Consider the following 57,671-nt stretch of genomic DNA (forward strand, 5'->3'; position numbering starts at 1 on the left):
TTCCACGCGTACCCATCCCGAACACGACCGTTAAGCCCTCCAGCGCCGATGGTACTTGGACCGAAGGGTCCTGGGAGAGTAGGACGTTGCCAAGCGGATATTCCCTGATAGCTCAGTTGGTAGAGCACTCGACTGTTAATCGAGTTGTCACAGGTTCGAGTCCTGTTCGGGGAGCCATGCTCTCATAGCTCAGCAGGTAGAGTGCTTCCATGGTAAGGAAGAGGTCACCGGTTCGAATCCGGTTGAGAGCTCCACAGATTTGCAAGGCCCGTTGGTCAAGGGGTTAAGACACCTCCCTTTCACGGAGGTAACATGGGTTCGAATCCCATACGGGTCACCAACTTTTACTTGTACTTACCCTTAGAGGGTCCCATAGATATGGAGGCTTAGCTCAGCTGGGAGAGCATCTGCCTTACAAGCAGAGGGTCGGGGGTTCGATCCCCTCAGCCTCCACCATAATCTTCCTGAGAGATTATGGGCAACATAGAGGTACCATCAATGGGGATTAGCCAAGTGGTAAGGCAACGGACTTTGACTCCGTCACTCATAGGTTCGAATCCTATATCCCCAGCCAAGTGCGAGCCATTAGCTCAGTTGGTAGAGCACCTGACTTTTAATCAGGGTGTCGAAGGTTCGAGTCCTTCATGGCTCACTTTTATTATTACATGCGCGTGTGGCGGAATGGCAGACGCACCAGACTTAGGATCTGGCGTTTCACGACGTGGGGGTTCAAGTCCCTTCACGCGCACCACTTATTGCGGACGTGGCTCAGCGGTAGAGCATCGCCTTGCCAAGGCGAGGGTCGCGGGTTCGATTCCCGTCGTCCGCTCCATAATTTTTGCGCCCTTAGCTCAGCTGGATAGAGCGTTTGACTACGAATCAAAAGGCCGGGAGTTCGAATCTCTCAGGGCGCGCCATTTTTTATTAAGCAATTATAATATTTTAACGGGATGTAGCTCAGCTTGGTAGAGCACCTGGTTTGGGACCAGGGGGTCGCATGTTCAAATCGTGTCATCCCGATTTTCACCTTTGCGGGTGTAGTTCAATGGTAGAACTTCAGCCTTCCAAGCTGATAGCGTGGGTTCGATTCCCATCACCCGCTCCATAATTTTATAGTAACGGGATGTAGCTCAGCTTGGTAGAGCACCTGGTTTGGGACCAGGGGGTCGCATGTTCAAATCGTGTCATCCCGATACTCAGCTTAATTGCTCTTAGAAAGCTCTTACTTCGGTAAGAGCTTTTTTTGTTATGTATAGAATTAAAACACGCATAAATTCATATAACATATGTTCTATCATTCTTCCAAAAGAAACTGTACTTCTGGCGGAATGCCAATCCGTAGATAATAGCTTTTACAGGATTCTTCTTGCTCAGGATTACTGCCTGTGGATAGTAGCTTTACAGCAAAGACATTAGCTTGACGTTCAAGCTTCCCAGGAGAGAAGTAGGAGCTTTCCTCTAGAAAAAAGCGGTTAATCCCCTTATGAAGACGATCATGTCCTAATTCATGCGCACAAACGAAGCGCTGCCACTCAACTGGCAACTCATTATGAATGACGATAAATCTTCTTCTTAGTTTTCGGTAATATAATCCCTTTGTGCCTGTCCCAAGGTTCATGAAACGAATGTGAATACCTAGCGCTGAGGCCAGCTCGAACGGACAGTTGGTTTTATATTTTTTAATCAGATTATTGATCAGTTCATCCATATTCTTCACCTGCAGCATGTTAGTGTTGTTATTAAGTGTTGTTGGATTTATTTCTTTTGTTCATCTGTTTGGCTTCCCAGAATAAGCCGGTCAGTACATCTTTTATCCTCTGCTTGTCATCCTTGTCTAATGGGATTCCATCAAACATCAGCTCTCCATCATCCTCCAGCATTTTACGGAAGTCACGTTTGTCCTTGCTTGTAGCCCACTCTGGGACAATCTCTTCGCTTGGAAGAGCCTGTTCCTGCAAATACCCCGCTTGATCCATTAGCTCCTCGTACGGGACTCCTGTAGCCTCTGCTATTTTGCGTAATGTAGTCGGCTTAGGAACTCCTCTTAGACCATTTTCAATCCGTGAAATCTGTGATCCGCTAATGCCTGCTGCTGCTGCCAATTGATTAATAGTGAGTCCCTTTGTTTCGCGAAGTTGCTTCATATAATCCCCAAAATCCTGTTTCATCTCAAACACTCCTTATAGACTGAAGCTTATGTTATTAATATAAGCCATTTTTGCCAATTGGTAAACAACAAAGCGTATATTATTGCCAAAAGGCAAGATAATGGAGGGAAAACTATCCTTTTTCGCCCAAAACAGACTCAAACGGGGTTTTACGAGATTGGTAGAGAAGTGGTATATTATAGAAAAATACGAACAGAATACGAACACTTTTATATTTTAGCACATTGCTTAGGAAACTTCCGCAATTTAATCTCATTCTGTTAAAACCTAAAGGAGTGCATAAAATGATGAACTTATCTGCTTTACCGGAGCTAGACCGTCGCCGAACCCAGGTCGCTATAGAGAGCATGTTAGAGAAATACCGTATTTTTAAGACCGTTACATTTGAGGCTAAGGAAGCCAGTACTACATATTCGTATACAGAAAGATTTCATGGTCCTACGAATACTGTTACTGATCAGACTGCTGCGATAGCTTCTTATAATGTGGATATACCGGCTGCTAGGAGGGCTTTTTGCTCGGCGATAGACTCTGTGGTAGAAAGACTCGATACGAGGGAACAGCAATTAGTAAGGGAGCGTTATATGAAAAGAGACGAAACGTACGATTATACGATTTACAATCATGTGTTTGATCCACCGGTGAGTAAGGACACTTACGTGAAGATACGTTCGAAGGCTTTTTATAAGATGGCTTTGGCTTTAACGGATCTCGGTCTACTGTCCCTTAACACTTTAATAACAGCACCTAGAGTGAAGAAAGAGAAGATTAGTATTACTTAAGAGAAATAGACGGTTACTAAAGACTGTGTCGCCCGAGCGGATGATGCGGTCTTTTTTTATTGATTTTATGTTCCTCCGAAAAACCGCTCTATACCATCCCAAAGCTAGCTTTAACCTCGTCGGTATACCGTCTCTGCAAGGCAAATAGGGGTGTATATTTATAACATGGCAAATGAAGCAAAAAGAACACCGCAAGAGCATGAATGCTCTGCTAATAGTTCAACCCTAGTGGTGATGAGAACAAATCTAGCGGTGAAAGATTCTTTTGGCATTGGCCTGGTTTAGAAGGGTATTATCCAACATCGGATAGTATCCTTTTTTGTTCTTAATTTTAGTAGAGGGGGTGTCTTCTTAATGTTAATGCAATTGAAGGTTAACACCATCAAGGATCGGCGAACCGCCGCAGTTCAGAAAGGAATGGAGTGATGTCGGTACAACAATTACGAGAACACATTACGAGTGCGCTGGAGAAGTACTTTCCAGATGTGCCTGTATATGTGGAGGGGGAGAAACCTCAGACGGCTTATTTTTATCCCGGACTGATCTCAGCGACACTGGATCGGCAGCGGGAAGGCAGGTATTTGGCGGTCTATCGCTTCGGTATCCGTTATGAACAAGGCAGTCTTCTGGAAGCTGAGAGAATGGCAGATAAGCTGAGTGAGGCAATGGCAGGGATGGAGCAAGAGGGTGGCTCCTTTCGTGTAGCTAGGCAAGCCTGGGAAGCTGGGGTAGAGGGGCATGGGCCGCTTTTTACAACAGACTATATGGTGTATTTGCAAAGTGAGAAGCCTGACCCTATTAAGATGGGACAAATGATAGGAGGAGAAAGACTGAAATGAGCACAAAGGTGAGTAATGGAGATCGTTTTGGTAAAGAGCAGATTGTGAATTCATCGCTTTTTACGGTTAAAGAAAAGGATGTGCTGAACGTTATTTTGCAGGATGACAAAAGTTATACGATCGAAGAAGCGAAGCAATCTATGGGATTGTTTATTAATAAGGAGGTTTTGAACTAATGGCAGGCGGAACATGGACAACTCAAAACAAAGTGCGCCCAGGGGTGTACGTAAATGTAGCATCGAATCAAGGTGCCATCGGCAAAATGGGAGAACGCGGGATTACTGCTTTGGCACTTGCCTTATCTTGGGGAGAACCCGGAGTGATCATGGAGATTACCCCGCAGGACGACGTGAACAAGCTACTAGGTTATGATTTGGAACATCTAACATTGCTGCCAGTACGCGAAGCGCTGAAACGTGCGGGAACGCTACTGCTCTATCGATTGAATGAAGGGGTTAAAGCGGCAGTCACGAACAATGGTCTACAGGTTACGGCTAAATATGGCGGTCTACGCGGAAATGATCTTTCTGTTGTTATTGAGAAGAATATTGAGAATAATGCTCTTTTTGATGTAAAGACACTGTTGAATGGAACTGAACTGAATAAGCAAACGGTTGGAACGGCTGAAGAGTTGGTCGCTAACGATTGTGTACAATTCCAGAAAAATGGCGCAGAAGGCTTGAAGCTAACCGCAGGGATGCCGCTTATTGGCGGAGCTAATGGTACGGTGACAAATGGTGCGCACAGCGATTTCTTGTCTGCTCTTGAGGTGCTTGAGTTCCAAACGGTTGGACTAGTATCGCAGGATAGTACGCTTAAGGCGCTGTATAGCTCTTGGGTAAGACGACTGCGGGATACTGAAGGGAAGAAAGTACAGGCTGTACTATCGGATTATGCTACTGCGGGTCATGAGGGTGTGATCAGCGTGAAGAATGGGGTAGTACTGAGTGACGGAACTATGATTGATAACAACAATGCTGTTGCTTGGGTGGCCGGTGCTACGGCTGCTGCAGCGGTAAATCAATCACTGACTTATCAGGGCTATGACGACTCGGTTGACGCTGATGTACGGCTTAGCCATTCTGAAACGACAGCAGCTTTGCTGCAAGGCGAACTGCTCTTTACTTACAGTGGAGGGCGAGCTGTGGTGGAGCAAGATATTAACACGTTTACGGCATTCTCTCCGGATAAAGGCAAGGCATTCTCTAAAAATCGTGTGCTACGCGTGCTGGATGGGATTGCGAATGATCTGAAGCGTATTTTTGAGAACTACTACATTGGTAAGGTAGCGAATAATGAAGATGGACGGGCTCTGTTCTGGTCACAATGTGCGACTTATATGAATGATCTGCAGGATATGGGTGCGATTGAGGGCTTTAACGCGCAAACAGATGTTGTCGTTGTGGCTGGTGCGGATAGTGATAGTATCGTGCTGGATGTGGCTGTGAAACCGGTAGATTCCGTAGAAAAAGTATATATGAAAGTGAAGGTGGTTTAAGATGGCATTTTTAAAAGCTAGTGATACGATTTCCGGCCAGGAGGGCCGTGCGTATGCCGTGATTGGTACGCAAGCTGAAGAGATGTTCTATGTGAAGACGCTTGAAGCTACGGTAGAAAAAACAAAGGCAGAGGTGAAGACTCTAGGCCGCCGTGGTGTTCAGCATAAAGCGACTGGATGGTCGGGCAGCGGTTCGATGACGATTTTTTATATGACTAGCCGTTTCCGCCAGATGATGCTCGATTATATGAATACAGGTGTCGATCAATATTTCGATATTGAGGTTACGAATGAAGACCCATCGTCCAGTGTGGGAGCACAACGCATTATTTTAAAAGGAGTGAACCTTGACAGTGTCATCATGGCTTCTCTTGATACAGAATCAGATGCGCTGGAAGAAGAAGTGAGCTTTACCTTTGAAGACGTGCAGATTGTGCAAGCTTTTGGCGCTCCGGCCGGCTCCGGAAACTAATAAAGACAACTAGATAGGAGCAAGTAAGGCCCGGGCGTGCAGGTGAGCGGCGGGTCTCTTCTCTGTCTAGTTAGTAGTACTAGAAGAAACTAAATCATTTTAGGAGGAAGACAATGAGTGAATTAAGTTTGTTTTTTGCGCAAAATGTAGCATGTGACACGACCGAGGAGTTTGTGGTATCGCAGCGTTTTAAGAATAAGGAAGGAAACGCAGTTGCCTGGAAGCTACGCAGTATGAACGAGGATGAGAATCAGGAATGCCGTAAAGCAGCTACTCGTAAGGTCAAAGGTAAGAACGGAGTGTATACCTCCGAGATTGAACCGAACGATTATATGGCTAAGTTGATGACTTCAAGTGTGGTGCATCCAGATCTGAAAAATGCTGAGCTACAACGTTCTTATGGTGTTCTTGGTGCCGAAACGCTGCTGCGTAAAATGCTGCTTCCAGGTGAATTCGCGGCACTGGGTGAACGGGTACAGGCCTTGAATGGCTTCGGTACAGATATGAACGAGCTGGTGGATGAAGTAAAAAACTAATCAACGAGGGCGACAGTGAAGCGAACTTAGCTTACTACGCCCTCCACGAGCTGCATATTTTACCGCATGAGCTAATGAAGCTGTCTTCACGTGAACGTGCCGCAATTTATGCGATGATTGCTGTTCGTGTGGAGAAGGAGAAGCGGGATCAGGCACGGAGTAAGGCGAGGAAGAGATAGGGGGTGAATGAATGGCAGGTATGCAAAACAATATAGCTGGAATCCAGCAAGTCTCCAACCAATGGATCAATGATATAACCAATCAAATTACAACTCAGGTTTCTGCAAATATTTCAAATTCCTTTTCCGGAACCTTAAACCGAATAAGTATGAAAATAGTCAATAAACCCGTGTACAACATCACTAACAATTACAGTGCAGCTTATACCAGGATTCAAGCTTCTATTGGAGGCGCAGTACAGGCTCAGGAGAGACTGAACGATGCGGCAGAACAAGGAGCAGCAGGGGCTGAACAGCAGGCGGGTACATGGGAAAAGATCACCGGTGCTTTTGGGAAAGCCAAAGGTGTGCTGGAAAAAGTTAAAGGAGTTATGGAAAAGGTGCTTGCGCCTGCAGCTGAACAGCAAAAATGGGAGGATCTTTTTAAAGCGAAAACCGGAAATGCTGATGTTGGTGTGGCAATGTTTGATAAGTTCAAGAAGAGGGCACTAGATACCGGGCAGGATGTAAACAAGTCCATGGAAAGTGTCTTGTCGTTTTATCCTAAAACTCAAAATACGGATCAGTTAGATAAGCTTATGGATTATTCCACAAGGCTAAGCATGATGTCTCCGGAGGGTAAAGATATTGGTGATACTTCATCGGCGATTACTTCTGCTTTTGAGGGGGATTCTAGTGATTTAGCATCCATGCTTCAGGTGGATAAAGAGGATCTGGGTGGACTTGATCTAGTGGCCAGAACGGGCAATATGGAAGCCTTTTTGAGTACTTTGGGAGATATTATGACAACGTCAGGGATGACGAGTGATTCGCTACAAACCATGATGGATTCACCCGTTAATCAATGGCAAGCTCTTCTTGGAAACTATAACAACTCTCTGGCTGGTATGGGAGAAGGTGCTCTTGCGGCATTGTCACCACTATTAGGCATTCTTAACCAGGCATTTTCAGATGGAAGCTTTCAGCCAATTATCGATGGGATAGCGATTGGACTGGCGATACTTGCACAAGTATTCTCGCAGGTCGTACAAGGTGCATTGTATCTCTGGAGTGTTCTTAGCAACCCTGTTGTTTTGCCGATTGTTTTGGGTGTTGTTGCTGGAGTTATTGCCTTAGCAATCGCGATGAATGCCTCAACAATTGCAACTAGAATTTCATCTATTGCTACCGGAATTGCTACCGCAGCCCAAGGCATTTTCAACGCTGTGATGAGTGCTAATCCAATTGCACTTGTAATAGGGCTTATAGTTGCACTTATAGTAGCATTTTTAGGGATTGTGGCAGCCCTTCAGCCTGTGAGGGACTTTTTGGCGAATATGTTCAGGGGACTGGGACAGCTCGTTGCAGAATTTGTGGGCTTTGTTATCGATCTTTGGACCGGATTTGTTAATGGTATTATTGGCGCTGTGAACTTTTTGCTAGATAGTATAAATAAAGTAGTTGGAGCTGTTGGCAAATTTATTGGTATAGAGTCGGAGATCAATCTTCATATTGAAGAGGTTGATAGCAGTCAATTCAAAAAGGATTTGCAAATGGACATTGGAGCTTCTTTTAATTCAGGGGCAGAAAAAATCCAGAATTTTGATATCAATAAGTTTAAAGAAAAATTAAATGTAGGTGGAAATAAGAGTAATAACACCACATTAAATCAGTGGAATACTACCCATTCAGGGGATTTGTCAAAACCTTTGCAAACGCCTACCGTACCTGAAATTCCAGTAGTTCCTACGATGAATACACCTTCAGCTACGGGTTCTTTTCAAAATGCAGGAACTCCAGGTAATCTAAACACCGTAAACCGCGTGAAGCAACTCGACTCCATCAACGACACTGTAGACATCTCTAGCGATGATCTGAAAATGCTGAGGGAGCTGGCGGAGATTCAGGCGATCCAGAATTTTGTGCAGCTGACGCCGACGGTGCAGGTAACAACTGGAAATATCAACAATGCCGGAGACATTGATACGATTATCAACAAGATCGGGCAAAAGCTGAACGAGGAGTTTGTCTCTACAGCACAGGGGGTGTATACGTAACGTGGAAGAGTACGGGATTTTTCTTGGTTTTAATAATCAGGCGGAAGCATTCCGGCTACCAGTCAACCCGGAGACCTTAGAGATCAAAGAGAGCGGGGATGGAAAAAGCTATACCATTATAGATTTGGGTGAAATCAATACGATTGCTTATCCGAAGCTTACGGAGATTACAATTGAAAGTATTTTTCCGGCACAAAAGTATCCGTTCGTATTGGTGCAAGAAGACGGGTTGAAGAGACCTTTTGAATATGTGGAGCTGATTAAGAAGTGGATGACTAGTCGCAGACCTATTCGTTTTGTATTCTCTGGGGTGAGTTATGCTGAAGACTTGAAAAAAGCTGATGGGAAGCTAAACAACCCTCAGAAATGGTTAAAGGAATCATCGACTAGTGAGGATAAATCCATAGAAATTGATTTCGGTGTGAACATGGCTATGAGTATTGAAGGTTTCTCTTGGAAGCTCAGTGCGGGTACATCAGGGGATATTGAATATTCTTTATCTCTCAAAAAGTATGTATTCTATCAAGCGGTAGCAGTTAAGGTTGTCAAAGATGAAGTGAAGGTAGAACAGAAGCGGGCTAATGAAAAGCCCAAACCTAAAACGTATATCATGAAATCTAAAGACAATCTATGGAAAATCGCTAAAGAAATTCTTGGAGATGGCAAAAGGTGTGGAGAAATCCAGAAACTTAATGGCATTAAAGATAGTGAGCTGAGGAAGCTTCCAATCGGTAAGGTCATTAAGCTACCGTAGGAGGCTGTTATGGAGCTACTTGTAAAGAATAAGGAAGGACATTTATGGGATATTTCAGGTATCGTCTCCGATATTACATGGAAAACTGCTCGTTCAGGCAAACCATCAACGCTAGAGTTAACACTTGTGGACAGTGGTATCTATCAGCATCCCAAGTTTAGCATCAGCAACGGTGATATTATTCAGTTCAGCAAAGATAATGTGGATGTATTCTACGGGTTTGTGTTCAGCATTGATACAGGCTCGGATCAGGAGATTAAGCTGACTGCTTATGATCAGATTCGTTATTTACTAGGCAATGGTAGTTATGTTTTGCAGGATGTCACGGCTAGCGATGTTATTACTAAAATAACCAAGGACTACGGCCTGAAGACAGGTGTGCTGGAGAATACAGAGTACCGAATTCCCTCATTAATTGAAGATGACAAAAAGCTGCTGGACATCATTATGGGAGCGATCGGCAGTGAGCTTCAGTATAAGGGGCGGCTGATGGCTTTTTACGATGACTTTGGTAAGCTGACGCTTCGTAAACCGGAGTCTATGCTGCTTAATCTGGTGCTGGGAGCGGGGCAGTATCTGTACGACTATTCGCTCAAAAAAAGTATTGATGATGATACGTACAACACCATTTTTCTATACAAGGATAACGAGAAGTCTGGTAAGCGTGATTTCTTTCCGGTTAGCGATAAGGATAATGTGAAACGCTGGGGTATCCTGCACTTGTATCAGAAGGCCGATGACAAAGCGAATGCTGCACAAATTCAGGAGAAGGCAAATAATCTGCTAAAAATGCACAACCGTGAAAAGCTTAGTCTCTCCGTACAGGCGATTGGTGATATGCGCGTAAGGGCTGGTAATTTCATTTATGTCCTGCTTGATGAATTCAAGACTCAGGTGTTTCTGGTGGATCAATGTAGTCATAAGATTTCCGGTGGGGAGCATACGATGTCCCTCGATATAAAGGTGGTGTAGAAATGATGTTGGATATTATAAAAAAAGCAAGCTTAGGAGCCGTGGGAAATACAAATCCCGTGGCTTTTTCTTATGGGACAGTAACGGAGGCAGCTCCTTTGCAGATCCAGGTGGATCAACGTTTTATTTTATCGGGGAATGCGCTAGTGCTGCCTGAATCGGTAATGGAATGTAAAGTCGAGCTAGAGGGTAGAGAAGTGGTAGTGCGTCGAGGACTTGCCTCTGGTGATCGGGTTCTGATGGTTCGGATGCAGGGTGGACAAAGCTATATTGTTCTGGATCGGCTGGTGAGTCCGATATGATTCCTGCGATTGGAAAAGCTGGACCGATAACTGCCCTTCTTGAAGGCGAGGTCAACCTTGAACGTGGGGAAAGCCCCAGTCTAACCTACCGAATGGATTGGGACAGAAAAAGGATCACTGGCCAAGCGGATGGACTTGAGGCAGTGCAGCAGGCAGCAGCCAAAATTCTGCGAACCGATAGATTTGAACATCTGATTTACAGTTCGGATTACGGAACAGAGTGGCAGCTGGTTCTGGGTAAGGATCGGCTGTTAGTCAGAGCTGAAATCAGACGTGTCATTAATGAGGCCTTACTTCAGGATGAACGAATCCTTAGCTTAGAAAATATTGAGGTTTCTTTTACCGGAGAAAACTTAACTTTTGACTGCAAGGTGGTTACACGTTACGGAAATTTTCAGCTGAGAAAGGAGTGGAATGAGGATGTATGAGGATCAGACGTATGAGGCTCTTTTAGAGCGGATGCTGGACCGGGTTCCGTCAGGTCTGGATAAACGCGAGGGCAGCATTATTTATGACGCGCTCGCTCCGGCAGCAGCAGAGCTCGCGCAGATGTACATTGAGCTGGATGTGAATAATAATCTGTATTTTGCAGATACGGCGACCGGAGAGTACTTGGAGCGAAGTATATCCTGGTCAGGAATTGTTAGGCGAGAAGCGAGCAAAGCGCAACTGAAGGGGATTTTTTATAAAGCGGATGGAGGATTTGTAGATGTCCCTCTCGGAAGCCGCTTTTCACTCGATATGCTGAATTATATGGCTGTGGAGAAGCTATCTCCTGGAGTGTACCGGTTGGAGAGTGAAACCGCTGGAGAAGAAGGAAACCGATATTTTGGCTCTTTGCTGCCGGTGGATTATATTTCAGACCTCGCGCGTGGGGAAATAGCTTCCCTTCTGATCCCTGGGGAGAACTCCGAATCGGATGAATCGCTACGGCAGCGTTATTTGGATTCAGCCAGACGCCCAGCTACTAGCGGCAATAAATATCACTATATGGAGTGGGCTATGCAGGTTGTAGGGGTGGGAGGTGCACGTGTTTTTCCGTTATGGAACGGTCCTAAGACGGTGAAAGTGATTGTTGTGGATGCCGAGAAACTTCCTGCTTCTGAGCTGCTGGTGACAAAGGTTCAGCATTACATTGATCCGGTCTCTGGAGCGGGTGAGGGGCAAGCCCCCGTAGGTGCTGTTGTAACTGTGGCGTCGGCGAAGGGCAAAAGTATTAGTGTAAGCGCAAAAGTAACCCTTGCTTCAGGTTATGCGCTGCAAGCTGTAAATGAAGAATTTAAGGCGATTCTTGAGAGCTATCGCAAAGAGAAGGCTTTTTCAGCAACCTATATTAGCCAGTCTGTAATCGGTGCACTATTGCTAGCTACTGAGGGAGTTGCGGATTACAGTGAACTGAAGCTGAACGGTGGGGCGGGCAACGTAATGTTGAACGAAGAAGAAATACCTTTGTTCGGTAATGTTTTACTGGAGGTGTAGCATGGGTTATCCGGAGAAAGTTGATATTTTTCAAGAAAAGCTTAATAAAAAAGCAAATGGTGGCAGCTATGTTATTGAAGAGAGATTACCGCTTGTAAATGGCATGTATAGTGGTGCGCTTGCGCATGACAACATCAATAATCAGACCATCGCGGTGTACACAGGGTCACAGTATTCCGGGATCGAGCTACGTAATTTTACGGTGTCTTTTCCGGATGAAGCGCCATGGCGGCGGTTGATTAAGATTTTTGCCGATGTGCCCGAGGTTTATGTGACTTACGAAACCCCCGGGGATACAGTTGAAGCGGATGATATTAATGGTTTGCAGGAGAGTCTTACTGCTGTTCAAACTGAAATTGAACGGTATAAGAACAAGGGCCAGATTGACGGGGGATCATTTAGAAGAGAGGTGTAAAATGGCGCAAAGTATACAAATAAAGAGGGGCACGAAGGCGGAACTAACGAGTTATGGAGTGTTGAAGGTGGGCGAACTTGGTTTTTGCACTGATACTAAGGAAGTCTATATCGGTGACGGCACATCTAATTCCATGGTCGGCAGGGCGCTTTCGGGGCCAGAAGCCTCGCGGCCGGTTGCGGGAGTAGTTGGTCGTTTGTATTACGTGACTACGGGTGCGAATAGTGGATATTTATATTTTGATGATGGGGCAGCTTGGCGGCGGGTGAATGCGCAGAAGCTTAGCGATCTGACGGGTACAATCGACGATATCGCTGATGGAGCAACATATGCGAAGGTGCTTAAAGCGGATATTAGCGCGGGGCATATCAATAAAGTATCTGATGGCACGAACGTAAAGACCGCGGCTGAGATTAAGACTCATATTGATGATGTGACCAAGCACCGGACGATCAATGATGCCGGGACTACGATTACAGATTTGTGGTCAGCGCAGAAGATTAAAAATGAAATTGAGCTGGCCAAGCATAACATCGAACCGCAAGCATCGGTAAAAGATCAGAACCTGCTGGCTCCACCTGCCAGTCCGGTTGAGGGTGATCGATACATTATTCCAGCTGGAGCAACCGGGGCATGGGCGGGGAAAACGAATCAAATCGTTGAATATCAGTCTGCCGTTTGGGTCTTTTATGTTCCTGCCGTGGGTTGGACCGCTTATGTCGATGATGAGCAGAAAATTTATAGCTGGAACGGAAGTGCATGGGTTCGTACAGGTGGTGCATTACAGACCATTACAGCTGGAAACGGACTGATTGGTGGTGGTCAGGCCGATGCTGTGACGCTGAATATTGGTGCAGGCAATGGGATCACGGTTACTGCAGACGCCATTGCGGTTACGGCTGGAAAAGGGATCTCCGTGGACGCGGTTGGTGTAGCAGTAAGTGTGGATGGAAACAGCATTGTTTACGACGCAGCGAACGGCAATAGACTTACCGTAGCCAGTATTGATGGCGGAACATTCTAGGGGGCGGGACAATGGCTTTAAAGACATTGATTCAAATACGCCGCGGCTTGGAAAGTGCGATTGGAGCACTGGCTATTGGTGAGCTTGGCTATTGTACAGACAGTGGGAAGCTGTACATTGGTTCTGCTGCTGGTAATGTCTTACTGGTAGCCGCGCAGAGTACCGGGGATATGCTGAAAAGCATTTACGATACGAATAACAATGGCAAGGTGGATTTTGCGCAACAAGCGGATAGTGTAGCTTGGGCGGGGGTAGCGGGTAAACCAGCGGTATTCCCTCCGGCGGCGCATACACATGATTATTTGCCCAAAGGGCCCCTAACCTGGAATCAACTGAAGGGGGTGTGAGGATGAGTTACGGCAGCTCTTTATACAGCGAATTGCAATATTCGGCAGATAAAGATTCGAGCCATCCGGGTGAAGTCGAAGCGCCTGATCTAATGCAGTATTTGCCGGATTATTATAAGGATGTTCGTGAAATGGAGAAGCTTCAGGAGACAATCGGGCTAGAAATTGGTGGACTGAAGGTAGGTACTATAGATGTACTGGATCAGGCGTTTGTTGAAACAGCAACGGTGAGCCTTGGACGTTGGGAAGCTGAGCTTGGACTAAATATCGATTCATCTAAGTCATATGCCACACGCCGAGAGATGATTAAAGCGAAGCTGCGTGGAAACGGGACGACAACGCCGGAGATGATCCAGCGGACGGCGTCCGCCTTTTCGGGTGGAGTGGTTGAAGTTAAGGAAGTGCCTGACGAGTACCGTTTTGAGATTCATTTTGTGAGTACACTGGGCATACCTCCGAATATGGCAGGGTTGATTCAAATCATCGAAGAGATTAAACCCGCACATTTAGCTTATGAATTTGTGTTCAGCTATACGTGGTGGGACTCCGTTAAGGTTTTGACCTGGGAGAATGCTCACAGTAAGACATGGAACGAATTAAGAACTTATAGATAGGAGAGTGACACATGCAAACCACAGGAAATTTGGGATTAAAGAAGCCCGAGGGAACAGATATCGTTGATATTGCCGATTTAAATGGGAATATGGACATCTTGGATAATGCCGTTACTAGCAAGGTCGATAAAGTTACTGGTAAACAGCTGTCCACGAACGATTACACCGGAGCTGAGAAAACTAAGCTGGCGGGTATTGCTACGGGGGCGAATAATTATTTGCATCCTAATCACACGGGGGATGTCACTAGTACTGGTGATGGAGTTACGGCTATTGCGGCTGGGGTTATTGTGAATGCGGATGTTAATGCTGCGGCTGGAATTGATGCTTCGAAGATTGGGAGTGGCTTGGTCTCGAATGCAGAGTTCGGATATTTGGATGGGGTGACTAGTGGGATTCAGGGGCAGTTGAACTCTAAGAGTAATTTAGTCACCTCAACACAGAAAACAACAGCCGCAATCACATACTATATTCGTACAGACGGTAACGATAATAATGCAGGAACAGCAAATTCGTCTAACTCAGCATTTAAGACTATCCAGAAAGCCTTTGATGTACTACCGAAAAACTTAGATCATGAAGTTTCAATTTTTGTTGCAGATGGAACATATGCTGAAAACGTTATTGTTAATGGATTTCATGGTGGTGGTGGAATTGGAATATATGGAAACAACCTTACTCCAAGCAACACTAAAATAAATAGTTTTACTCTAATGAAGACATTCCTTGCTGTATCCATAAATGATCTTCTGGCAACAACAACTACATCGGATGCATTTACAATAAACCGAAGTGTTGGATTTAGGCTAAACAACTGTCAAGCTATAGCCTCAGCAACTTCTTGGAATGGTGTTGTCCTTTACTTTTCTACTGGCGTTGTACAGGGAGGAATTTATAGTAACAAGGGAGTAGGGATTACAGCTTCCGCAGGCTCTCAGGTGACCGTTAACGGCGTTTCGGGAACGGGTAATCTGCAAGGAGTTGTTTCTCAAGACGGTGCGGTGGTTCTTCGATCAAATTCACCTTTGACGGGTACGATTGAAGCTACCGCAACGAGCGGTATTATCCATGGAGGTGTTCTTTATCCATGGGGAGATAACACGACTGCATCTAGAAGTGGGTTTTCAGCGAATCTTTCAGCAAATCAATCAATTACAGGTAGTACGACAACTAAGTTATTATATGCGGCAAAGAGCTGGGATAACTTATCAGAATATAATACAACCTTAGCGAGGTTTACATCAAAGTCAGGTGGAACTTATCTTGTATCAGCATCAATAAGTTTACAATGGGTGCCGGATGCGACTCGTTTAATAATGGATGTTTTCAAAAATGGTTCATTCCATATACGCTTACAGGACACAACAACTGGACAACAAAATGATGCATCTATAGCGGGAACGGCTGTTATGGGGCTTTCCAGTGGGGATTATATTGAGATTTATGTTTATATTGGCGGCTATAACCTAACTGCGTTTCCCAATGGCAGTCATTTCACTGTTTCAAGATGTGCATAAAGGAGGATAAACATGAATAAAGCGCAAGCAATTATTTATCTCTACCCACAAGTTGATCCATCAAGGGACTTTGTGATACAGAATAACGGTCCAGAAGTGCGATATCTCAAAGATCCACCCATGATGCAGTATCTACGGGATGCAGCAGGTGATAAAGAGCCCTCTGAATGGGTGGAGGGCATTGATTATGTATTGCTCCCACAACCATTGGATGAATTGGTTGAAGGTACTGACTATGTGTTAGAGGAACGCGGCCCATACATCGCCGCCTGGAACCTAGACTCACCGCAACCAACGGAAGTAGAGCTCGAAGCTGCATGGGAAGCCTACCTAGAAGCCGAAGCCAACAAACCGCCAGAATTAAGCGAAGTCGAACAACTACGCACAGAGAATACAGCTTTGCAGAATCGGCTACAAGACGTCGAAGTCATTATGGCTGAATTACTCAGCATATAAACCCAAAAGGAGGTGAGTTGTAATCATGACAATGGATTCATTAACAGCCGCCAAAATTCGGTTGATGGCCAATGCTTGCATCACTCGTTATGATCGTGAGGAAGGTCCTATAGAGGATATCATCTCATCATATAACATGCAGGCTGACAATCAGATTTTGGTTAGGGCACAGATTATGGAGAAGCGATCAGATATTCATTTTGCTGAAAATAATACGACCGAGCAAGCAGCATCAGCTAAGTAACTAGCACGCCCACACAGGAGCGTGTTTTTTTGTGCCCTCGGTGTGCCGGGGGCTATCTTGCATCAACATCATTACAGAAAGGAGCGGACGAATGAAAGAGGGGGATATTGCGCAATTGGAGAAGCTGCTGCCGCTGGCGGATAAGTATGGGCTGGCTTATATTGTTGCGTTTATTTTGATGATCGTGCTCATGGTATTATTGCGTGCGATTGTCAAAGGGAACCTTGTACCGCGAGAACTGCTGGATCGTGCAGAGGAGGATCGGGATCGTCTGCAAGCGATTCTGGACAAGGAGCGCTCGGAGTTTATGCAGCCGACACTGGACGTCTTAAAGAAACTGAAGATTGACCATACGGAAGACAGGGGGAGTTAGGAATGCTGTCACAATGGATTCGGCGGCTGCTTCTCCCCCGGCATGTTGATAAAGAGATGGAGCTCCGCAGAGCCTCTACCAGCGTTACGCTGACCATAAGTCATTATAAAAATGTCTCGCAGGAAATTCAGGAGGAGATTGATCGCAACCGATTCGCCAAATATTTAGTTTATGATCGAGGGGATCATGATGCACATGATTGATTTTTTATTATTGTTGCTATATAGCACTACTGCAGCTTGCGGATTATTCATCATTTATCGCCACAGGCAATATTTTTACGAACGACTCCAAAAAGGTGTGGTCAGCGTGTTTATGCTGGCTATGCTTTTTTTCTTAATGGCCTATACATTCAATATGTTAATCATTCTACTATTCCGTTTGGTAGCTCTACTAGGAGTGGACTCGGCAGCATGGCTAATTTGGCTTAACTATAGCTGGGCTATCGCCCAATTCGGTACAACTGGTGGGATCATCATACTCGCAATATTGACGTGTTCTGGAAAATATGACCAATTTATTTATCTGAAAAAGAAAGACAGAAAAGAGGATCATCATGCTGACACTAATGCAGGTGAAAAATAAATCAGCCTCACGCCTAACAGGTCTACATCCCGTAGTCCGTTCCGCTGCTACTGCTCTAATCGAACGTTGTTACAAGCTCAACATTCCGATTCTTATTACCCAAGGCCTCCGCACAATAGCCGAGCAAGATGCACTTTATGCACAAGGACGCACTAAGCCTGGAGCGATTGTCACCAATGCGCGTGGCGGGTATAGCTACCACAATTTTGGACTAGCTGTAGATTTTGCTCTTTTGTTGCCTAATGGATCTAGTGTGTCTTGGGATATGCGTCTGGACGGCAATAATAACCAGATAGCAGATTGGCAGGAGGTTGTAAAAGAGGCCAAGGCACTTGGCTTCGAATGGGGTGGTGATTGGACGAGCTTTAAGGACTATCCACATTTTCAAATGGCGTTTGGGTTAACACTCACTCAGCTACGAGCAGGGGCAAAGCCCTCAACATCTGCGGTGGAGTCAGCGTATAAGGTCATCCATCGGAAGGAGGAGGAAGACTTGAAGAGTGATGTTATTGCCGTCGTAAAGGTTAACGGGGTTAAGATTGCAGATGGAGTTCTTGAAAAAGGCATCACCTACGTTCCCGTACGTGTAATTGCAGAGGCGCTCGGCGCTCAGGTAGGATACGATTCCGCGACACGAACGGTTGAGATTAAAAGTACTCACTAAGGAGGTATCTATCATGGAAACTAGAGAGATTTTGGATGATGTTATGGCATTCGCCTCTATCTTAGCAGCATTCGTATTGGCACTTGTTCAATTGGTCAAAAATAGTATCAATATCCCGCGTAATGCAGTCCCTGTCATCGGACTATTGATAGGCTTTCTCATCGGAGCGGTAGCGTATCCTTTTACCGATCTGGATATCGTTCTTCGCCTTTGGGCTGGGGGGCTGGCTGGTTTATCTGCGACGGGGTTGTTTGAGCTAGCTTTTAAGGATCGCCCGGGGACAACGAAAGAGTAAATGGATAATAGGTACGAATCATAAAAAAAGGGCTGTTCCAAAACGTCTGAATAGACCTAAGGAAGAGCCCCATTGTTTTTTATGAGATTACATAGTTAAGCTTCAGAACGAAAGCGTACTTCCAGGCAGCAAAGAGTACAGCCCTGCAAAACCTTCTCCTTCTAATATAGAAGTGACATGATCAATATGCGATTTGGGAGCATGAACGAGCACCGACCGGCGGCTGGGAACCGTTTGGAGCATTTCTCGAATATCCGGTAAGCCTTGGTGGACTTTATAGCGAATGAGTGAGATTGTACATCTCATGTCGCTAGATTCTTCTACCATAGAATGTTTAACGAGACGGTGCCCGAAACTGCCTGCCGCCAAATGTCCCGTGAAAATCACATGGTTCTTAGGAGAAGCCGAGAGCTGATGAAAATACTCTTGTGCTTTTGCCGACTGCATCATTCCGTCATTGGTAAACACGATTGAGCTCTTGAGATTCAACAATGCCTTTGCACGTTCCTCTGAATTAGATACAATGAACAAGTTCTTTCTATTAAAAAGCATATTAACGCGCTGAATAGCGCCCTCTTTCAGCCATTCGGTATTATCGCTCAAACCTCTTAAAGGTGCTATGAGCTCTTCTTCGACGATCAGCTGATCATCCGGGAAACACTCGCTTGCCCATACGATCAATTCCTGGCTTCTGCCATGGATAGGCACCGGAAGTAGGATTGAACCCCCATTTTGCAGAGTGTTACAGATCGCTGACTCTAATTGCTGTAACTTTACAAGCTGCTCATCAGGATCCGCGCCGTAGGCTGCATCGATAATGGATAGATCTACGACATCTTTTGTTTCGGCTTCCATAATCGTTGGTGAATCTGCCATGAGCAGCAGCGACTCCTTCGTATAATCCCCTGAGAAAAATACGATTGTTCCGTCCCATTCGAGGATCAGCCAAACCGAACCTGCTAAATGTCCGCTTCGCCCCCATTGTACTCGAAGATTAGATGCAATCCTCAGCCAAGTCTGAGGGGGGATATGCTCCTCCAAATACATGAACTGGATAGATTGCTTATCTATTTCTCCATAAGGTAATGATGCGGACTGAGCAGCCACGTATTTATCCCATGCTTCGAAATAATCGGGAAGCTGTTTAACGGTAGCTTTCGTTGTCCATACCTTACCTGAATATCCATACTTATATAGTAGGGGAAGTGCTATCGAATGATCCTCATGCGCATGGGATAGAAACACTGCCTGCAAATGTGGGATGATGTCTATATCTAGCAGGGGGTATTCACCTGGACCTTCTTTTTTGACACCACAATCGAGTAGAATACCAGATTGCCCATCTTTGTTCTGCAAAAGATAGGAGGAACGGCCATGCTCTCCGGCCCCTCCCCAAATCGTTAGTGTGCTCATCGTTGTCTCCGCTTTCTATCTGGGCTTAAATATTCTAATACTAGTAGTAATATAGTAGTAACGCCGACAGAGATTACTGCCATGGCCATCCCCATCGCTACTGCACCTTGTTCAAACTGGGCAAAAATATAGGTCGCCGATGTCTGCATTGAAGGTGGAAGAATGAGTAAGGAGGCTACCAGTTCCCGATTGGAAATGGTGAAGGTCATCATCCAGCCAGCCACCATCCCCGGTAGAATGAGTGGGAGCAGGATACGGCGGAACACATACAGCTTGCTTCCTCCGAATACTTGTCCCGCTTGCATAAGGGAAGAGTCGATCTGCCCATAGCTCGCTTTTACATACTGAACAGTATAGGGGATGAATAGTACAACGTAGGTTAGCACAACCATCCAGTAGGTATTATAGAGCGGGACAGGCATCCAGTGAGCATTCCATAGCAGGATTAGCCCTACTACAATTACAATTCCAGGAACTGTGTTGGGAAGTAGGCTGAAGAGATCTGTAATTTTCTGCTTGAATGTAGCTCCTTTTCCTACAGTTAAGGCAAACCAAGTCCCAAGAATAACCGCGATACTGGAAGCAACGATGGCTAATGTGAAGCTATTTAATAAGGCCTCAAGACCTTGAGAACCCGGTGATAGCAGCTCTGCATAATGTTTTAAGGTTAAATTGCTCCAAGATACGCCTTCTCCTCGCAGCTTTAATAATGAGGCTGTTATGATTGAGAAATAAGGAATGCCGATAGATGCTAGAAGTAATAGAACAACATATCCCCAACTAAGAACCCCTACAATTCCAGTACTTTTATAACGTTTGGTACGAGTCCCTTTACCGCCTATTAAGCGATATGAGAAGCGGCTGCTAATTAGAGTCTGGATGTACCACATGACGAGACAAACCCCGAGCAGCAAGGAAGCTAGTGAAGTAGCCTTTCCAAAATCTATTGGCCAACTAGAGATATACTTATGGATCTCAGAGGTCAGAACGTAAAAGCCGATCCTACGACCAAAGGTCGCAGGGGTACCAAATTCGGCAATCGTTTTGACGAAGATGAGAAGAGCTCCAAGCCCATAGCTGGATAATAGCAAGGGAATGATTACTCTTTTAAATCTGTAAAAGAACGGAGCACCATGAACAGAGGCTGCTTCCTCCAGATTGCCTCCGATCTGCAAAAGCGCATTACGCAGCAGTAAATACAGGAAGGGGAATAAATGCAGACTCATGATCAGCACCATCCCTCCATAACTAAAGAAATACGGAGTCAGCACGGAGGAAGCGGGCAGAAACTGTTCCATATACCCACCCGTCTGCATAAATAACATCCAACCCATTGAACCAATGTATGGCGGAGTCATAAAAGGAATTAGTAGCACAACATCCAGCCAATTATGATGCCCTAAGTCCGTTTTAGCCGTAATCCAGGCCAGAGGTAGTGCAAATAGCGTAGTTAGTAGAATAACGCTTACCCCGAGCCCGATAGAATTCAGCAGTACCTCAACCAGATCATGACTACTCATAATGGTTCGTAGTGGCGCGGCTATATCCAGCTGCTCATTGGGATAGATACTGGTCCAAAAAATGAGCAGGAGTGGCAGCAGTACGAGCACTGTCAGTATAAATAAAGCAAGTCCGCCGCTCACCCATTTAAATGAGCGTAAAGAGTTAATATTCATTACGCTTATTTAAAAATTTGTGTGAAGGTCGAGGAAACTTCATCACTATGTTCGTTCATCCATTCCCATTTCACATCAAATGTCTTAATTTCATCGAGATTTGCACGATTCTCTGCTTTCACATCGGTTCTGCCTGGCAATAAGTAGGCTTTAGCAACTAGCGCTTGAGCTTCATCAGATAGAAGATAGTCGATAAAAGCTTTGGCATTATCTACATTCGGGCTTGTCTTAATAATCGCAGCCGGGCGAGGGCTGATCACTGTTCCTTCAGCAGGGTAGACGATATCTACAGGCTCTCCATCAGCTTTTGCCTTATAAGCCATATAATCTACACCTGAGGCAACGACGGATTTAGCACCGGTAATAACCGGATCAAGTGCCTCCTGATTGGCGCCCGCCATCGCTACACCATTGCTTTTGTATTGTTTAAAAAGATCCCAACCGCTGTCCCCTTTAGCGCTTAAATATCCAGTTACAAAATCTAGAGCCGAGCCAGATAGCGAAGGATCTGGAATATTGACGGTTCCTTTCCATTCCGCTTTAGTTAGATCATCCCATGAAGTCGGAGGTGTGCTTACTTTTTTAGTATTGTAGACAATCCCCAGTGCGGATGCGCTATAGCTGAAATAATTACCATCAGCTGTGTCTGACCAATCGCTAACGAGCTTATCTGCATTAACCGCCTCTTTATATGGAAGCAATAAACCATCATTCTTCATCCCTTGCATGGACGGAAGGGAGGCAAGAACAACAACATCGACTACTGGATTGGACTTCTCTGCTTCCATACGGGCTAGTATTTTTCCAGTAGTGCCTTGGAACATTTCGACCTTCACACCGGTTTTGGCTTCAAAGCCGTCTTTAATTTTATTGGCTAGACCTTCAGGACCTGCGCTGTAGACGACAAGACTGCCACTCAGAGCTTTCTCTGTGGGTTGTGGTGCTTCAGTTTGAGCTGTAGTGTTAGCGGTTGAAGTCGGATTGCTTGCGTTAGCAGCAGGAGTGTTAGTAGAGCTACAGCCGGCTAGACTCGCTCCGATTATAGTTGTTAGAAGAAGTGTACTAAGTCCTTTAGTGTTATTCATTGATTTCAATGTGAATGCCTCCCTAATATTTTTTGTGCATCTTGCTGCATGGAACAGCATCATACGAGCTATTCCATGCAGTGGACGCTTAATTCAGATGATGGATCTGGTGCTCTGAAGCGTAGACCTGAATCGTTTCTCCAACAGGTAGACGTTGATCATGATAAGCGGTCCAAGTAGTTCGGTTCTCCATGTCCAGAATGACCTCATAGCGATCACCCATATAGCTCACATGTCGAATCGTCCCCGTAAATGGAAGAGAGGAAGCATCCTCCTGAGACCAACGTAAATGTTCCGGACGAAGCATTTGCTTATCGGGAACGATCCAGTTGGATTTTCCAATAAAATGAGCTACAAAAGGATGATTGGGTTTCTGATAAATCTCCTCAGGAGAACCTGTTTGTAAAATAGTTCCACCTTGCATCACGACCACTTCATCTGACATAGACATCGCCTCGGTTTGATCATGGGTGACATATAGAGCGGTAATACCCATGTTCCTCACCAAGGAGGTTAACTCCAGCCTCATTTCATCTCGCAAGACTGCATCCAGTGCACTTAACGGCTCGTCGAACAATACGAGTTGGGGTCTAGTAACTACAGCTCTGGCAAAAGCAACCCGTTGCTGTTGTCCACCGGACAGCTGATGGGGAAAGCGTAGCTCGAGTCCTTCCAGCTTTACGGATCGAAGGGCTTGCTGAACCCTAATCCGTAAATCCTTTTTCTGCTTAGAGGCACGAAGTCCGAAGGCGACATTCTCGAAGACAGTTAAATGCGGCCAGAGCGCGAAATCTTGAAAGACCATGCCAAAGTTGCGGCTATGGATGGGTCGACTAATTTTTTTGCTGCCTGAGAAAATAAACTCGTCATCCATTAGGATTTCTCCAGCATCCGGTGTTTCTAGCCCAGCAATCAGACGGAGTAGTGTCGTCTTTCCACAACCTGAAGGACCGAGTAATGTCGTAAAGCTTCCAGCGGGAATCTTCAGATCTGCAGCCTTCAAGGCATGCACATCTCCGAATTTCTTTTCCAATCTGTGGATTGTAATTTCCTTCATCTCTATCTACCTGCCTGTTCTTAAGCTTGTTCTTAGTGTAAAGGTAAAGAATTCCCGCTATATTTGCTGAATGTAACTGTGATATTAACTTTTTTGCCGATTTATTTTAACATTCATAGAATTCTTCTATGTTACCGTTTAGTGAATAGGCGAGGAGTGGATGATAATGAACCTTAATTTAATCAAGCTGGAAATCGTAGAACTGTTAAATAAACATAAGAAAATAACTACAGTAGCCGATAAACTCGGACTGAAGCAGCCCACCGTTACGTACCATTTAAAGAATTTAGAGCTGCAATTGGGGGAGAAGTTATTTGAATCCAGAATGGATAAAATGATTCTTACGGAGAGTGGAAAAGCGTTTCTTCATTATGCGACTAAAATCAATGCACTAGCTGCAGAAGCGGAGCGGGTTGTAAAAGAGTTCAGTCAGGCGGGGCGGGGAACGCTTAAGATTGGTGCCAGTTACGTTCCAGCTACTTATATTCTTCCAAAAATATTGGGGCTGTTTGGAGAACAACATCCGGGGATTACGATCTCTTTATCGGTTAAGCCTTCCCCTGTAATCAAAGAAATGCTGGCTAGCCATGAGATTGACCTTGGTATTTTGTCTACAGAATCTTTTTATCTACCAGATCTGCATACTCAAGCCTTGTGTGAGGACGAGCTCGTGCTTGTTTTTTCGCCATCTCATGAATTTGCCTCATTTTCTAATCTAAATCCGGCTATGATTGCTTCAGCAAGTTTTATATTACATGACAAGGAGTCGAGTACACGCCAACTGACGGATAAATGGTTTGAGCGTGAGGGGAATGAACCGAGGACCTATATTCTACTGGATTCACTGGAGGCCATAAAGCAATCGCTTATGAGTGGAAAGTACGTTTCGTTTATATCGCGTCTTGCTGTGGAGGATGAGGTAGCCAGAGGAAGATTGCTAATGCGCACCATTCCAGATTATAATTTTCAAAGACATATCTATTATTCGTATAACCGCGATCGTCATTATTCTCCGCTTATTGGCCTGTTCATCGATCAGATCCGAACACTCCGTATTTAAATACACATACTGAAGGCATTCTAGAGCCATTATATATAAGAAAGAATACATAAAATATAAGGACTGTATAAATTGAGAAATTGGTGTATAATCTTAATTACTGTGTCGCTTTACAGCACAAAAAAGTTGGAGATTTTCACACAGTTTTATTGTATGATATGAGGAAAGCTTTAATAGAAGATATTTAGACAGACAATAATTAACACATTGATCCGGAAGAGAATGGGGGGAGCAGCATGACCGAACTTACGACTACCGTCAGCAAAAGCAACTCTAACAATCTGCTGCGACGGGACGTACGGTTCTTGGGGAACATTTTAGGAGAGGTCTTGGTTCACCAAGGCGGTAACGAACTACTAGAGATCGTGGAGAAAATTCGCGAAACCAGTAAATCGCTGCGCTCACTATTTTTACCTGAACTGCACAGTGAATTTAAGGAGTTAATCAATTCTTTGGATCCAGAGAACCGTCATCAGGTAATAAGAGCGTTCGCTATTTATTTTCAGCTCGTGAATATTGCCGAACAGAACCATCGGATTCGCCGCAAACGTGACTATGAACGTTCAGCTGGGGAGACAGTCCAACCCGGTTCTATAGAAAGCGCGATTAAAGAGCTTCGTGAACGTGATTTCTCTCATGAGGAAGTTAACGAGATTATTGCAGGATTATCTCTGGAACTTGTAATGACGGCACATCCAACGGAAGCTATGCGCCGTGCTATTCTCGATATTCATAAGCGGATATCTGATGATGTTATGGGTCTGGATAACCCTACCTTAACCTTCCGGGAGCGTGAACAGCTCCGTGAGAAGCTATTAAATGAAGTGATTACGCTATGGCAAACGGATGAACTGCGTGACCGTAAGCCTACCGTACTCGATGAAGTACGTAATGGGATGTACTATTTCCATGAGACGATCTTCCATGTATTGCCCGATGTTTATCAAGAACTTGAACGTTGTCTCAGTAAATACTACCCAGGGCAGAATTGGCATGTACCAACCTACTTGCGTTTTGGCTCATGGATTGGTGGAGACCGTGACGGTAACCCTTCGGTAACTTCTACAGTTACTTCACAGACCTTGCGCATGCAGCGTAAGCTGGCGATTCGGGAATATCAACGGATTATGCGTGAACTCATGAAATATCTAAGCTTTAGCACAAGTATTGTTAAGGTGACGCCTGAGCTAGTAGAATCCATTGAAGCTGATCGTGAGATCATTAATCTTGGCAAGATGGAAGAATGGCGCAATGATAATGAACCTTACCGTATTAAGCTTAGCTATATGATCTCCAAGACACAAAATGTTCTGGATGATGAGAAAAAAGATACTCTTGAGCGTTATTCTACACCTGAAGAGTTTATCGATGATTTGAACGTGATTGACCGCAGCTTACGGCATCACTATGCCGATTATGTGGCCGACACTTATATTAAGAAATTGATCCGTCAAGTGGAGCTGTTCGGTTTCCATACGGCGACACTTGATGTGCGTCAGCACAGTCAAGAACATGAGAATGCTATGACTGAAATTTTGGCGAAAATGAACATTACGCCGGATTACTCCAAACTGTCTGAAGATGAGAAGATTGAGTTACTGGAGAAGCTGTTGAATGATCCACGTCCAATCACTTCTTCTTATCAGACGTATAGTGAGGGTACAGAGGAATGTCTTGCAGTGTACCGGACGATCTTCGCTTCGCAAGAAGAGTACGGCAAACAATGTATCACTAGTTATCTGATCAGTATGGCAGAAGCGGCAAGCGATATTCTGGAGGTTATGGTCTTCTCCAAAGAGGTAGGACTATTCCGCAAAGATAATGACGGTACAGTCGTATGTACGCTGCAAGCTGTGCCACTTTTTGAAACAATTGATGATTTGCATGAAGCACCACAAATTATGAATAGATTGCTCAGCATGCCTATCTACCGCGATGCAGTAAGAGCAATGAATGATTTGCAGGAAATCATGCTTGGATATTCAGATAGTAACAAAGATGGCGGCGTGGTTACTGCTAACTATGAACTGCGTGTTGCTCTGAAAGAGATTACAGCTACAGCCGATAAGTTCGGAATCAAGCTGAAGTTCTTCCACGGTCGTGGTGGAGCGCTCGGCCGTGGCGGCATGCCGCTTAACCGCAGCATTCTGGCTCAGCCAGCCTCGACGATTGGCGGCGGCATTAAGATCACCGAGCAGGGAGAAGTTATCTCCTCCCGTTATTCGATGCAAGGGATTGCTTACCGCAGTCTAGAGCAAGCGACATCTGCGCTTGTGACTGCAGCGATCAATGCGAGAATTCCACAAGCGGATTTATATGAAGAGAAGTGGGAAGAGATTGTTGCCCGTATCTCTGAAGTTTCGCTTCACAAATATCAGGATTTGATATTCCGTGATCCGGACTTCCTGACTTATTTCAAAGAATCCACACCTCTGCCTGAGGTTGGAGAGCTTAATATTGGTTCACGCCCTTCCAAACGGAAGAACAGTGACCGCTTTGAAGACTTGCGTGCAATTCCATGGGTATTTGCGTGGACACAAAGCCGTTATTTGCTTCCAGCGTGGTATGCTGCTGGAACCGGACTGCAGAGTTTCTATGAGGGTAAGGAAGAGAATCTGAAGGTAATGCAGCATATGTATGAGAACTTCTCATTCTTTACTACACTGATAGATACGCTGCAAATGGCTATCTCAAAAGCGGACTTGATCATTGCTAAGGAATACGCCAGCATGGGCAAGAACGAAGAAGCGCGTCAACGGATCTTCGGCCAGATTGAAGATGAATTCAAACTGACATCTGAGTTGATCCTGAAGATTACTGGCCAGCAGGATATCTTGGATAACGTCCCTGTGATTCAGGAGTCGATCAGACTCCGCAATCCTTACGTTGATCCGCTTAGCTACCTGCAGGTTCAATTGCTATCTGAGCTTAGAGCGCTCCGTGAAGTTGACGGAGACGATAGCGAATTGCTCCGCGAAGTATTGCTTACCATCAATGGCATTGCCGCTGGTCTTCGGAATACCGGCTGATATAGTCTTAACACAAAGAGTCCGCCCTTTATTGGGGCGGACTCTTTGTGCTTGTATAGGAAATTATGCAGTATCCGGCAGATTCTAAAAGATTACTTTCATGGATTCATGGAAATGCAAGGTCATCATCTGACCAATAGTCTTCATAGAAGCATTATAGACCGAGAAAAAAGCGATGCGCTGTGGCACACGCGTTATGGACATTGCCAGGAATGTGTGCAAAGGATGCACAAAAGGAGCGCTGGAACCCGTGTTTATTTGCATCTTTATAAGAATTACTGTCTGTTCGCACACATAAACATTTTTAAGTTTCATATTTCTCTGCTTCAGGGTCAAAATGCTAAATTAAAGGGGATTATTACCTGTAAATCGGTATTTCAAGCTCATTTCGATAAAATATAGGGAATTGTTCCCTTTATATCAGCTGAACTTGGTGTAATTAATTGAATTTGGCCAATATACAGGGAGAAATTCCTTATAACTTGGTCATAAAACAGCTGTGACCTAATTTATAGGGAGGTTTTCCCTATAACTTGTTCCATCAAAATGAAACCCTAAACCTACACTGGAGTTCTTACTCGCCAAATCACTGAAAACCCTGCGGAAAGTATAACAATCTCTGCTCCATATGCGACAAATTTAAACTAACAGAAGCCTATTCAACCGACGGGATGATTTTGTTGCTTAATACGAGCTACTTTGCTCATAAACTAAATATTGTGCTGCCAAGTGATTCTTTTGTCCTGAAAAATATTGATGTGCTTTGCCCAATATTGATCTTTCAGGCCCTACCCAAGTAACCGAGATGTAAGCGAAGGTAAATAGTGTGGCACTTATTATTCAGGTGATGGAGCAGCGTAGAGAATGTTTGGAACTGTAGGAGCGTTAGCGATCGCCTTTATTGTCAGATTTCTACCGCGAGTAGAGTAGCGGTTTAAATCAGGAAATCTGACAATAACAGCGACCGGAAGTCCAAATATTTCTCGAAGCTGCACTTAATCACCTATACCAAGTTGTCCAGTTTTTAACTCAGTTTACAGAGAAGGTTACAATACAATCCTTGATTTTTACACAAACTTGAATTACGATTTAATTGCTTGTACCGTGGATATTTGAAAATAAATACCAAGGGCGGCAAGTCTGGGGGAGTTAACAGGTGGAGAATTTGGAAGGCAGATTGACAAAGCTCGCCTTAAAAGGCGACCAAAGGGCATTTGCCGAGCTTGTGGAACTATATAAAGACAAAATATATCATCTGGCGTACCGGATGCTGAACAATCGCCATGAGGCGGAGGATATTGTTCAGGAGACCTTTTTGCGTGTGTATAGAAACTTGGATCGGTATGATGATAAACAGAAGTTCTCTACCTGGATTTATCGGATTGGAACGAACCTCTGTATTGATAGATTACGCAAACGGAAACCAACCTATTCGCTCGATGCAGATATGAACGATCAGGAGGGCCTTGACGGCTATTCGTTGATTCCAAGTGATAATGTAACACCTGAGACCGAATTACTGCTCTCTGAGACGCAGGGGCTAATCTATGAGGCCATTGACAGTCTGCCTGTGAAATACAGGTCTGTGATGATTCTTAGATACCTGCAGGATTTGTCGCTTCAGGAAATAAGTGACGTGCTCGACATGCCTGTAACCACGATTAAGACGCGTGTACACCGAGGTCGTGAATTTTTACGTAAAAAATTAGGCCCGAAAATGTAAAAATAGATTTTTTTTTATGAAACATCTTTGGGAGAGCGACGTATGTAAGTTAAGCAAGTCTTATGTGTCCTGACCCTTTGTCTTAGGATAATTAAATAGCACTCATGAAAGGATTGGCTCCTATGGAATGCAAACTGGCCGTCTCTATGATGCACGACTACTTGGATGACGACTTGCCCGATCAGCAGCAGAGGGAGTTGAAGGAGCATCTTCTATCCTGTCCAGATTGCCGTGCAAAGTTTAAAGAATTAGAACAGACAGATATGTTGATGTTCTCCCTAATGCATCAGAATCCTGTTGCCTCAGATGATCTTGTGAGCCGGATAATGAGTTCATTGCCAAAGACCAAGAAAGAAAATGCTTTTGTTACCTGGATCAAGAGACACCCTGCACTTACAGCGGCATCTCTGTTTCTTGTCGTAATGCTGATGAGTTCCGTAACTTTTTGGAGTCCAGATAGACAACTTGTAGTTAGAGGTGCAGATCTGGATCAAGTGGTTATCAAAGGGGATACTGTAATCGTACCTTCCGGCAAGATTATTACCGGTGACCTTACCATTGAGAATGGTAAAGCACAGGTATATGGGGAAGTGAACGGCAACGTAACAGTCATTGACGGTTCTTTGTATCAGGCTTCAACAGCTCATATTTCTGGGCAAGTCAAAAGCATAGACCAAGCGGTAAGTTGGCTCTGGTATAAAGTGACGAACATGTTCTCTGAAGTTGCCTACCGTTAAAGAAAGCGACAGTGGTTACCTTGAGCTGGAATATTATTTTGCGCCTCTTTTTCCGGAAAGATGGCGCTTTTTTGTTGCCTAAATTTAGAAAAATTAGAAAATGGGTGAGGGGCTAAACTTGCAACTGGAGCCCGAACGTTATAACCTAGATATTGATACAGATCTAACAGACATTTTACATAAACCCAGCTAATATGAAATGACGGGGGTTTTAGGCAATGAGTTATTTTACAGACTTAACATGGAAAGATTCCATTAAAGATATTATTGATATACTGATCGTCAGCTACATTATTTATAAAGTGCTTAATATGGTCCGCGGAACTCGAGCGATTCAGCTGCTGAAGGGGATTCTGGTCCTGGTTTTGATTTGGGCTGTGAGTACCATGCTAGACCTCTATACGCTCAAATGGCTAATGAATCAAATGTTTACATTCGGGGTGCTGGCGGTCTTTATCATCTTTCAGCCGGAACTACGAAGGGGACTGGAGCAGCTTGGACGAGGTAAATTTTTCGGACGGGCTGGGGAAAGTGATGAAGAACTCAGTAAATTAATTGGCGAAGTGATTAAAGCCGTAAATTATTTATCACATAGAAAAATAGGGGCATTAATCGTATTCGAGCGAGAGACAGGCCTTAATGAATATACGGAATCGGGTATCGCCATGCGTTCTTTAGTCAGCTCTGAGTTGCTGATTAACATCTTTATACCTAACACCCCTCTGCATGACGGAGCCCTTATTATGCAGGGGAATCAGATCGCCGCGGCTGCATGTTATTTACCTTTGTCCGAGAACCCTTTTATTAGCAAGGAACTGGGGACAAGACATCGCGCGGCTATCGGGATTAGTGAGGTTGCGGACTCGGTGTCTGTCATTGTCTCGGAGGAGACAGGACAGATTTCTCTGGCCATCAATGGTCAAATTGTAAGGGACATTAAGGAAGAATCAATGATTTCGAAGCTCCATCAAGAGCTGAGTGTAAGTTCATCGCTGAAGGAGAAAGGTTCAACTTTCTGGAAACGGAAGGGGGACAAAAATCATGGATAAGTGGATGAGCAATAACAATTTCAATAAGATTCTAGCCCTTGCATTTGGGATCATACTGTTTACTATGGTTCGTATCGACACTGCACCTGTTGGACAGACCACGGTCGATACTAAATCGAAGATAATTGAGAATGTAAAGATCGAAGAGATCGGTCTAGATAAAGATAAATTTGTACTGGAATACAAGGATGTAGATAGTGTGAGTATGGAGGTTAAGGGGAAGAACTCGGATATCTCTTTTCAGTTCTCGGACGACTATAAAGTGACACTTGATCTAAGTAAGGTTGAGCCTGGAGATAATACGTTGCCACTCTCATATTCATTACCTAGAGGTGTAACGCTTGTCAGAATGACTCCTAAAGAGGTCAACGTACATGTAGAGCTGCGAAATACAAAGTCTTTTCCCATAACATTGGTTACCAAGGGAGAACCAGCAGCAGGGTATCAATTAGGTACCCCAGTCTTGCAGCCTACGGATACTGTTGAGGTTACGCTGCCAGATAATGAGTTAAGCAAAGTGGTGAAGGTACAAGGCACTATTGAGCTAAATGGCGAGAACGAAACCTTTAAAGAGAAGAAATTGAAGCTGCATGCTTATGATAATGAAGGAAAAGAAGTAAAGGATGCCGTCATTGAGCCGGCTACCGTTTCGGTGGAATTGCCAATTACCTTGCCTTTTAAGAGCTTACCGCTGGATATCGGCTTTACCGGACAACTTCCGGGTTCTCTCGTCTTATCAAATGTGACACCTGAGCTGGAATCAGTCGTGGTATATGGTCAAGCCAATGCATTAGCTGCATTATCTACCTATGAAGCAAGTGTCGATCTTAGCGCTATAGATTCTGCAGGAACGAAGCAGCTGAAGGTAGAACTGAAACCTCCGGCAGGAACTGAGAAAGTAATGCCTGAAACCGTGAACGTTTCATTAACGATCTCAGAAATTGCTGAACGGACGGTTGAAGCGGTACCCATTAAGTTACAGGGTGTCGGTGATGAGTTTGAAGGAAGTATTGTTAATCCAACAAGCAAGGATATAGCCCTTACCTTAACAGGTGCACCTACTTTGCTAAATCAACTAAATAAAGACGATATAGGTGTTGTGGCTGATGTGACTGGCCTGACTGCCGGGACTCACGAGGTTTCTTTACGGGTATCACTGCCTAAATTCATCGCACTGGCTAATTCAAGTGTGCCTCTTACGGTAACTGTACAGTTGCTGTCACCTGCAACGCCGGTGCCTACGCCTCATCCAGACGCGGGTAGTGTAACTACTCCTGAGCCAAGCTCTGAACCTGTTATAGGCGATGAGGAGGCCACTGAGAAGCCTACACATAGCGGAGAAGTTGGAGCTACAGCGACGCCTGTCCCCACGGATAGCAGTCCAGAGAATAATGGCACAGCTAACACAAGTACGAATTCCGAAAATCCTGTAGGTACAGGGGGAACGTAACCTTTTATTGAAATACGTCTTTTAGGATATGTCCCAAAGGTACACCAAAATAGTATTCAAATCATAGGATAGAACATTAAGCTAATGTAGCGTATTCAAAGGAGAAAAATAATGGGGAAGTATTTTGGAACTGACGGTGTGCGGGGAGTAGCAAACCGTGAATTAACTGCAGAAATGGCTTATAGCATTGGTCGCTGTGGAGGATATGTACTAGCGGGTAACGTGCATAAACCAAAGGTTGTCATTGGGATGGATACACGAATTTCCGGACCTTTGCTCGAATCGGCTCTTATTGCTGGTTTGCTGTCTATTGGGGCAGATGTAATCCGTATAGGTGTAGTGAGTACACCTGCTGTTGCCTATATTACGAGATTATTAAAGGCAGATGCAGGGGTCATGATTTCGGCATCACATAATCCGGTTGAAGATAATGGCATTAAGTTCTTTGGCGGAGATGGTTTCAAGCTTACGGATGAAACTGAGCTGCGTATTGAAGAACTAATGGATGCTGAAGTAGATGAATTGCCTCGTCCTATCGGCTCTGGTTTAGGTATGGTTACGGTTGATAATGACGCCAAGTACCTCTATCTGGAGTATTTGAAGACAACCATTTCTCAAGATTTCAAGGGAATTAAGGTTGTACTCGACTGTGCTCACGGCGCAGCGTATGAACTTGCACCAAGATTGTTCAGAGAGCTGGGCGCTGAGGTTATTTCTATTGGTGCTGAGCCTGATGGATTGAATATTAATGCTGGATTTGGTTCGACACATCCAGAGACTTTGCGTGAGGAAGTATTACGTCATGGAGCGGATTTGGGACTTGCTTTTGACGGAGATGCTGACCGATTGATTGCGATCGACAATAAAGGCGATGAAGTGGACGGAGACTTTATTCTCTGTATTTGTGGGGATGCAATGAATCGTGCTGGTAAGCTGAAAGATAGCACAATTGTATCAACGGTTATGAGTAATATCGGTTTCTACAAGGCTACCGAGAAATTATCCCTCAACACTGCTAAAACAGCTGTAGGCGACCGGTATGTGATGGAAGAAATGCGCCGTGGTGGTTTTAATCTAGGTGGAGAACAGTCCGGACATGTTATCTTCCTTGATTATAATACAACAGGTGATGGTATTCTGACGGCTATCCAGCTGGTAGATACGCTTAAAGCTTCCGGTAAGCAGCTTAGCGAGGTTAAGAGCATGATGACGAAATACCCGCAGGTTCTAGTCAATGTTCGTGTACAAGATAAGACCAATTATCCTAACAACCAGGCTATCGAAGCAGCTATCGCTGAAGTAGAAGGCAAGCTAGGCGACAATGGCCGTGTGCTTGTACGTCCGTCGGGTACGGAGTCTTTAATCCGTGTCATGGCAGAAGGCCCTGATAAGGCAGATCTAGATCTTTATGTGAATCAAATTGTAGAAGTGGTTCAACGCGAATTGGTATAATTCATTACCATACCTATATAGCCGGTGTAGAGAGCGAGAGCGATTCGGACTCGTTACACCGGTGTTTATTATTTTTGGATGGATCGTCTGAACAGGGATTTGTGAAATTTAGGTTGGTGCAGCATTGCCAAAGTAATGTAAGGTGCATATAATAGATTAAGTGTCATTCTAGAAGGAAAGCGGGGATTGTGAGGTTTGCAATAGCAAGCGCCAGAGCTTGGTCGAGCGCGGGGGAGAAGGGAAAGCTGCTACATGGTTATGTAGACAAGGGCTTGAACGGATCACGGCAGACGTAAGCTGACGAGGTGGAGGTGTTCGAAATGTTCGGCGGGGACCTCCCGGTGATGCACCAGAGCCGTAAATGGAGACGGAAAATGGAAGGGCGACCTTTCACACAACGTTTTCATGGGTGCATAAGAAATATAAAATTCATGTGTGCGCGCATCGTAAAGAAACACGTTGATTCTGCCACGGCAGAGAAGAAGGCTGTGCATTTCATGAACATAAGATGTAAGTGACAGTTTATTTTGTTGATCCAAAAATACAACAGAATATTTGCTTTTTCTCAAAAACATGCCGCACGGCACGTTTCTTTCCTTATGCCGCCACATTACGATAACTCGGACGGGGGAAATAATAATGTGTGGTATTGTAGGATATATTGGTAATCAGAATTCGCAGGGGATCTTGGTTGAAGGTTTGAAGAAGCTGGAGTATCGGGGATATGATTCCGCTGGTATAGCTGTATTCACTGGGGAAGGACTGCAGGTAGTGAAAGCACAAGGCCGTTTGGCGAATCTGCAGTCGAAGCTGGAAGGCAGCCCACTGGCAGGTAGCGCAGGTATCGGACACACACGCTGGGCAACTCACGGTAAACCATCCGATGAGAACTCCCATCCACATACGGATAACAGCATGAAGTTCTCGGTCGTTCATAACGGTATTGTCGAAAACTATCTGGATCTGAAAGAAGAGCTGATCGCTGGCGGATGCCACTTTGTCTCCGAAACAGATACAGAAGTTATTTCACACCTGATTGCTCGCGAATATGATGGAGATATTGTGAAAGCTGTGCAAAAAGCGATTACCTTCATGCGCGGTGCTTTTGCATTAGGCGTCCTGACTGAATATGAACCAGATAAATTGGTGGCTGTGCGTCAAGCAAGCCCGCTCATTATTGGTCTTGGCGAAGGAGAAAACTTTATCGGGTCAGATATTCCTGCATTGCTTGAATATACCCGTAACGTATATATTTTGAACGACGGCGAAATGGCAGTCTTGACAAGAGATGCTGTCGAACTGATGACGATTGAAGGAAACTTTATTTCTCGGGAAATGATTACTGTCGATTGGGATGCAGTTACCGCAGAAAAAGGCGGCTACGAGCATTTCATGTTGAAAGAAATTCACGAGCAGCCTAAGGCTTACCGCGACACTATGCGTGGTCGTATTAATGCTGAAGGCAACAAGGTTGTTTTGCCAGAGTTGAACATCACAGAAGAACAAATCAAGAACATCCGTAACATCCAAGTTGTTGCTTGCGGAACGGCATACAACGCTGGTGTGGTAGGACGTACTATGATCGAATCTTTGGTTCGTATTCCAGTAGAGAATGACATTGCTTCGGAATATCGTTACCGTTCACCAATCGTGACCCCGGAAACTTTGGTTATCGTTGTCAGCCAATCCGGTGAGACTGCAGATACTTTGGCAGCTCTTCGTGAAGCGCAAGCTAATGGTGCACATGTTCTGGCAATCACAAACGTAGTGGGCAGCTCTATTGCTCGCGAAGCGAATGATGTGTTGGTAACCTTGGCAGGTCCAGAAATTGCTGTTGCCTCGACCAAAGCCTACACTTCACAATTGGTCGCTTTCGGATTGTTTGCTCTTTACTTGGCTGAAGTTCGCGGTACACAAACCGAAGCTCAAGTGGCTAAGATTCTAGCAGCTATGCAAGCTCTACCAGAACAAGTGGAAGAGATCCTAGCTCAAAAAGAAGCGATCAAAGGTTATGCAGAGCAAATTTCTGAGCACAAGAACCTGTTCTTCATCGGCCGCGGCGTAGACTATGCAGTTGCTCAAGAAGGTTCCTTGAAGCTGAAAGAAATCTCTTATATTCACTCCGAAGCTTATGCTGCAGGTGAATTGAAACACGGTACATTGGCTCTGATCGAGGAAGGCGTTCCGGTTATTGCCCTGGCAACTCAGGAAGCTGTGCTTGAGAAGACCGTCAGCAACATCAAAGAAGTGAAAGCTCGCGGCGCAGACGTGCTTGCGATCACTCACCAAGAGCATTTGACTGACCTGCTTAGATCAGTGGATCAAGTGTTTGTTATTCCTAAGACATTGCCAATGCTGACAGCAGCGTTGTCTGTAGTACCTCTGCAATTATTGTCTTATTATGCTTCTCTTGCGCTGGGTCATGATGTGGATAAACCACGTAACTTGGCGAAGAGTGTCACTGTGGAGTAGGATATAACCTTTCCCACACAATAGTACCGTTATAAAAAGTTGCACCCTAACACCCCGTTAGATATGATTATCTAACGGGGTGTTTTTTTGTAACTACGCCTGAACAAAAGGCGATTCTGAAGTTAGGAGTGATCGACATGGAGGTTTTCGCAGAATATTTAGCGCAAATTGATAACCCACAGCATCGGGAGCGAATGGAAGAGGTGTTGGCTTGGGTAACTGAGAAATTCACTGATTTAAAGTCAAAAATTGCGTGGAATCAGCCTATGTTCACTGATCACGACACCTATATTATTGGCTTTAGCGTATCCAAACAACATATGGCTGTTGCGCCTGAAATCGCAGGGATTAATCATTTCTCTGATGCAATTGTACAGGCTGGCTATGATCACACCAAGCAGTTGTTACGGATCCGATGGGATAGTCCGGTTGATTTCTCATTACTTGAGAAAATGATCGAGTTTAACATTATGGATAAGGCAGATTGTTCAACTTTTTGGCGAAAATAAAAAATGAAGCAGTAGTTAGCCTCGATGATGAATACATCATCGGGATTTTTTTAATTAGGAGTAAGACACTCCTACATAAAAGGTTGCTAGAAATGGAGCTAATTACCCCGTCTGTCGGTATTGGGGGCGAGAATATTAGTTCTTTTTGTCGAATCCATAATTCTTTCTTAGCGGATCATTAGCAAACATGCTAATATAATGACTGAAAAGGTTGAAAGCCCTTACTTTTTTACGGATAGGGGCGATCATCTCATGCTCATATGACAAAGAGGGGAAGAGACTGCATGCGGCGGATACTGTCGATGTTAAAGTTAAATACGCTGCGAAATCAAATGTTGCTCGGTTTTCTCGCCGTCATGCTCATCATTCTGACGTTCGTTGGAGGGATTACGTTCCATTCAGTCTCGACGCTACTCAAGAACAATGCGGAGAAGCATATTCAGCAAACCGCGATTCAGGCTAACGGCCGTTTGGAAAGCGTTCTCGAACAGATTAATTCTCTGACGACGCTGGTCTCGACTAACGATTATATTCAGCAACTCCTTTTACGCGATATAGAGGGTCATCCCGCTACTTTTACGGAACGGCAAGCGCTGCCATCTATTATCAATCTGGTACAAATCTACACGGACGGCATCAAATCTGTTGAGCTTTATAATAAAGACGGAGTGAGGCTGTATCCTCTCGACGGCAGTACCCTTAGAGATAAGGTACCCGAGGATTGGATCGAAATGGCGACGAGAAAGGAAGGCAGTCTCGTTTGGTTCGGTATTGATCCGCTCGATCCTACATCGCTTGTGGCGATTCGACAGATCAGCCTTATTGATCGGCATTTCACAACTGGAGGGTATTTACTCATTCGCTCAGACCGAGATAAGTTTGCACTTAAAGACTCTTTATCCGGGGAAGGGGACGGAGAAACAGTATTACTTCTCGCTCCTGATGGGCAGTTCATCACGTCTAACGATGACAGTATTTCACAAAAGACAGCAGCAAAGCTGGTGGAGGAATCCGACGATCAGAATGTTTCCATCGGCAAACGGTCCTTTATCGTTGTCAAACAGCGGTCTTCCGTGACAGGATGGACGCTACTCATCTTAACCCCGGTTAACGTCATCACCAAGGGGATTTCGGTCTTGCGGACGACCATTGTCGTATCGGCCTTGATGGGTACCTTACTGTTCACCTTGCTTTCGTTTTTCCTGTCTATCCTTATTACCAGACCTGTGTTCAGATTGATCAAAGCTATGAGAAGTACACGTCTAGGCATCCTGAAGCCTATCGAAAACGTATCGTCCACTATGGAAATCCAGGAACTGAATTATTCCTATAACAAAATGGTTGATAATATCAACGAGCTGATCCAGTTAGTTTATGAGAAGGAGTTATCCCGGAGTCATACGGAGTTGAAGGCACTTCAAGCGCAGATTAATCCGCATTTTTTGTTCAATACCCTAGATGTTCTGTACTGGTCACTGTTGGATAGGGATGAAGATCAACTGGCAGAGTATGTTGTCGCCATGTCTGATTTATTCCGCTATACGATCACCGGCTCGAGTAAAGGGGGATGGGTGAAGTTACAGGATGAGCTGGAGCATGTAAAGCGATATTTGCTTATTATGAAGATGCGATTTGAAGATCGCTTGGAGTGGGAAATTGAGGCTCCTCCTGAATTTTCGAATGTGGAGTTACCCCGACTGTTGCTGCAGCCCCTTGTAGAGAATGCCGTATTGCATGGGGTCGAGAGCAAGATTGAACCGGGATGGATAAAGCTAACGGTTGCTGGAGATGAAGAATGGGTCACCATTACGGTGGAAGATGACGGGATGGGAATGGATGAGGAGATGCTGAGCTCTCTTGTGGAAGGGCTGGATAGCGGAAAGGTATCTTCTTCAAAAGATTCCGGTGTCGGAATCGCTAATGTGCATAGAAGGCTTCAACTATTTTTTTCGAGAGAGAATGAGCAGGGTGCGGCAATGACCATCGATAGCCAAAAAGGTCAAGGCACCCGTATAAACATCAAAATTCCTGTTCGAGGAGACAAAATGTCATGAGAAGCCGAACAATTCTTATTGTCGACGATGAACCGAGATCTAGAGAAGGAATGAAGAAAATACTAGAGGTGTGGGCAGCCGGTCATTATGAAATCCTTACGGCAAGCAATGGGATCTCGGCTATTGAAATTTTGGAGGAAATACCAGTGGAGCTCATGATATCGGACATCCGCATGCCGGGAATCAGTGGTCTTTCTTTAGTTAGCCAAATTAGGGATAAAAAAATACAGCGTCAGCCATCCGTTATTCTCATCTCCGGTCATGCCGAGTTCGAGTATGCTCAGCAAGCGATTCAGTTGTCCGTAGTTGAATATTTGCTCAAGCCAGCCAGCCGGGAAAAGCTAATCGCATCTGTGGAGAATGCCCTGAAGGCAGGGGAGGAGCAGGAACATATCGGCTTCATGCGAAAGATGGCTGATCCACAATTAATGGCCATAAGAGATGAAGATGCCGCATTAAGCGATCCGGTCCGTCAGGCGATAGACTACGTGGAAATGCATATAGAAGAGGCGATCAGTCTACAGGAAGTAGCCGGACTTGTTCATCTGAACGGGAGCTATTTCAGTTCTCTTTTCAAGGAGCAATGCCAGATGAATTTCAGCGAATATGTCGCCCGTAGAAAATTGCAGAAAGCGAAGGAATTACTGTTGAAAACGAATCTGCCTATAGCGGAAATTGCCAGCCTTACGGGTTACCAGACGGTTAAATATTTCAACAAGCTGTTCAAGGAATACGAAAGAATGAGTCCAGGGCAGTATCGTTCTTCCATGAGGAATGGTATAGAAGCGAATATCCAATGACGGCTCGGCAAGGGGGGAATATCTACGAAGAGGATCGGATTATCCATCACCCTTTTCTTAACATTGTTGTTGATAACAACAGCTTGCAATGGGGATAAGGGGAATAGCAGCAAGAGCGACGGCGAGAAAATCACTTTAAAAATGATGCATCTATGGCCGGATAGCAATAACTCCGCGCAAAACAAAATGGTAAAAGAAATCATCAGAGAATTTGAAGAAGCTAATCCGAATATCACCATCAAGACGGAAGTGCTTGAAAATGAGCAGTATAAAAGCAAACTGAAGGTACTTGCCGCTTCCAACGATCTACCGGACATCGGATTCACCTGGGCAGCAGGCTTTATGGATCCTTATGTTAGGGGAGATAAGTTTGCATCCGTGGACGATCTTTTACAGGATGAGTTGAAAGGGAAATTCGTAGCTGGTACGACGGAGGGGTACTCCTTTGATGGGAAGACGTATGCCCTTCCTGTCGAACTAAACATAGTTCCGGTCTACTATAATAAAGAAATATTTTCAGAATTTAATCTGCAGCCTCCCCAAACCTTGGATGATCTCAAAGCTATCATTCGAACACTGAATAACAATGGCATAACACCGGTTACTCTTGGAGGCAAGGACGGTTGGCCGGCATCCTTCTGGTACATGTATCTAGCTGATCGTATTGGGGGACCTAACCTGATGGATAAAGCTGTTGCGGATCAGGACTTCACAGATCCTTCCTTGCTAGAGGCTGCAAGACAAGTGCAAGAGTTGGTAAACCTGAACACATTCATCAAAGGCTACAACGGATTATCCAATGATGAAGCCAAGGTACAGTTCATGAACGGAAAGTCAGCCATGTTCGTTACAGGGACTTGGGAGCTGCCAGATTTCACGACCACAACAAATATAGCCCAAGAATTTAAAGTCAACATCGGTTATTTCAAGTTCCCGACAGTTGAAGGCGGCAAAGGCAACGTGGATGATTGGGTCGGTGGTCCGGGCACTGGACTATTCGTTTCCAAAAATTCTAAGCATGCTCTGGAGGCCAAAGAATTCGTCAGCTTTTTCGTTCAAAAGTGGGGGGAGCATTCTGTTGTCAATGCAGGCGTAATCCCGGCTACCAAAGTAGATACTGCGGCCATCAAGCTACCGCAAATGTTCATTGATCTATTAAACGAGTTAAATAAGGCTAATAAAGTAACTCTTTATCTGGATACACAAATGAAGCCAGTCGCCTCTACTATACACATGAATCAGATTCAGGCATTGTTTGGTGAAGCCGTCACACCAGAAGAATTCATCAAGAAACAGGATGACGCGCTAAAAGCGGATAAGTAATAATCAGAATATAAACAGAGTATGGAGACACCAAGGGATAGATCCCTTGGCGTCTCTTTTTTTGCGCTCTATAGAACTGAATCTAAAAATAGTGGAAGTTTTCCTAAAGAGGGTGTCCTTATGCTTAAGGATTGGAGGATCTATAATTATGTATGCGGTTACATAAAACCGAAGTGATAATACAAAAGGGGAGGCAAAGATATGAAAAGTATGAAACGTAGTTTAGTGGGGCTCTCTACATTGCTCGTGATGTCATCTGCTCTCGCAGCATGTGGTGGGAACTCGAATTCTAATTCTAATTCATCTAGCTCAAGCCCAACGACTGCACCAGCAGCAAACGCTACCGAAGCTCCATCAAAAGGAACAGGTGAGAAAGTCACTATCAATCTCTGGAGCTTTACAGATGAGATTCCTAATATGACCAAGAAGTACATGGAAACTCATCCGGATGCGAATGTTGAGTTCAAAACTACGGTTATTGCAACCACTGATGGTGCTTATCAGCCTGCTCTTGATCAGGCTCTGGCAGCTGGTGGAAAAGATGCCCCGGATATTTTTGCAGCTGAATCAGCATTTGTGCTCAAGTATACACAAGGCGATGCATCCAGCTATTCGGCCAACTATTCTGACCTGGGCCTTGACGACCAAATGGTTAAGGACGCTGGTATCGCTCAATACTCGGTTGACATCGGCAGCCTAGACGGCAAATTGAAAGCCCTCGGCTATCAAGCGACTGGCGGTGCCTTCATCTATCGCCGCTCCATTGCGAAGGATGTTTTTGGAACCGACGATCCAGCCACTATTAAAAATGAAATTGGACCAGGCTGGGATAAATTCTACGAAGCAGCCGCGAAGCTAAAAGCTAAAGGATACGGCATCGTTTCCGGCGACGGAGATATCTGGCATCCAATTGAGAACAGCTCGGACAAGGGTTGGATTGTTGATGGCAAGCTTCATATCGATCCGAAGCGGGAAGAGTTCCTTGATCTCTCTAAAAAGTTAAAAGACAATGGCTACCACAACGATACAACGGATTGGACGGAAGCTTGGTACGCCGATATGTCAGGCTCTGGAGCCCAACCAATCTTCGGTTTCTTCGGTCCTGCTTGGCTCATCAACTACGTGATGAACGGTCAAGTAAAAGACACGAATGGAGACTGGGCGGTTTCCGAACCACCAACAGGGTTCTTCTGGGGTGGCACTTGGCTGCTTGCCAACAAAGACGTCACCAAGGACGATGCCAAGAAACAGGCTGTTGCAGACTTTGTGAAGTGGGTTACACTCGACACCTCCGAAACGGGACTCCAATATTACTGGGCTAACGGTACCATGAAGGAAGGCGAGCAAGGTACGAAGGACAGCGTTGCTTCCTCCGTTGTCATGTCGAAATCAAACGGCGAAGTTCCATTGCTCGGTGGTCAGAACATGTTCGACGTATTTGTACCGGCCAATGCAAACGCTTCAGGTAAAAACTTGACCCAGTACGACGAAACAATCAACAAGCTCTGGCGTGATCAAGTACGTGAATACACCGCGGGCAACAAGGACCGTGCCAAAGCGATCGAAACCTTTAAGCAACAAGTCAAAGACCAACTTGGCATTGAAAGCGAATAAGAAGGATTCGGAGGGGCGGGGGAGTAATCCCGCCCCTTCATATCAACTAAAGAGGTGAGAGCATGCGCCGCAAAAATGTGAACTATTCGAAATACGGTTATATTTTTACCTTCCCGTTTGTCCTGGCATTTCTGATTTTCTCACTGTATCCCATTTTATATACCGCAGTCATTGGATTCACCGATATGAAAGGAATAATACCAAAACCGATCCATATTCTTGATAATCCTTTTCAAAACTTCAAAGATCTTCTCTTTGATAATCCTTCGTTCCGGAAGTCTTTGATCAACACTGGATTGCTCTGGATTACTAACTTCGTTCCCCAGATGCTTCTCGCGCTCTTGCTAACGGCATGGTTCACGAATAAGCGTCTCAATATAAAGGGACAAGGCTTGTTCAAGGTTCTGCTCTATATGCCTAATATCATCACAGCGAGTACGATTGCCGTGTTGTTTAGCACTTTATTCGCCTATCCGATGGGTCCTGTAAACAGTTTGTTTCAAATGTTGGGGTGGACCGACGCTCCGGTGTTCTTCCTGCAGGATAAGACGACAGCACGGGGCATTGTCGCGTTCATCCAGTTCTGGATGTGGTACGGCAACACCATGATCGTCCTGATTGCTGGCGTTATGGGTATAAATCCTGCTCTCTTCGAGTCTGCATCGATTGACGGGGCCAACGGGTTTCAAACCTTTTTCCGCATCACACTGCCGAGTCTGCGTACGATATTGCTGTTCACACTGATTACATCGATGGTGGGTGGTTTGACCATGTTCGATATTCCGCAATTATTCCTTGCAGGCGGGCCGGACGATTCTACGCTTACCACGTCCATGTTTATCTACGGGCAAGCATTCAAGGGCAGCTATATGTACAATCGTGCTGCAGCAGCGAGCATGATTATGTTCTTGATTTCGGCAATATTGGCCGGAATACTGTTCTACGTGATGCGTGACCGTGATGCGTCAAGACTTAAAAAAATACAAAAACAAAAGAATAGAAAAGCTGCTATAGCAGCCCGTGAGGGAGGTGTAACACATGGCAAATAATCAGAAAAGCGGAACCGTTAACCGAAAGATCAACAAGACAATTATCTATGTTGTTTGCATCTCTTTGGCGGTGCTCAGTATCCTGCCGTTTTGGATCATGTTTGTAAATGCCACACGCTCTACACCGGAAATTCAAAGCGGACTTTCTCTGCTTCCTTCGAGCCACATGATGAGCAACCTACGAGTGTTGCTCGATAAGAGCTTCGATCCGCTTCAAGGGTTCCTGAATTCATTTATTATTGCCAGTTCTGCAACCCTCTGCACAGTCTATTTCTCGTCCTTGGCGGCCTATGGGCTCGTCACTTACAGCTGGAAGCTACGGGGGCCATTCTTTACCTTCATCATGTGCGTGATGATGATTCCTTCCCAAGCAAGCGCAATCGGATTCTATCAGTTCATGTATAAATTACATTGGACCAACAATTTTCTCCCGCTGATTCTACCAGCAATTGCTGCACCGGCGGTGGTGTTCTTCATGCGCCAATACTTGCTCGCAACTCTGTCGATAGAGATCGTGGAAGCTGCGCGTGTAGATGGGTCTGGTGAATTCTTCACTTTCAACCGGATTATCTTACCGCTGATGATGCCGGCAGTAGCAACACAAGCCATCTTTGCCTTTGTGGCTAACTGGAACAACCTGTTCATGCCGCTGATATTGCTGACACAGAAGGAGAAATATACTATGCCAATCATGGTAAGCTTGCTCCGAGGTGATATCTACAAAACGGAGTTCGGCTCGATCTATATGGGTCTGGCTTTGACGGCTTTACCGTTGTTTATAGTTTACTTCTTGTTATCCAGATACATTATCGCGGGCGTAGCGCTTGGCGGTGTCAAAGAATAACCCCGGTAAGCTGGCTTCGAATAAGGTAGCGCAGTGGAACCAATCAAATCCAATCTAGGCCTGTTGATTAGCTAAATTATAGTTATGGAAATGTGAGAACATTAGCTGAAAATAATTTAGGAGCGCCTTAGTGTACCTTTTTTTGAAATATCAGAAAGTATAAGTTTCACATGTCTACTCATGTTCTGATATTTCTCGCAGAAACGGAATCGTCCCTATAAGGACGGTAAAATCCATTTCTGCTTGGCTAATCAACAGGCGTAATCTCAATCAGGAGGAGAGTCCTATTATGGCAACAAAAAATGAACCGTTAGTTACCCATCTCTATACAGCCGATCCCTCCGCTCATGTATTTGAGGGCAAGCTGTATATTTACCCATCCCATGATATTGACCATGATGGACCTACAAATGATAATGGTGACCAATATGCGATGGAAGATTATCATGTGTTTTCCTTGGAAGATCCTACATCCCCTTGTGTAGATCATGGAGAGGCGCTTCATCTTCGGGATGTGCCTTGGGCTTCGAAGCAAATGTGGGCGCCCGATGCCGCGTACCGGCAGGGGACGTATTATTTGTTTTTCCCGGCCCGGGACAAGGAAGGTATTTTCCGTATCGGAGTGGCTACGTCTACTTCTCCGTCTGGTCCTTTCCAGGCTCAAGAAAGCTATATCGAAGGGAGCTTCAGCATCGATCCAGCCGTATTCGTGGACGAGGACGAAAGAGCCTACATGTATTTTGGCGGCTTATGGGGTGGACAATTAGAAAAGTGGCAAGACGGTATTTTTCAACAAGATGCGCTAGAAAAGGGTCCAGAGGAACCGGCTTACGGTCCTTGGGTGGGTGAGCTGAGTGAAGACATGTTGTCATTCAAATGTGACCCTCAGGAGATTACCATTATTGATGAAGAAGGGAACTCAATCCTTGCGGGTGATGAAGACAGGAGGTACTTCGAGGGTCCATGGATGCACAAGTATAAAGGGAAATACTATCTCTCGTACTCTACTGGCACAACCCATAAGATCGTCTACGCGGTGAGTGATAAGCCTTGCGGACCTTTTGTTTTTCAAGGAACGATCCTGAATCCAGTCGTTGGCTGGACGACTCATCATTCTATCGTGGAATTTAACGAGAAATGGTATTTGTTCTATCATGACGCATCGCTTTCTGGCGGCGTGGACCATAAACGTAGTATGAAATTTACAGAGCTTCATTATGAAGAAGACGGCAGAATCCGCACGGTAGAGCTCTAATTGAAAGAACAGCCTCCCTTTTTTATAGGATTTATTATGAAATTATACTTAAGGGTGTCTTGAAGCTAATACTTCAGAGACATCCTTATTTGTCTTTTTACCTTCATATTATAGGAAATAATTTCTAATATTCTGATTGCTTTTTTTATAAATAAGTTTTAAGTTTTATTGAAGAACTACATTCAACATGGAAAAATAATTGAGACTCCAGAGCTTATTCAAGGAATAGAAAGAAGTTGCTGGAATGCTATCAGAATCGACTGACTCAGCTGATATAAAATAACAGTGTAAGGGAGGATTATTCTATGGAAAATTACCTATTAAATAATGGGGTTTTGTTACCAAAAGTCGGATTGGGTGTATACCAAATGAAAAATGAACACGAAGATGCAATCATTTGGGCATTGAGAAATGGATATAAGCATATTGATACCGCCGCTTTTTATCATAATGAGGAACTTGTTGCAAGTACAATTAAAAAATCAGGTGTAAATCGAAAGGATATATTTATTACAACAAAACTGTGGAATTCAGATCATGGTAAAAGAACGAAACAGGCTTTTGAAATGAGTTTGAAAAAACTGGAAACAGATTATATAGATCTTTATTTGATCCATTGGCCATCCCCAAAATATGTTGAGAGCTGGTTGATGTTAGAGGAATTGTACAAAGAGGGTAAAATCAGAGCCATTGGTGTGTCTAACTTTGAGCAAACGCACCTGAGTGATGTATTGAAGCATGGCTCAATAGTACCTGCAGTAAATCAAATTCATACAAATCCGTTTTTACAGCAGCCCGACTTGCATAATTATATGGTGAATAAGAATATCCAACATGTAGCGTGGAGTCCTTTTGGACATGGAAATAAAAATTTATTCGATAACCCTATATTAACAAGCATTGCTGAAAGACACGGTAAAACAACGGCTCAAGTTATGTTAAGGTGGAACATTGAGCGCAATGTTGGGGTTATTCCCAAGTCGGTTAATCCTGCAAGATTAAAGGCGAATCTGGAAATCTTTGATTTTAGTTTATCTGATGAGGAAATGAAACAAATATCGACATTAGATAAAAACAAAAAGGGATTTGTTAATCCTGACAACAAGCTGTTTTTATGGGCTACTACACTTTTGCGGTAATTTAGTTGGAATTCCAAGAGGGCAATGATTAAATAGAAAAATCCTTGCCTTTTAGATTTATTAAAGTTATTATAGATTCACAAAGTCTTTAATTGGAATACTTAAAGGAATTATTCTTAGTATCTAGAAACAAGAAAATAGTGGATCTGGCAACAATTATAATGACGGAGTAAGATCCGTTCTTTTTTTAGGGAAAATTAGAGATAACACAAGTCTCTAATATCTTTAATGTAAATTGAATAGCGAAAGGGAGAATTAATATGACTCATGATTGTGTAATTATCGGTGGAGGACCGGCAGGTCTAAATGCTGCTCTCGTGCTAGGTAGGGCAAGAAAAAGTGTGGTTGTGATTGATGAAGGACGCGCACGTAATAGGGTTACTCGAGAAACGCATGGCTTTCTTACTAGAGATTCTATAAGTCCAGGCGAATTTAGGAGGATTGCGAAGGAGCAGATTAGTGCCTATCCATCCGTTACTTTTGCGGAAGATACCGCCCTATCGATTAGGGGAACCGATGGCGATTTTCAAATTACGACGGTTCAGGGTCAGACTTTTCAAAGTAAAAAGGTGCTCTTCGCCATAGGGATGAAGGACCTCCCGATGGATATTAAGGGACTCTCAGACGTATATGGTAAAAGCGCCTTTATCTGCCCCTATTGTGATGGATGGGAACTAAGAGATCAGCCTCTTGTCGTAATTGTTAAGGGAGCCGATGCAACGCATATGGCCCAAGTGTTATCTGGTTGGACGAAAAAGATTACCATATGTACTAATGGATCTGATGACTTAACGGATGCACAACGCGAAGAGCTAAATCAACATAACATTCCTGTCTATGACTCACCGATTCAGTCGATCGAATCTGACAATGGCATGGTGCAGCAAGTTGTGTTGAAGGATGGTACTAGCATCGTATGTACGGGGATATTTTTTAGACCGAAGCTTAGGATCGGGTCGGATTTGCCACAAGACATTGGTTGTGAGCTCACAGAAACAGGAACAGTCATCGTTGATAATCTCGGTAAAACGAACGTTCCAGGCGTTTATAGTGCCGGTGATGCAGCAACACATCTTCATCAAGCCATTATTGCCGCTTCTATGGGCTCCTTAGCTGGGGTCGGCATTAACAACGAACTAAATGAAGAGGAATGGCGTAACATATAATGCTATTGTACAAAATAGTCTAATTCATTTATTCCCTTGAGCTGAATCTACATCCAGATTAATATAGAAACTATATATGTTCTGAGAGGGGTAGTTCAAAATAAAAATTGGATTCCTAATTATTGATATGCAAAACCTTTTCTTACACGATCATATGGAGAAATTAAATGTAATTGAGGCTTGTGAATACATTAATCATGTGTCTGGGTTACTTCGTGCGAAGGACCAAATCGTCATCCATATACAAGACATGGAAGGGGCGAATGCGGATACGGATCCAGAAGCAAGAAATAGTATACCGGAAATTACAGTAGCACCCACGGATATCCAGATGGCGAAAGAATTCTCTAATGCTTTCTGGAAGACGGATTTGGAACAACTTCTACGTGAACATGGTGTTGAATTCATCATCGTTGCGGGCTTCGCCGCAGAACATTGTGTAACCTTTACTATTAACGGTGCACAAGAAAGAGGCTTTCAAGCAGCCCTTTTACAGAAGGCAATCCTTAGCACACGGCCAGATGCTATTACCTCGATTTACCGTGATCGGCATATGATCTCTTACCCGGTGATCGAATTTTTAATGGAGACCATTGCTTAAGATTCTACTAATAGAAGCTATTGTTTATAATTGGAGTTACGTATTAGATAACTAATATGTAACTTCATTTTATTATCGTGGAAAATACATATGGAGGTAATTAAGTTTGAGTACTCACTACTATCTCAGTTGGTTTAATAATTTTTTTCCAGAGAAGCTGGTCCATTGTTTGCATGAGGATATACAAGACAGAAAATCGCTTGTTATGATTAGCGCTGAACCGTCTGGTTATACAGGGGAGCAAATTAACATTGATGATGTTTCTGAATGTACATGGTTAAATCAGGCTGACATTATTTTTGATGAATATCATTTCATTGATTATCGCATGCAGAAGGAAGAGGCCCAGCGATTAATTCACAACGCTTCTGTCATTTTTTTATGCGGTGGAGATCCTGTTTTGCAAAACGATTTTTTGGCGGATTATGAATTATCAAATGTTATTAAGAACAGCAATGCCGTTATAATGGGTGCCAGCGCCGGTGCGATAAACATGGCTGCAAAATGGTTATGCTTGAAAAACACTGGCAATGAAGTTGAAACAAGTACTATTTATGATGGTATTGGCTTTGATCATTTTGCCTATGAATCTCATTCTAAACGCGACTACGCTACGTTTGTTCAAGGTTACCTGTTCCCCTTGTCTGAAGAGATTGATGTTTATGCGGCAGAACAGGAGAGTGCAATGCGTGTAAAGGACGGCAAAATAGAAATAATGGGTCCTGTATATTTAATTTCCCACTCAAAGATTCAGAAATTGGTTGAGACGCTCTAATTAGGCTTACAGCGAATCATCTTAGGTTATTAATATCTCCAGGACTTATTGTTGGGCAGAAATGATAAATTTTAGACCGCCTTCAATGGCGGTCTTTCTATGTCCGGCAGATGCTAGCTGTTCATTTTATTGAACTAACGGGCAGGATAACTCAGTAATTTCGCGAATAAGACGTTATAAGAAATCACCAAGAAACTATAAGGAGCAGAAAACATGAAATGCCCTCACTGTAACAACGAATTAAGTGAACTTCCTTTATGTTACGGAAGTGAAGCGCCATATTATTTTTACACTGTACCAGAAGAGAAAAGAACAGAATTAATTAGAGATTTTTGTGTAATTGATGAACAGCATTTCTTTATTAGAGGACATATTGAAATACCAATAATTGATAGTAAAGAGAAATTTATATGGAGTGTTTGGGTTTCTCTTAGCGAAGAAAACTTTTTGAAATCTAATGAATTATTGCACGTAGAAGGAAGGGAAACTGAAAAACCTTATTTTGGTTGGTTATCGACTGAACTTTCAATATATCCAATAACTACATTATCGTTAAAGACAATGGTACATACACAAGAAGTTGGTGCTGTTCCGTTAATAGAATTAGAACAAACGAATCATCCACTTGCAGTTGAACAAAGAGAAGGAATTACAATGGAGAGAGTTAAAGAAATTGCTCATTTAATAAATCATAGTCTGTAAGAGAAGAATTTGAAAGTTGCTCTCCTTGGTCTGCTAAGGATTTTTCGGTGAGGCGTAATCAGCAGATAACCCTGCAAGGCTAAGTCTATCGGACTGGTGCGTAATGTCGATTAAGCTAGCGGGGCACATTAGTGGATTAGCGGTTGCTTCGGCAGCCATTTTTTATTTGTTCAACTAACGGGCAGGTTAACGCTATAAACCTCTTAGGATTAGTATGCTTAGGTAAAAGAAGTATTCTCCTGAATTCTCTAATGTAAATAAATACAAATTCGACTTCAGTTAATCCATTTTCTATACATATTTTTAAGAGTATATTGAGGTAAATAAAGTGATTATTCACTTTGATAAATCCGAAATTGCTTTGTCGGTATTATTTTATGGCTTCGTAAGGATTGCAAAATCATCGAAATATGGGAGTTTAAAACAGAGGTTGTGCCGTAGTTAGTTTTATGAAAGGAAGGTACAGGGGTGAGTATTTATTACGCTTCAAGCAAAGAGGATATCACTAAGGATGCACTCCAAGAGTTATTTCTTTCAGTAGAATGGGAGTCTGGCAAGTACCCAAACGAGCTTTTACAAGCAATCGGAGGATCTCATTCAATTGTTACCGCTTGGGAAGGAGGAAAGCTTGTCGGTTTAATAAATGCTTTGTCAGATGGTGTTTTAACGGTATATTTTCATTATATGCTTATTAATCCGAGTTATCAGAGTATCGGTATAGGTAAGGAAATGATGAATATAATGCTTGATAGATATAAAGGGTGTAAAACAAAAGTATTAATTTCTTATCCTCATGCAGTGGATTTCTATAATAAATTTGGCTTTAATACAGAGGATGGAGCTACACCAATGTTTATCTCAGAGTTGATATGATTGATGGTATAATTTTCGTATACAAATAATTACATAAATTAATTCCTTATAAAAAAGGGGATGAGCAATATGGCAAATATCGAGCACTTGCAGACCGTGAATGTTCCAGATTCAAAGGTATATGAAGCATTAACCACTGCAAAAGGACTTTCAGAAATATGGACAAATGAACTAATAGTCAATGATCAGATCGGTTGTATAAATGAGTTTCGATTCGGCGGAAAAGGCTTAACAAAGATGCGAGTTGATGAGCTTGTTCCCGATAAAAAAATTTTGTGGCAGTGTGTTGATTCAGATCCAGAATGGATAGGTACGACAATTTCTTTTGATATGAAGGAAAAAAACGGGAAGACTTCAATCATTTTTCGTCAGATGAATTGGGAGGAAGTGACCTCATTTTATCGCGTATGTAATTATAACTGGGCTATTTTTTTGTACAGTCTTAAACAGTATTGCGAAGAAGGCGAGGGTCTCCCATATCATAAACGGAAGTTTTAGAACCATTGAAAACACGGTTGGGTGACTAAAGTACATGATCTCGAGAACTGATTTCGAAAGTAATGGGTAAGTACGAAGAAGTTGTCACCCAAGTTTTTACAATCATTCGGTTCAACTATTGGGAAACTATAGTTCAATAATGAGAGGGTTAACGAAAGGTAGTTCATGGTTAGGTGGCTATCACTATTAATATCTATGATGAAATCTGCGCTTTAATAATATGCTTATATCGAAGGAGGTATTGGAATGAAGCAGCTTTATATAAAGCAGAAGGTATTCAGTCTAAGTGGTAAATTTACGGTAAAGAATCAGCAGGAGCAGGATGTCTATTATGTAGAGGGCAGTTTTATGCAAATACCAAAGACGTTCTCCATTATGAATACAACAAGAGATGAAGTCGCACTTATTACGAAGAAGGTATTTAGTTTTTTACCGAAGTTTTTTGTTGAGGTCAATGGCCGAGAGGTGTTAACGATTAAGAAGGAGTTTTCTTTCTTTAAAGCACGCTATACGATTGATGCGGCTGACATTGAGGTACATGGTAACTGGTGGGACATGGATTTTCAGGTCTTGCAGCATGGTGTAGTCATAGGTAAAGTGAATAAGGAGTGGTTCACTTGGGGTGATAGCTACAAGGTTCAAATACTAAATGAGGAGATGGAGGCAATCATAATTGCGTTCGTTGTTGCAATTGATTGTGTAAAAGCTGACCAAGCAACTGCTTCCTCATCAGCGACGATTTAATTTAGGGACATATAAAATAATATATTTAAGGAATTAATATTTCATAAAATCATACTAGAATAGTTACGAAAGTATAGAGCCTAGTTCTATAAATAGCGGTAATTTAAGATTTTAATATGCCTTGAACAACTGATGAATGAAAACGATTGAACTTTTGTATTTAAACCATTAAATTTTTATGTTTTTAGCCTAAAAGATGCATTGACCCGGAAAAGGTTGGAGCCTATAATCATAAACAGGGAAAATTCATTAGATATGGAGCTATCTGTAACCTGAGGATTTCTCAATAGTTCTATTTGTAAACGCATACAATGAGGTTTTTCCATATTTTCTAAGAAGGAGGAGATTGGATAAGTTAGATTGTTTCTTTTTTTCTCATTTTTGCAAACGTTTGCACAACGTAATTTGCACTTAAAATTAATGAGGAGGTTATTTAATTGGTACGAAAACAATCTAGGCGGTTTGTTTCTTGGTTGATCATTTTTTCGCTAATCTTTAGTTTATTCGGTTTATCGGGCGGGGCTTCAGCCAGCAACACTGATTATACAGTCTCCTATACGAACACCACAGCATCTTCTGTGACACTGCATTGGACTACGAATAATTGGACGAATACTACGGACACAGTCATGTCTAAAAGTGGGACCACGTTTACGGCCAACCTCAATGTGCAGGAGGGCGCAACACTCATTTATTGTTATCACATCACAGCCCCGACGGATAGCTGGGACAGCAACGGAGGGAAGAACTGGACGGTAGTTATTCCGGTTGCTGGGAAGTATGAAGCTGAGAGCGCAGCCTTGTCAGGTGGCGCAAAAATAAATACGAATCACAGCGGTTATACCGGTACTGGTTTTGTTGATGGGTACACTACCACAGGAGCAACTACCACCTTCAATGTTCAATCTTCCGCTGCAGGCGCCTATAATGCCACGCTTCGCTATGCCAATGCGACTGGCAGTGCCAAGCAAGTTTCCATTTATGTGAATGGAGCAAAGGTAAAGCAGACCACTTTAGCGAACTTGGCAAACTGGGATGCATGGGGTGACCAAACAGAAACGCTCTTCTTACAGGCAGGAAATAATACGATCGCTTACAAATATGACTCGGATGATACTGGGAATATCAATATCGACTATCTAACTCTTTCAGCCACAGCAACGCCAACGCCTACCGCAACACCAACGCCAACGCCAACAGTGACTCCTACGCCAACACCAACCGTAACACCAACGCCAACAGTGACACCTATACAAACACCAACCGTAACGCCAACACCAACAGTGACTCCTACACCAACACCAACCGTAACACCAACACCTACACCTACACCAACTTCGGCTGGCTTAACAGTTCATTTTAAGAAACCAGCAAACTGGAGTTCAACGATCCGAATCCATTACTGGAATCTGAGTCCGACAACGGTTCCAACAAGCGGAGCTTGGCCGGGAATTCTGATGAAATCGGACGGAAACGACTGGTACAGCTATACTATTGCCAACGCCACCGGCACAAGCCTTATCTTTAATGATGGCAATGGCAAACAGACCGCCGACTTATCCCGTAGTATAAAAGAGGGCTGGTATTCCTCGGATAATGTGTGGTATGACGCTAATCCAGAAATTCCGAAGATCCCTGTGATTTCAGTCTCTCCTACACCGAAGACATATGATTCTGCCCAAACTGTGAAGCTCTCCAGTATCAATACTGGCGATAAAATCTACTATACGACAGACGGGTCGACACCTACGACATCCTCTACCTTGTATACCACTCCAATCCAAGTGGCCTCTACTATGACTATTAAGGCTTTTGGTGTTAACTCCATCGGTCAAGCAGGCAGTGTAGGCACTTTTGCTTATGTCATTGACCTAAATCTCGACCTGCAGGCCCCAACGATAACCGCGAATTTACCTGTTGGGAATTCAAGCTCTGCCGTTACCGTCTCTTTTAATATAAAAGATAACAAAGCAGCAACGACCACCGCATATTACACAGATAATGGGACAGAACCAACTACCAGTTCAAATCTCTATGTCTCGGGCAATGCTTTAACTGCTCTGGCTGGACCGTCCATTCTTATTAATAAGACGACGACACTGAAATTCCTGGTGGTTGATGGTGCCGGAAATGAAACGAAACAGAGCTTTATCTATACGATTGGAAATAAAGGCGATTTCCGTGAAGACACCATTTATTTCGTAATTACTTCACGATTCTATGATGGTGATCCGAGTAACAATGTACATTCATGGGAGGATGCTAAAGCAGGAAATCCGGATTCAGACCCAGCTTGGAGAGGTGACTTTAAGGGACTGATTCAAAAGCTCGATTACATCAAAGCGCTTGGATTCAGTGCTATTTGGATTACGCCAGTGGTGCAGAATGCCAGCGGGTATGATTATCATGGCTACCATGCGATTAATTTTTCCAAAGTAGATCCAAGGTATGAATCAGCGGGAGCCTCTTATCAGGAATTGATTAATGCAGCTCATGCCAAAGGGATAAAGGTTATTCAGGATGTTGTTGTGAATCATACCGGTAATTTTGGGGAAGAAAATCTGTTGCCTATGTTCAAAAAAGATCCGACTGCAGCGGACACCGTAAATAACATGCTTAAAATTACGGATAAACTGCCAGCTAACTATGATACGATGACCCCTGATCAGCAATATCAGGCCAGACTCGCAATCATGAAAAATGCGGAAACCAACAATAACATGTATCATACCGAAAAAAGTCTTTCCTGGGAATCTTACACCGTACAGACAGGACAGATTGCAGGAGACGCTGTGGACTTGAATACGGAAAATCCTGTAGTGAATCAGTATCTAATTGACAGCTATAATCAGTATATTGATATGGGTGTTGATGCTTTCCGGGTCGATACTGTGAAGCATGTAAGTCGGTATATTTTTAACAAATACTTTGTTCCTGCTTGGAAAACAAGAGGGGGCTCAAACTTCTTTGTCTTTGGTGAAGTGGCTACTCGGTACAGAGATGTATGGAATAGTGGAATTCCGGCAATATCGACTCCATTCTATACATGGAAAAGCTCGAAAGCCTATCCGGGTGATGGACAAAATGACTACGCTTCCAACAAGCTGTCAGTGGAACAAGAGTGGGCAGATAACTCTACTACAGCAGGGCAGCCAACCTCGAACAATGCTTTTTTAATAGGCAATAATTATCACGCGCCTGACTATTCGATGAAATCGGGTATGGATGTTATTGATTTCCCGATGCATTGGGCATTCAAGACTGCACAGGAAGCATTCAGTATGAAGAGCGGTGATCAATATTATAACGATGCTACTTGGAATGTAACTTATGTTGACTCTCATGACTATGCACCTGACCAAGCCCCAGAGAATCAACGATTTGCAGGGACACAAGACACTTGGGCTGAGAATCTCTCGCTGATGTTCACCTTCCGGGGAATACCTGCGATCTATTATGGTTCTGAAATCGAGTTTAAAAAAGGATCAGTCATCGATGTAGGCCCGAATGCACCACTTAGCTCAACAGGGCGTGCTTACTTTGGAGATCAAATTGAGGGTAGCGTTACTGTTCAGGACTACGGTAAGTATACAAATGCTACTGGCACACTTGCCGATTCATTAAACTATCCTTTGGCAAAACATATTAGACAACTCAATTTAATCAGAAGAGCTGTTCCAGCCTTGCAAAAAGGCCAGTATTCCACAGAAAATGTATCCGGTGATTTGGCATTTAAAAGAAGATATACCGATACCGCGAAAGGCATCGATAGCTTTGCGTTAGTTACGATCTCAGGAAATGCGACATTTTCCGGAATTCCGAACGGAACTTACGTGGATGCGGTGACTGGCGATACCAAAAATGTTACTAACGGTACAATCACTCTGGTATGCTCTGGAAAAGGAAACGCTAGAGTGTATGTATTGAACGGTAGCGGTGGAATTGGAGTAACCGGAACCTACTTGAAGTAGTATAAAGTCTTTTAGTAAAAAGAGAAGAAGCAACCTCAGTTCGGATTATTCACCGATCTAAGGTTGCTTCTTCATATACAACTTAATCATTTAATCCTTTTCCATCCAGAATTTGCGGCATCCACTTTTCAACCCTAGATACTCGAGTTTTGGATTGCTTGGGCTCATTAAAATGATGAAGGTATGCTCTTTGCCGCCCGGGCGTCAAGGCTTCAAAAGCATTTTTCAAGGCAGGTATTTCATCAAGTTTAGTTTGAAATTCATCAGGAATGATGAAATCTGTATTCTTTTTAAATTCTACTTCTAAACCAGCTTTTTCAACTTCGATGGCATCATAAATATAGTCTTTTATGATGCTTTCTTTTTCAAGGATTTCTTGAACATTGGTGAACCGGATCTGGCGTGCAGCTTGTACATTCTCCGTTTGTTGAATCAGAATTCCATGGGTATCCTTTAATAAGACACCTTTATGAAATAGCAGTGCAATATATTCTTTAAATCCATGGATTAAGACTATGTTTTTGTTCTCAAACGTGTAACAAGGATGCATCCATTTAAAGTCTTCGGTCAGCTCACAGTCAAGAACGATATTTCTCAACGTCTCGTATTCTTCCTGCCACTGTTTTGCTTTCCTTAGAAATCCGTCCACCTTAGGATTCGTTTTACTATTAGTCATTAAGGAACACCCTTCTTCCTCGTAATCATATTAAGATTTCAACTTGCTTAGCTTGTCCCTTTTGTGGCTGATCTAATTGCATAGTTTGCATACAGACACTAGTAAAGCTAACATAATATTAGATGTCTCTTATGGAAATGGCTAGTAAAACTTATGTTAGCGAGGTATTTATGAATACAATTACCGTAGATTTAGTTGCAAGATTAATTAATGAACAATTTCCCGCGTGGTCCGATTTAGAGATTAGACCAGTAAAATTCAGCGGGAATGATAATCGAACGTTTCATTTAGGTGAGCATATGAGCGTGAGGTTACCAAGTGCAG

General features: G+C 43.8%; 57 protein-coding genes, 12 tRNA genes and 1 rRNA gene (1 of these 70 running past the window's edge). 63 read left to right on the plus strand and 7 right to left on the minus strand.

Going from position 1 to position 57,671, the window contains the following annotated elements:
* From rrf to ACQKMP_RS25760, 13 genes are all read left to right on the plus strand, one after another.
* Positions 1-95, plus strand: a 5S ribosomal RNA gene (rrf, locus tag ACQKMP_RS25700); the annotation flags it as partial.
* A gap of 6 nt (positions 96-101) precedes the next feature.
* Positions 102-177: transfer RNA gene (locus tag ACQKMP_RS25705), tRNA-Asn, on the plus strand.
* A gap of 1 nt (position 178) precedes the next feature.
* Positions 179-254, plus strand: a tRNA-Thr gene (locus tag ACQKMP_RS25710).
* 11 nt (positions 255-265) lie between these two features.
* A tRNA-Glu gene (locus ACQKMP_RS25715) sits at positions 266-340 on the plus strand.
* 40 nt (positions 341-380) lie between these two features.
* Positions 381-456 (plus strand) — tRNA-Val (locus ACQKMP_RS25720).
* A 43-nt stretch (positions 457-499) separates the two neighbouring features.
* Positions 500-574, plus strand: a tRNA-Gln gene (locus tag ACQKMP_RS25725).
* 5 nt (positions 575-579) lie between these two features.
* Positions 580-652: transfer RNA gene (locus tag ACQKMP_RS25730), tRNA-Lys, on the plus strand.
* 15 nt (positions 653-667) lie between these two features.
* A tRNA-Leu gene (locus ACQKMP_RS25735) sits at positions 668-751 on the plus strand.
* A 6-nt stretch (positions 752-757) separates the two neighbouring features.
* Positions 758-832 (plus strand) — tRNA-Gly (locus tag ACQKMP_RS25740).
* 8 nt (positions 833-840) lie between these two features.
* Positions 841-917 (plus strand) — tRNA-Arg (locus ACQKMP_RS25745).
* Between the two features lie 29 nt (positions 918-946).
* Positions 947-1,020, plus strand: a tRNA-Pro gene (locus ACQKMP_RS25750).
* A gap of 11 nt (positions 1,021-1,031) precedes the next feature.
* Positions 1,032-1,105 (plus strand) — tRNA-Gly (locus ACQKMP_RS25755).
* 14 nt (positions 1,106-1,119) lie between these two features.
* Positions 1,120-1,193, plus strand: a tRNA-Pro gene (locus ACQKMP_RS25760).
* 101 nt (positions 1,194-1,294) lie between these two features.
* Here the strand turns inward: ACQKMP_RS25760 and ACQKMP_RS25765 are convergent.
* Positions 1,295-1,708: an ImmA/IrrE family metallo-endopeptidase gene (locus ACQKMP_RS25765; RefSeq protein ID WP_042194594.1), complete on the minus strand. Its 414-nt coding sequence runs from the start codon at positions 1,706-1,708 to the stop codon at positions 1,295-1,297.
* Between the two features lie 31 nt (positions 1,709-1,739).
* Entirely contained in the window at positions 1,740-2,168 is a 429-nt protein-coding gene (locus ACQKMP_RS25770) for a helix-turn-helix domain-containing protein (RefSeq protein ID WP_341051529.1), read from the minus strand.
* A 287-nt stretch (positions 2,169-2,455) separates the two neighbouring features.
* Here ACQKMP_RS25770 and ACQKMP_RS25775 point away from each other — a divergent pair, with 287 nt between their 5' ends.
* The 24 genes from ACQKMP_RS25775 (at position 2,456) to ACQKMP_RS25890 (ending at position 18,551) form a co-directional block, all read left to right on the plus strand.
* The gene (locus ACQKMP_RS25775) at positions 2,456-2,950 is read left to right on the plus strand and encodes an ArpU family phage packaging/lysis transcriptional regulator (RefSeq protein WP_042194591.1); all 495 of its coding nucleotides are present in this window, start codon (positions 2,456-2,458) and stop codon (positions 2,948-2,950) included.
* A 425-nt stretch (positions 2,951-3,375) separates the two neighbouring features.
* Entirely contained in the window at positions 3,376-3,789 is a 414-nt protein-coding gene (locus ACQKMP_RS25780) for a phage tail terminator family protein (RefSeq protein ID WP_076120997.1), read from the plus strand.
* Positions 3,786-3,965, plus strand: a complete 180-nt coding sequence (locus ACQKMP_RS25785) for a hypothetical protein (protein ID WP_076300987.1) — start codon at positions 3,786-3,788, stop codon at positions 3,963-3,965. Before ACQKMP_RS25780 ends, ACQKMP_RS25785 begins: the two co-directional genes overlap by 4 nt.
* On the plus strand, positions 3,965-5,287 hold the full coding sequence (locus tag ACQKMP_RS25790; protein WP_427471756.1) for a phage tail sheath family protein: 1,323 nt from the start codon (positions 3,965-3,967) through the stop codon (positions 5,285-5,287). Before ACQKMP_RS25785 ends, ACQKMP_RS25790 begins: the two co-directional genes overlap by 1 nt.
* Before the next feature lies 1 nt (position 5,288).
* A complete protein-coding gene (locus ACQKMP_RS25795) occupies positions 5,289-5,759 on the plus strand; it encodes a phage tail tube protein (RefSeq protein WP_042192125.1) in 471 nt (156 codons plus the stop codon).
* 113 nt (positions 5,760-5,872) lie between these two features.
* On the plus strand, positions 5,873-6,295 hold the full coding sequence (locus ACQKMP_RS25800; protein WP_427471758.1) for a phage tail assembly chaperone: 423 nt from the start codon (positions 5,873-5,875) through the stop codon (positions 6,293-6,295).
* Positions 6,296-6,485: 190 nt separating this feature from the next.
* Positions 6,486-8,510: a hypothetical protein gene (locus ACQKMP_RS25805; RefSeq protein WP_427471760.1), complete on the plus strand. Its 2,025-nt coding sequence runs from the start codon at positions 6,486-6,488 to the stop codon at positions 8,508-8,510.
* Position 8,511: 1 nt separating this feature from the next.
* Positions 8,512-9,264, plus strand: a complete 753-nt coding sequence (locus ACQKMP_RS25810; RefSeq protein ID WP_427471762.1) for a LysM peptidoglycan-binding domain-containing protein — start codon at positions 8,512-8,514, stop codon at positions 9,262-9,264.
* 9 nt (positions 9,265-9,273) lie between these two features.
* The gene (locus tag ACQKMP_RS25815) at positions 9,274-10,236 is read left to right on the plus strand and encodes an XkdQ/YqbQ family protein (RefSeq protein ID WP_339243621.1); all 963 of its coding nucleotides are present in this window, start codon (positions 9,274-9,276) and stop codon (positions 10,234-10,236) included.
* Positions 10,237-10,241: 5 nt separating this feature from the next.
* Positions 10,242-10,538: a DUF2577 domain-containing protein gene (locus ACQKMP_RS25820; protein ID WP_076301021.1), complete on the plus strand. Its 297-nt coding sequence runs from the start codon at positions 10,242-10,244 to the stop codon at positions 10,536-10,538.
* On the plus strand, positions 10,535-10,966 hold the full coding sequence (locus tag ACQKMP_RS25825; protein WP_149647933.1) for a DUF2634 domain-containing protein: 432 nt from the start codon (positions 10,535-10,537) through the stop codon (positions 10,964-10,966). The genes ACQKMP_RS25820 and ACQKMP_RS25825 overlap by 4 nt, the downstream gene beginning before the upstream one ends.
* Positions 10,959-12,017 carry a baseplate J/gp47 family protein gene (locus ACQKMP_RS25830; protein ID WP_339798847.1) on the plus strand — a complete coding sequence of 353 codons (1,059 nt, stop codon included), beginning with the start codon at positions 10,959-10,961 and terminating at the stop codon, positions 12,015-12,017. Before ACQKMP_RS25825 ends, ACQKMP_RS25830 begins: the two co-directional genes overlap by 8 nt.
* Before the next feature lies 1 nt (position 12,018).
* A complete protein-coding gene (locus ACQKMP_RS25835; protein ID WP_427471765.1) occupies positions 12,019-12,432 on the plus strand; it encodes a phosphoglucomutase in 414 nt (137 codons plus the stop codon).
* A 1-nt stretch (position 12,433) separates the two neighbouring features.
* Positions 12,434-13,456 carry a DUF2793 domain-containing protein gene (locus ACQKMP_RS25840; protein WP_427471767.1) on the plus strand — a complete coding sequence of 341 codons (1,023 nt, stop codon included), beginning with the start codon at positions 12,434-12,436 and terminating at the stop codon, positions 13,454-13,456.
* Positions 13,457-13,467: 11 nt separating this feature from the next.
* Positions 13,468-13,803, plus strand: coding sequence for a hypothetical protein (locus tag ACQKMP_RS25845; protein WP_076300996.1), 336 nt, complete (start codon positions 13,468-13,470; stop codon positions 13,801-13,803).
* 2 nt (positions 13,804-13,805) lie between these two features.
* On the plus strand, positions 13,806-14,417 hold the full coding sequence (locus tag ACQKMP_RS25850; RefSeq protein ID WP_427471769.1) for a putative phage tail protein: 612 nt from the start codon (positions 13,806-13,808) through the stop codon (positions 14,415-14,417).
* A gap of 11 nt (positions 14,418-14,428) precedes the next feature.
* Positions 14,429-15,934: a hypothetical protein gene (locus tag ACQKMP_RS25855; protein ID WP_427471770.1), complete on the plus strand. Its 1,506-nt coding sequence runs from the start codon at positions 14,429-14,431 to the stop codon at positions 15,932-15,934.
* Positions 15,935-16,006: 72 nt separating this feature from the next.
* Positions 16,007-16,390: an XkdW family protein gene (locus ACQKMP_RS25860; protein WP_427471772.1), complete on the plus strand. Its 384-nt coding sequence runs from the start codon at positions 16,007-16,009 to the stop codon at positions 16,388-16,390.
* 25 nt (positions 16,391-16,415) lie between these two features.
* A complete protein-coding gene (locus ACQKMP_RS25865; protein ID WP_427471774.1) occupies positions 16,416-16,634 on the plus strand; it encodes a hypothetical protein in 219 nt (72 codons plus the stop codon).
* Between the two features lie 91 nt (positions 16,635-16,725).
* Entirely contained in the window at positions 16,726-17,007 is a 282-nt protein-coding gene (locus ACQKMP_RS25870) for a hypothetical protein (RefSeq protein WP_076301001.1), read from the plus strand.
* Positions 17,008-17,009: 2 nt separating this feature from the next.
* Positions 17,010-17,210, plus strand: a complete 201-nt coding sequence (locus ACQKMP_RS25875; RefSeq protein WP_036681274.1) for a hypothetical protein — start codon at positions 17,010-17,012, stop codon at positions 17,208-17,210.
* Positions 17,203-17,592, plus strand: a complete 390-nt coding sequence (locus tag ACQKMP_RS25880) for a hypothetical protein (protein ID WP_427471776.1) — start codon at positions 17,203-17,205, stop codon at positions 17,590-17,592. Before ACQKMP_RS25875 ends, ACQKMP_RS25880 begins: the two co-directional genes overlap by 8 nt.
* The gene (locus ACQKMP_RS25885) at positions 17,564-18,256 is read left to right on the plus strand and encodes a M15 family metallopeptidase (RefSeq protein WP_427471778.1); all 693 of its coding nucleotides are present in this window, start codon (positions 17,564-17,566) and stop codon (positions 18,254-18,256) included. Before ACQKMP_RS25880 ends, ACQKMP_RS25885 begins: the two co-directional genes overlap by 29 nt.
* A 31-nt stretch (positions 18,257-18,287) precedes the next feature.
* The gene (locus tag ACQKMP_RS25890; protein WP_427471928.1) at positions 18,288-18,551 is read left to right on the plus strand and encodes a holin; all 264 of its coding nucleotides are present in this window, start codon (positions 18,288-18,290) and stop codon (positions 18,549-18,551) included.
* Positions 18,552-18,653: 102 nt separating this feature from the next.
* On the opposite strand, the gene ACQKMP_RS25895 is transcribed toward ACQKMP_RS25890, so the two are convergent.
* The 4 genes from ACQKMP_RS25895 to ACQKMP_RS25910 all read right to left on the minus strand — a co-directional run bounded on the left by ACQKMP_RS25895 (position 18,654) and on the right by ACQKMP_RS25910 (position 23,782).
* Positions 18,654-19,964 carry an MBL fold metallo-hydrolase gene (locus ACQKMP_RS25895; protein WP_427471780.1) on the minus strand — a complete coding sequence of 437 codons (1,311 nt, stop codon included), beginning with the start codon at positions 19,962-19,964 and terminating at the stop codon, positions 18,654-18,656.
* Positions 19,961-21,640 (minus strand): ABC transporter permease, encoded by a 1,680-nt coding sequence (locus tag ACQKMP_RS25900; protein ID WP_427471782.1) that lies wholly within the window; start codon positions 21,638-21,640, stop codon positions 19,961-19,963. The genes ACQKMP_RS25895 and ACQKMP_RS25900 overlap by 4 nt, the downstream gene beginning before the upstream one ends.
* A 5-nt stretch (positions 21,641-21,645) precedes the next feature.
* The gene (locus tag ACQKMP_RS25905; protein WP_149647941.1) at positions 21,646-22,725 is read right to left on the minus strand and encodes an ABC transporter substrate-binding protein; all 1,080 of its coding nucleotides are present in this window, start codon (positions 22,723-22,725) and stop codon (positions 21,646-21,648) included.
* 88 nt (positions 22,726-22,813) lie between these two features.
* A complete protein-coding gene (locus tag ACQKMP_RS25910; RefSeq protein ID WP_427471783.1) occupies positions 22,814-23,782 on the minus strand; it encodes an ABC transporter ATP-binding protein in 969 nt (322 codons plus the stop codon).
* Positions 23,783-23,948: 166 nt separating this feature from the next.
* Between ACQKMP_RS25910 and ACQKMP_RS25915 the strand changes: the two genes are divergently transcribed.
* The 25 genes from ACQKMP_RS25915 (at position 23,949) to ACQKMP_RS26035 (ending at position 56,671) form a co-directional block, all read left to right on the plus strand.
* Complete coding sequence (locus ACQKMP_RS25915) at positions 23,949-24,842, plus strand: LysR family transcriptional regulator (protein WP_427471784.1); 894 nt, start codon at positions 23,949-23,951, stop codon at positions 24,840-24,842.
* Between the two features lie 236 nt (positions 24,843-25,078).
* Complete coding sequence (gene ppc / locus ACQKMP_RS25920) at positions 25,079-27,871, plus strand: phosphoenolpyruvate carboxylase (RefSeq protein WP_427471786.1); 2,793 nt, start codon at positions 25,079-25,081, stop codon at positions 27,869-27,871.
* Between the two features lie 1,156 nt (positions 27,872-29,027).
* The gene (gene sigW, locus ACQKMP_RS25925) at positions 29,028-29,594 is read left to right on the plus strand and encodes an RNA polymerase sigma factor SigW (RefSeq protein ID WP_042192081.1); all 567 of its coding nucleotides are present in this window, start codon (positions 29,028-29,030) and stop codon (positions 29,592-29,594) included.
* Positions 29,595-29,716: 122 nt separating this feature from the next.
* Positions 29,717-30,331 carry a zf-HC2 domain-containing protein gene (locus ACQKMP_RS25930; protein WP_042192079.1) on the plus strand — a complete coding sequence of 205 codons (615 nt, stop codon included), beginning with the start codon at positions 29,717-29,719 and terminating at the stop codon, positions 30,329-30,331.
* Positions 30,332-30,549: 218 nt separating this feature from the next.
* Positions 30,550-31,380, plus strand: a complete 831-nt coding sequence (gene cdaA, locus ACQKMP_RS25935; RefSeq protein ID WP_042192076.1) for a diadenylate cyclase CdaA — start codon at positions 30,550-30,552, stop codon at positions 31,378-31,380.
* On the plus strand, positions 31,373-32,830 hold the full coding sequence (locus ACQKMP_RS25940; RefSeq protein WP_052404438.1) for a CdaR family protein: 1,458 nt from the start codon (positions 31,373-31,375) through the stop codon (positions 32,828-32,830). The genes cdaA and ACQKMP_RS25940 overlap by 8 nt, the downstream gene beginning before the upstream one ends.
* Before the next feature lie 111 nt (positions 32,831-32,941).
* Positions 32,942-34,282 carry a phosphoglucosamine mutase gene (gene glmM / locus ACQKMP_RS25945; protein ID WP_042192071.1) on the plus strand — a complete coding sequence of 447 codons (1,341 nt, stop codon included), beginning with the start codon at positions 32,942-32,944 and terminating at the stop codon, positions 34,280-34,282.
* A gap of 639 nt (positions 34,283-34,921) precedes the next feature.
* Positions 34,922-36,754, plus strand: a complete 1,833-nt coding sequence (glmS, locus tag ACQKMP_RS25950) for a glutamine--fructose-6-phosphate transaminase (isomerizing) (RefSeq protein WP_042192067.1) — start codon at positions 34,922-34,924, stop codon at positions 36,752-36,754.
* Positions 36,755-36,891: 137 nt separating this feature from the next.
* On the plus strand, positions 36,892-37,263 hold the full coding sequence (locus ACQKMP_RS25955; RefSeq protein WP_427471790.1) for an iron chaperone: 372 nt from the start codon (positions 36,892-36,894) through the stop codon (positions 37,261-37,263).
* A 284-nt stretch (positions 37,264-37,547) separates the two neighbouring features.
* Positions 37,548-39,317: a sensor histidine kinase gene (locus ACQKMP_RS25960; protein WP_340972952.1), complete on the plus strand. Its 1,770-nt coding sequence runs from the start codon at positions 37,548-37,550 to the stop codon at positions 39,315-39,317.
* Positions 39,314-40,117 (plus strand): response regulator transcription factor, encoded by an 804-nt coding sequence (locus ACQKMP_RS25965; RefSeq protein ID WP_042192060.1) that lies wholly within the window; start codon positions 39,314-39,316, stop codon positions 40,115-40,117. Before ACQKMP_RS25960 ends, ACQKMP_RS25965 begins: the two co-directional genes overlap by 4 nt.
* Positions 40,118-40,258: 141 nt before the next feature.
* Complete coding sequence (locus tag ACQKMP_RS25970; RefSeq protein ID WP_340972951.1) at positions 40,259-41,440, plus strand: extracellular solute-binding protein; 1,182 nt, start codon at positions 40,259-40,261, stop codon at positions 41,438-41,440.
* 249 nt (positions 41,441-41,689) lie between these two features.
* Positions 41,690-43,054, plus strand: a complete 1,365-nt coding sequence (locus ACQKMP_RS25975; RefSeq protein ID WP_427471792.1) for an ABC transporter substrate-binding protein — start codon at positions 41,690-41,692, stop codon at positions 43,052-43,054.
* 62 nt (positions 43,055-43,116) lie between these two features.
* Positions 43,117-44,103, plus strand: coding sequence for a carbohydrate ABC transporter permease (locus ACQKMP_RS25980; RefSeq protein ID WP_042192055.1), 987 nt, complete (start codon positions 43,117-43,119; stop codon positions 44,101-44,103).
* Positions 44,093-44,947, plus strand: coding sequence for a carbohydrate ABC transporter permease (locus ACQKMP_RS25985; protein ID WP_042192048.1), 855 nt, complete (start codon positions 44,093-44,095; stop codon positions 44,945-44,947). Before ACQKMP_RS25980 ends, ACQKMP_RS25985 begins: the two co-directional genes overlap by 11 nt.
* Positions 44,948-45,236: 289 nt before the next feature.
* Positions 45,237-46,202, plus strand: coding sequence for a glycoside hydrolase family 43 protein (locus ACQKMP_RS25990; RefSeq protein WP_339243588.1), 966 nt, complete (start codon positions 45,237-45,239; stop codon positions 46,200-46,202).
* Between the two features lie 305 nt (positions 46,203-46,507).
* Positions 46,508-47,341 (plus strand): aldo/keto reductase, encoded by an 834-nt coding sequence (locus ACQKMP_RS25995; RefSeq protein ID WP_339243587.1) that lies wholly within the window; start codon positions 46,508-46,510, stop codon positions 47,339-47,341.
* A gap of 260 nt (positions 47,342-47,601) precedes the next feature.
* Entirely contained in the window at positions 47,602-48,507 is a 906-nt protein-coding gene (locus ACQKMP_RS26000; RefSeq protein ID WP_042192043.1) for an NAD(P)/FAD-dependent oxidoreductase, read from the plus strand.
* Between the two features lie 106 nt (positions 48,508-48,613).
* Positions 48,614-49,108, plus strand: a complete 495-nt coding sequence (locus ACQKMP_RS26005) for a cysteine hydrolase family protein (RefSeq protein ID WP_427471930.1) — start codon at positions 48,614-48,616, stop codon at positions 49,106-49,108.
* A 106-nt stretch (positions 49,109-49,214) separates the two neighbouring features.
* A complete protein-coding gene (locus tag ACQKMP_RS26010) occupies positions 49,215-49,883 on the plus strand; it encodes a Type 1 glutamine amidotransferase-like domain-containing protein (protein ID WP_042192038.1) in 669 nt (222 codons plus the stop codon).
* A gap of 213 nt (positions 49,884-50,096) precedes the next feature.
* The gene (locus tag ACQKMP_RS26015) at positions 50,097-50,585 is read left to right on the plus strand and encodes a DUF2199 domain-containing protein (protein ID WP_379425453.1); all 489 of its coding nucleotides are present in this window, start codon (positions 50,097-50,099) and stop codon (positions 50,583-50,585) included.
* A 468-nt stretch (positions 50,586-51,053) separates the two neighbouring features.
* On the plus strand, positions 51,054-51,458 hold the full coding sequence (locus tag ACQKMP_RS26020) for a GNAT family N-acetyltransferase (protein WP_038573410.1): 405 nt from the start codon (positions 51,054-51,056) through the stop codon (positions 51,456-51,458).
* A 69-nt stretch (positions 51,459-51,527) separates the two neighbouring features.
* On the plus strand, positions 51,528-51,956 hold the full coding sequence (locus tag ACQKMP_RS26025) for an SRPBCC family protein (RefSeq protein WP_427471797.1): 429 nt from the start codon (positions 51,528-51,530) through the stop codon (positions 51,954-51,956).
* 246 nt (positions 51,957-52,202) lie between these two features.
* On the plus strand, positions 52,203-52,700 hold the full coding sequence (locus ACQKMP_RS26030; RefSeq protein ID WP_042192030.1) for an LURP-one-related/scramblase family protein: 498 nt from the start codon (positions 52,203-52,205) through the stop codon (positions 52,698-52,700).
* Positions 52,701-53,137: 437 nt separating this feature from the next.
* A complete protein-coding gene (locus ACQKMP_RS26035) occupies positions 53,138-56,671 on the plus strand; it encodes an alpha-amylase family glycosyl hydrolase (protein ID WP_427471799.1) in 3,534 nt (1,177 codons plus the stop codon).
* Positions 56,672-56,753: 82 nt separating this feature from the next.
* On the opposite strand, the gene ACQKMP_RS26040 is transcribed toward ACQKMP_RS26035, so the two are convergent.
* Positions 56,754-57,347, minus strand: coding sequence for a YdeI/OmpD-associated family protein (locus tag ACQKMP_RS26040; protein WP_427471801.1), 594 nt, complete (start codon positions 57,345-57,347; stop codon positions 56,754-56,756).
* Positions 57,348-57,517: 170 nt separating this feature from the next.
* On the opposite strand from ACQKMP_RS26040, the gene ACQKMP_RS26045 reads away from it, so the two are divergent.
* Positions 57,518-57,671, plus strand: the 5' portion of a protein-coding gene (locus tag ACQKMP_RS26045; protein ID WP_427471803.1) for an aminoglycoside phosphotransferase family protein. Its footprint extends 725 nt past the window's final position; 154 of the gene's 879 nt are visible here — the first part of the coding sequence; its start codon is at positions 57,518-57,520; its stop codon lies beyond the right edge, outside the window.

This window comes from Paenibacillus sp. NPDC101420 (assembly GCF_050277435.1).
Lineage (GTDB): Bacteria > Bacillota > Bacilli > Paenibacillales > Paenibacillaceae > Paenibacillus_AQ.

Excerpts from the sequence above, each read along its gene's own strand:
- ACQKMP_RS25765 (WP_042194594.1), bottom strand. The coding sequence starts at position 1,708 with ATGGATGAACTGATCAATAATCTGATTAAAAAATATAAAACCAACTGT.
- ACQKMP_RS25770 (WP_341051529.1), bottom strand. The coding sequence starts at position 2,168 with ATGAAACAGGATTTTGGGGATTATATGAAGCAACTTCGCGAAACAAAG.
- ACQKMP_RS25775 (WP_042194591.1), top strand. The coding sequence starts at position 2,456 with ATGAACTTATCTGCTTTACCGGAGCTAGACCGTCGCCGAACCCAGGTC.
- ACQKMP_RS25780 (WP_076120997.1), top strand. The coding sequence starts at position 3,376 with ATGTCGGTACAACAATTACGAGAACACATTACGAGTGCGCTGGAGAAG.
- ACQKMP_RS25785 (WP_076300987.1), top strand. The coding sequence starts at position 3,786 with ATGAGCACAAAGGTGAGTAATGGAGATCGTTTTGGTAAAGAGCAGATT.
- ACQKMP_RS25790 (WP_427471756.1), top strand. The coding sequence starts at position 3,965 with ATGGCAGGCGGAACATGGACAACTCAAAACAAAGTGCGCCCAGGGGTG.
- ACQKMP_RS25795 (WP_042192125.1), top strand. The coding sequence starts at position 5,289 with ATGGCATTTTTAAAAGCTAGTGATACGATTTCCGGCCAGGAGGGCCGT.
- ACQKMP_RS25800 (WP_427471758.1), top strand. The coding sequence starts at position 5,873 with ATGAGTGAATTAAGTTTGTTTTTTGCGCAAAATGTAGCATGTGACACG.
- ACQKMP_RS25805 (WP_427471760.1), top strand. The coding sequence starts at position 6,486 with ATGGCAGGTATGCAAAACAATATAGCTGGAATCCAGCAAGTCTCCAAC.
- ACQKMP_RS25815 (WP_339243621.1), top strand. The coding sequence starts at position 9,274 with ATGGAGCTACTTGTAAAGAATAAGGAAGGACATTTATGGGATATTTCA.
- ACQKMP_RS25820 (WP_076301021.1), top strand. The coding sequence starts at position 10,242 with ATGTTGGATATTATAAAAAAAGCAAGCTTAGGAGCCGTGGGAAATACA.
- ACQKMP_RS25825 (WP_149647933.1), top strand. The coding sequence starts at position 10,535 with ATGATTCCTGCGATTGGAAAAGCTGGACCGATAACTGCCCTTCTTGAA.
- ACQKMP_RS25830 (WP_339798847.1), top strand. The coding sequence starts at position 10,959 with ATGTATGAGGATCAGACGTATGAGGCTCTTTTAGAGCGGATGCTGGAC.
- ACQKMP_RS25835 (WP_427471765.1), top strand. The coding sequence starts at position 12,019 with ATGGGTTATCCGGAGAAAGTTGATATTTTTCAAGAAAAGCTTAATAAA.
- ACQKMP_RS25840 (WP_427471767.1), top strand. The coding sequence starts at position 12,434 with ATGGCGCAAAGTATACAAATAAAGAGGGGCACGAAGGCGGAACTAACG.
- ACQKMP_RS25845 (WP_076300996.1), top strand. The coding sequence starts at position 13,468 with ATGGCTTTAAAGACATTGATTCAAATACGCCGCGGCTTGGAAAGTGCG.
- ACQKMP_RS25850 (WP_427471769.1), top strand. The coding sequence starts at position 13,806 with ATGAGTTACGGCAGCTCTTTATACAGCGAATTGCAATATTCGGCAGAT.
- ACQKMP_RS25855 (WP_427471770.1), top strand. The coding sequence starts at position 14,429 with ATGCAAACCACAGGAAATTTGGGATTAAAGAAGCCCGAGGGAACAGAT.
- ACQKMP_RS25865 (WP_427471774.1), top strand. The coding sequence starts at position 16,416 with ATGACAATGGATTCATTAACAGCCGCCAAAATTCGGTTGATGGCCAAT.
- ACQKMP_RS25870 (WP_076301001.1), top strand. The coding sequence starts at position 16,726 with ATGAAAGAGGGGGATATTGCGCAATTGGAGAAGCTGCTGCCGCTGGCG.
- ACQKMP_RS25875 (WP_036681274.1), top strand. The coding sequence starts at position 17,010 with ATGCTGTCACAATGGATTCGGCGGCTGCTTCTCCCCCGGCATGTTGAT.
- ACQKMP_RS25880 (WP_427471776.1), top strand. The coding sequence starts at position 17,203 with ATGATTGATTTTTTATTATTGTTGCTATATAGCACTACTGCAGCTTGC.
- ACQKMP_RS25885 (WP_427471778.1), top strand. The coding sequence starts at position 17,564 with ATGCTGACACTAATGCAGGTGAAAAATAAATCAGCCTCACGCCTAACA.
- ACQKMP_RS25895 (WP_427471780.1), bottom strand. The coding sequence starts at position 19,964 with ATGAGCACACTAACGATTTGGGGAGGGGCCGGAGAGCATGGCCGTTCC.
- ACQKMP_RS25900 (WP_427471782.1), bottom strand. The coding sequence starts at position 21,640 with ATGAATATTAACTCTTTACGCTCATTTAAATGGGTGAGCGGCGGACTT.
- ACQKMP_RS25905 (WP_149647941.1), bottom strand. The coding sequence starts at position 22,725 with ATGAATAACACTAAAGGACTTAGTACACTTCTTCTAACAACTATAATC.
- ACQKMP_RS25910 (WP_427471783.1), bottom strand. The coding sequence starts at position 23,782 with ATGAAGGAAATTACAATCCACAGATTGGAAAAGAAATTCGGAGATGTG.
- ACQKMP_RS25915 (WP_427471784.1), top strand. The coding sequence starts at position 23,949 with ATGAACCTTAATTTAATCAAGCTGGAAATCGTAGAACTGTTAAATAAA.
- ppc (WP_427471786.1), top strand. The coding sequence starts at position 25,079 with ATGACCGAACTTACGACTACCGTCAGCAAAAGCAACTCTAACAATCTG.
- ACQKMP_RS25930 (WP_042192079.1), top strand. The coding sequence starts at position 29,717 with ATGGAATGCAAACTGGCCGTCTCTATGATGCACGACTACTTGGATGAC.
- cdaA (WP_042192076.1), top strand. The coding sequence starts at position 30,550 with ATGAGTTATTTTACAGACTTAACATGGAAAGATTCCATTAAAGATATT.
- ACQKMP_RS25940 (WP_052404438.1), top strand. The coding sequence starts at position 31,373 with ATGGATAAGTGGATGAGCAATAACAATTTCAATAAGATTCTAGCCCTT.
- glmM (WP_042192071.1), top strand. The coding sequence starts at position 32,942 with ATGGGGAAGTATTTTGGAACTGACGGTGTGCGGGGAGTAGCAAACCGT.
- glmS (WP_042192067.1), top strand. The coding sequence starts at position 34,922 with ATGTGTGGTATTGTAGGATATATTGGTAATCAGAATTCGCAGGGGATC.
- ACQKMP_RS25955 (WP_427471790.1), top strand. The coding sequence starts at position 36,892 with ATGGAGGTTTTCGCAGAATATTTAGCGCAAATTGATAACCCACAGCAT.
- ACQKMP_RS25960 (WP_340972952.1), top strand. The coding sequence starts at position 37,548 with ATGCGGCGGATACTGTCGATGTTAAAGTTAAATACGCTGCGAAATCAA.
- ACQKMP_RS25965 (WP_042192060.1), top strand. The coding sequence starts at position 39,314 with ATGAGAAGCCGAACAATTCTTATTGTCGACGATGAACCGAGATCTAGA.
- ACQKMP_RS25970 (WP_340972951.1), top strand. The coding sequence starts at position 40,259 with ATGATGCATCTATGGCCGGATAGCAATAACTCCGCGCAAAACAAAATG.
- ACQKMP_RS25975 (WP_427471792.1), top strand. The coding sequence starts at position 41,690 with ATGTCATCTGCTCTCGCAGCATGTGGTGGGAACTCGAATTCTAATTCT.
- ACQKMP_RS25980 (WP_042192055.1), top strand. The coding sequence starts at position 43,117 with ATGCGCCGCAAAAATGTGAACTATTCGAAATACGGTTATATTTTTACC.
- ACQKMP_RS25985 (WP_042192048.1), top strand. The coding sequence starts at position 44,093 with ATGGCAAATAATCAGAAAAGCGGAACCGTTAACCGAAAGATCAACAAG.
- ACQKMP_RS25990 (WP_339243588.1), top strand. The coding sequence starts at position 45,237 with ATGGCAACAAAAAATGAACCGTTAGTTACCCATCTCTATACAGCCGAT.
- ACQKMP_RS25995 (WP_339243587.1), top strand. The coding sequence starts at position 46,508 with ATGGAAAATTACCTATTAAATAATGGGGTTTTGTTACCAAAAGTCGGA.
- ACQKMP_RS26000 (WP_042192043.1), top strand. The coding sequence starts at position 47,602 with ATGACTCATGATTGTGTAATTATCGGTGGAGGACCGGCAGGTCTAAAT.
- ACQKMP_RS26015 (WP_379425453.1), top strand. The coding sequence starts at position 50,097 with ATGAAATGCCCTCACTGTAACAACGAATTAAGTGAACTTCCTTTATGT.
- ACQKMP_RS26025 (WP_427471797.1), top strand. The coding sequence starts at position 51,528 with ATGGCAAATATCGAGCACTTGCAGACCGTGAATGTTCCAGATTCAAAG.
- ACQKMP_RS26030 (WP_042192030.1), top strand. The coding sequence starts at position 52,203 with ATGAAGCAGCTTTATATAAAGCAGAAGGTATTCAGTCTAAGTGGTAAA.
- ACQKMP_RS26040 (WP_427471801.1), bottom strand. The coding sequence starts at position 57,347 with ATGACTAATAGTAAAACGAATCCTAAGGTGGACGGATTTCTAAGGAAA.